Below are 57671 nucleotides of genomic sequence, written 5' to 3' on the forward strand. Positions count from 1 at the left end.
ATCCGGCCGGTCGCGCCGAAGACGGCCCCGGCCAGGACGAAGGGCGAAGGCAGCCAGGAGTTGGCGGCCCCGTGGTGCTCCTCGGTCTGTACGGTGTCGATGCCGTGCTCGTCGGCATACGCGGCCATGTCCAGGGCCGCGCGGTAGCGGGCCGAGAGCGAGTCGGGCGTGGCGGCTGGATCGACGAGGTTGAACCGGACGACTGTGAAGGCCATGACACTGTCCCCTTCGCCGGGCGGGCTGGGCGAGGCCGGACAGTAGCTGACGTAGCGTCAGAAGTGTAGGGGTGTGTCCTGCCGCCCCACATCGGGGCGAGGCGCGCCGGGGGATCGTCCTTTACCGTCATGCGTGACATATCGCGCACCCGGCCCCCTGCGGAACGGCCATTCCCCGATTGTTCCCGCGCGTGACTGATACTGGGTGGGTTATGGAATTCGTCATCCTTGCTGTAGTCATCGCCCTGGTCGCGGTCGGCGTGATCAGCGGGCTCGTGGTCAGCAGCCGCAAGAAGAAGCAGCTGCCCCCGGCACCGTCGAGCACGCCGACCATCACTCCTCCCGCCGAGCCCCATGTCGGCGAGGAGGCCGAGACGCCGCGCGACGAATCGCGCCGCACCATCGAGGAGGTCGGGCTCCCGCCCTCGGAGGCCGAGGAGGAGCGGGCCCCGGAGGCCGTCGCGCCCCCCGAGCTCGACGTTCCCGAGCCCACCGCCGGCCGGCTGGTCCGGCTGCGGGCCCGGCTCGCCCGCTCGCAGAACTCCCTCGGCAAGGGGCTGCTCACGCTGCTGTCCCGGGACAACCTCGACGAGGACACCTGGGAGGAGATCGAGGACACCCTCCTCACCGCCGACGTGGGCGTCGCCCCCACCCAGGAGCTGGTGGAACGGCTCCGCGAGCGCGTCCGGGTCCTCGGCACCCGCACCCCCGAGGACCTGCGCTCGCTGCTGCGCGAGGAGCTCCTCACCCTGCTCGGCACCGACTTCGACCGTGCGGTCAAGACGGAGAGCGGCGTCGACACCCCCGGCGTCGTGATGGTCGTCGGTGTCAACGGCACCGGAAAGACCACCACCACCGGAAAGCTCGCCCGGGTGCTCGTGGCCGACGGCCGCAGCGTCGTACTCGGCGCGGCCGACACCTTCCGGGCCGCCGCCGCCGATCAGCTCCAGACCTGGGGCGAGCGCGTCGGCGCCCGCACCGTGCGCGGACCCGAGGGCGGTGACCCGGCCTCGATCGCCTTCGACGCGGTGAAGGAGGGCATCGCGGAGGGCGCCGATGTCGTACTGATCGACACGGCGGGCCGGCTGCACACCAAGACCGGTCTGATGGACGAGCTCGGCAAGGTCAAGCGGGTGGTCGAGAAGCACGGACCGCTCGACGAGATCCTGCTCGTCCTGGACGCCACCACCGGGCAGAACGGCCTGGTGCAGGCCCGGGTCTTCGCGGAGGTCGTCGACATCACCGGCATCGTCCTCACCAAGCTGGACGGCACCGCCAAGGGCGGCATCGTCATCGCCGTCCAGCGCGAGCTGGGCGTACCGGTGAAGCTGATCGGACTCGGCGAGGGGCCGGACGACCTGGCCCCCTTCGTCCCGGAGGCGTTCGTGGACGCCCTGATCGGGGACTGAGACCGCCCGGACAGGAAGCAGCCCGGTCGCCCGGACATCGGGGCGGCCGGGCTTTTCGCTGTGCGGAGCGAGCCGTCGGGCAGCTTCGCTGTACGGAGCCGCCGGGCGGGCTCAGCCGCAGAGGGACCAGCGGTGGCAGATGTACGCCAGCGTGCCCAGCAGCAGCCGCGCTTCCGGCGGCGCCGCCGCGGTGTCCAGGGCGGGCGGGCGGAGCCAGCGGACCGGGCCGAGACCGCCCTGATCGGACGGCGGGGCGGTGACGTGGGAGCCGAGGCCGAGCGCCCGCAGGTCCAGCTCCGCGTCGTCCCAGCCCATCCGGTACAGCAGCTGGGGGAGTCCGGCGGCCGCGCCCGGTGCCACGAAGAACTGCGCCCGTCCGGCCGGCGTCACGGCCACCGGGCCCAGCGGCAGACCCATCCGCTCCATCCGCACCAGCGCCCGGCGCCCGGACTGCTCGGCGACTTCGAGGACGTCGAAGCTGCGGCCCACCGGCAGCAGCATCGCGGCGCCGGGCACCTCGGCCCACGCGCGCGCCGCGGTGTCGAGGCCCGCCCCTGCGGGCACCTCCCGTGCGAAGTCCAGCGGATGCGCGCCGGGGGAGGGGCAGTCGGCCGCCCCGCAGGAGCAGTGGCCGTCAGAGGCCCGCGCGCCCGGAGCGACGGCCCAGCCCCATAACCCCGTGTACTCGGCCACCGCAGTGCCCTCGGTCGCACGGCCGCGGCGCCGTGCGCCCGATCGCAGTTCGCGGATGCCGCCGATCGTGAAGCCCATGCCCCCTCCAACGGGTCCAACTCGCGGTGGTTACGGAACGGGGTTCAATCGTGACACTCCGCCGTCCCTGCCGGTCCCGCCGGGCGCGGGGCGCACACCTGAGTGTCCGGGCTCATTCGCACGCCCCTGAATGCACCTTTGCGCCTAGCGCTGATCGTCACCTGTCAAGTGAATCGCGCTGGACTGCGGTGGCGTTCATCCGAAGGGGTGGCGAATGGTGGCGTTTCCGCAATCACCCTCCCCGAGGGGGTGATCGTAGGATTACCGTCGGTACACGAACCATGGAAGTATGTGCGCCCATGGGTATGCCGGAGGCAACTCGATTTTCTGTTCGATGGTGTCCAACCTCCGTACGGACAGGATCGGTTCACGGCATTCTGAGAATGGTTCGCGGGCGGTATTTCGGCGGGATGGGGGCGTTCCAGTGAGTGGCAGCGGCGCAGGCGATTCGAATGCCGGTAAGCGCCCCAACGGGCAATTGGGATCATGGTTCGTGCGCAGCGGCTGGTCGAAGGGCGAGCTGGCCCGCCAGGTGAACCGCAGGGCACGCCAGCTGGGCGCCCACCACATCAGCACCGACACCTCACGGGTGCGGCGCTGGCTGGACGGCGAGCAGCCGCGCGAACCGATCCCGCGCATCCTGTCCGAGCTGTTCTCGGAGCGCTTCGGCAGCGTCGTCGCCGTCGAGGACCTGGGGTTACGTGCCGCCCACCAGGCCCCGTCCGTGGCCGGTGTCGACCTGCCCTGGGCCGGACCCCAGACCGTCGCCCTGCTCAGTGAGTTCTCCCGCAGTGACCTGATGCTCGCCCGCCGCGGCTTCCTCGGCAGCTCCCTCGCCCTCGCCGCCGGTCCCGCCCTCATCGAACCCATGCAGCGCTGGCTGGTGCCCGTCACCGCCGCCGCGGCCGCCGAGCCGGATCCGGAGGCCGTCGCCCGCCGACCCTCAAGGCTCTCCGGCCCCGAGCTCGACCTGCTGGAGTCCACCACCGCGATGTTCCGCCAGTGGGACGCGCAGTGCGGCGGCGGACTGCGCCGCAAGGCCGTCGTCGGCCAGCTCCACGAGGTCACCGACCTGCTCCAGGAGCCGCAGCCGGCCGCCACCGCCAAACGGCTGTTCCGCTGCGCCGCCGAACTGGCCGAGCTCGCGGGCTGGATGAGCTACGACGTCGGCCTCCAGCCCACCGCCCAGAAGTACTTCGTCCTCGCCCTACACGCCTCCAAGGAGGCCGGTGACAAACCGCTCGGCTCGTACGTCCTGTCCAGCATGAGCCGGCAGATGATCCACCTCGGCCGGCCCGACGACGCCCTCGAACTGATCCACCTCGCCCAGTACGGCAGCCGGGACTGCGCCACCGCGCGGACCCAGGCCATGCTGTATGCGATGGAGGCCCGCGCGTACGCCAACATGGGCCAGCCCAGCAAGTGCAAACGAGCCGTCCGGATGGCCGAGGACACCTTCCTCGACGCGGGAATCGACGGCGAGCCCGAGCCCGACTGGATCCGGTTCTTCTCCGACGCCGAGCTGAACGGCGAGAACTCCCACTCCTACCGCGACCTCGCCTATGTGGCAGGCCGCAGCCCCACGTACGCCTCGCTGGCCGAACCCGTCATGCAGAAGGCGGTCCAGCTCTTCGGGGAGGACGACGAGCACCAGCGCTCCTACGCCCTCAACCTGATCGGTCTCGCCACGGTCCACCTCCTCAAGCGCGAGCCCGAGGAGTCCACCGTGCTGGCCGAGAAGGCGCTGCGCGTCGCCAGGAAGGTCCGCTCCGAGCGCGTCAACACCCGGCTGCGCAAGACGGTCGACACCGCGGCCAGGGACTTCGGGGACATCCCCGAGGTCGCCCAGCTCACCGATCTCCTCACCGAACAGCTGCCCGAGACCGCGGAAGCGGTCTGAAGGCACCCAGGCCCCGGCCACGACGACCACCCCGCACAGACCGACTTCGGCTCCCCCGATTGCCAGGTCAGTGGGTGGTCGCCGTGGCCGGTTCGTGTGGTCGTTCCCGTACCGGAGCGTCGTAACCGCACCGTATGCGGCCCCGGCCGCAGAGTAGGTGCGAGCGCGGGAACAGCACGGGTGGTTCATGGGGACGTAACACGTCGCTCGCCTTCGTCACTGCGGCGAAACACCACGCGGCATCCATGGAAACGGCGCTGAGCGAATCTCATGGCGCATAAGGACGGCCCCTTTCCCCAGTGGTTCCGCACGTGGTTGTGCCCCCATCGCCCGCACGCGGCCGCACCGACGACGAGGAGACGCCGATGCCCCCAGGCATCACGACGTTCGCAGCAGACGCCCCGACGCTGTCTGCCGCCAATACCGGATTCATGCTCATCTGCTCCGCCCTCGTGATGGTCATGACCCCGGCCCTGGCCTTCTTCTACGGAGGCATGGTCCGCGTCAAGAGCACCCTCAACATGCTGATGATGAGCTTCATCAGCCTCGGGATCGTCACGATCCTCTGGGTGCTGTACGGATTCAGCCTCGCCTTCGGCTCCGACATCGGTTCCTTCATCGGCTGGAGCTCCGACTTCGCCGGCCTCAGCGGGATCGGCGTCACGGAACTCTGGGACGGCTACACCATCCCGGTCTACGTCTTCGCCGTGTTCCAGCTGATGTTCGCCGTCCTCACCCCGGCCCTGATAAGCGGTGCCCTCGCGGACCGGGTCAAGTTCACCTCCTGGGCGCTCTTCATCACCCTCTGGGTCACCGTCGTCTACTTCCCGGTCGCGCACTGGGTCTGGGGCGCGGGCGGCTGGCTGTACGAGCTCGGCGTCATCGACTTCGCCGGCGGTACCGCCGTCCACATCAACGCCGGTGCCGCGGCCCTCGGCGTGATCCTCGTCATCGGCAAGCGGGTCGGCTTCAAGAAGGACCCGATGCGGCCGCACAGCCTGCCGCTCGTGATGCTCGGCGCCGGACTGCTCTGGTTCGGCTGGTTCGGCTTCAACGCCGGCTCGTGGCTCGGCAACGACGACGGCGTCGGCGCGGTCATGTTCGTCAACACGCAGGTCGCCACCGCCGCCGCGATGCTCGCCTGGCTCGGCTACGAGAAGCTCCGCCACGGCTCCTTCACCACCCTGGGCGCCGCCTCCGGCGCCGTCGCCGGACTCGTCGCCATCACCCCGGCGGGCGGCGCGGTCAGCCCGCTCGGCGCCATCGCGGTCGGTGCCATCGCCGGTGTGCTGTGCGCCATGGCGGTCGGCCTGAAGTACAGGTTCGGCTACGACGACTCCCTGGACGTCGTCGGCGTCCACCTCGTCGGCGGCATCGCGGGCTCCCTGCTCATCGGCTTCTTCGCCACCGGCGGGGTCCAGTCCGACGCCAAGGGCCTCTTCTACGGCGGCGGGCTCGACCAGCTCGGCAAGCAGGCCGTCGGCGTCTTCGCCGTCCTCGCGTACTCTCTGGTCGTCTCCGCGATCCTCGCCTTCATCCTCGACCGGACGATCGGGATGCGGGTCGAGGAGGACGACGAGGTCTCCGGCATCGACCAGGTCGAGCACGCCGAGACCGCTTACGACTTCAGCGGCGCCGGCGGCGGTCTGTCCCCCCGCCCCACGCCTCCCGGCCCCGGCACCACGGCAGCCCCGACGAACAAGAAGGTGGACGCATGAAGCTCATCACCGCAGTCGTGAAGCCACACCGGCTTGACGAGATCAAGGAGGCCCTCCAGGCCTTCGGCGTCCAGGGCCTCACGGTCACGGAAGCCAGCGGCTACGGGCGCCAGCGCGGCCACACAGAGGTCTACCGGGGCGCCGAGTACACCGTCGACCTCGTCCCGAAGATCCGCATCGAGGTGCTCGTCGAGGACGAGGACGCCGAACAGCTCATCGAGGTTGTCGTCAAGGCGGCCCGGACCGGCAAGATCGGTGACGGCAAGGTGTGGAGCGTGCCCGTCGAGACCGCCGTCCGAGTCAGGACCGGCGAACGCGGCCCCGACGCACTCTGACCGACGATTCCGTGAACGGAAAGGCAGCCGGGTGACGAGTACCGAAGTGACCACCGAATCCGAGGACTCGGGACCCAGCGGCTATGCGGCGGCCCGGCTGCGCCTCCTCCAGGGAGAGGCGCGGTCCGGGCCGCCGCGCCGTGCGGCCCTCGCCTCGCTCACCGACGACTGGCTGAGCGCCCTCTTCGCCTCCGCCACCGCACACGCCGGAGTCCGCGGCGCCGCCCTCGTCGCCGTCGGCGGCTACGGACGGGGCGAACTCTCCCCGCGCAGCGACCTCGACCTGCTGCTCCTGCACGACGGCAGCGCCGACGCCGGAGCCGTCGCCACCCTGGCCGACCGCATCTGGTACCCCGTCTGGGACCTCGGCCTCGCCCTCGACCACTCCGTACGCACCCCCGCCGAAGCCCGTAAGACAGCGGGCGAAGACCTCAAGGTGCAGCTCGGCCTCCTGGACGCCAGGCCCGTCGCCGGTGACCTCGGCCTCGTCGCCTCGCTGCGCACCGCGATCCTCGCGGACTGGCGCAACCAGGCCCCCAAGCGGCTGCCCGCACTCGACGAGCTCTGCCGCGAACGGGCCGAACGCCAGGGCGAGCTCCAGTTCCTCCTGGAACCCGACCTCAAGGAGGCCCGCGGCGGCCTGCGCGACGCCACCGCCCTGCGCGCCGTCGCCGCCTCCTGGGTCGCCGACGCACCCCGCGAAGGCCTCGCGGAGGCCCGCCGCGTCCTGCTGGACGCCCGCGACGCCCTCCACCTGACGACCGGCCGCGCCACCGACCGCCTCGCCCTCCAGGAACAGGACCAGGTCGCCGGCGCCCTCGGCCTCCTGGACGCCGACGCCCTGCTGCGCCAGGTGTACGAGGCCGCCCGCACCGTCTCGTACGCCACCGACGTCACCTGGCGCGAGGTCAACCGGGTGCTGCGGGCCCGCTCGGCGCGCCCCAGGCTGCGCGCTATGCTGGGCGGCGGCAGGGCCCCGGCCGTCGACCGCAGCCCGCTCGCGGACGGCGTCGTCGAGGCGGACGGCGAGGTCGTGCTCGCCCGCACCGCCCGGCCCGAACGCGACCCGGTGCTCGTCCTGCGTGCCGCCGCGGCCGCCGCCCAGTCCGAACTCCCGCTCTCCCGCCACGTCGTACGCCACCTGGCCGGTGCCGCCAAGCCGCTGCCGGTGCCGTGGCCGGCCGAGGCCCGGGAGGAGCTCGTCACCCTGCTCGGCGCGGGTGAGGCCACCGTGCCCGTCTGGGAGGCCCTTGAGGCGGAGGGGCTGATCACCCGGCTGCTGCCCGACTGGGAACGGGTCCACTGCCGCCCCCAGCGCAACCCCGTCCACACCTGGACCGTCGACCGCCACCTCGTCGAAGCGGCCGTCCGCGCCTCCTCCCTCACCCGCCGCGTCGGCCGCCCCGACCTGCTGCTCGTCGCCGCCCTGCTGCACGACATCGGCAAGGGCTGGCCCGGCGACCACTCCGTCGCGGGCGAGGTCATCGCCCGTGACATGGCCGCCCGGATCGGCTTCGACCAGCACGACGTGGGCGTCATCGCCACCCTCGTACGCCACCACCTGCTGCTCATCGAGACCGCCACCCGGCGCGACCTCGACGACCCGGCGACCGTCCGCTCCGTCGCCACCGCCGTCGGCAGCGCCTCCACCCTGGAACTGCTGCACGCACTCACCGAGGCCGATGCCCTCGCCACCGGGCCCGCCGCCTGGTCCACCTGGCGCGCCTCCCTCGTCACGGACCTGGTCAAACGCGTCGCGGCGGTCCTCGCCGGCGAGGAACCGGAGGAGCCCGAGCCCGCGGCCCCGAGCGCCGAACAGGAACGCCTGGCCATCGAGGCCCTGCGCACCGGCGAACCGGTCCTCGCCCTGCATGCCCAGACCGAGACCCCGCACGAGGACGACGCCCCGGAACCCGTCGGCGTCGAACTCCTCATCGCCCTCCCGGACCGGCCCGGGGTCCTCCCCGCCGCCGCCGGGGTGCTGGCCCTGCACCGGCTCACCGTGCGCGCCGCGGACCTGCGGGCCGTGGAGCTCCCCACCGAGCTGGGCGGGAGTGCCGACGTACTCCTGCTCAGCTGGCGGGTCGCCGCCGAGTACGGGTCCCTGCCCCAGGCCGCCCGGCTGCGCGCCGATCTCGTACGCGCCCTGGACGGCTCGCTGGACATCCGGTCCCGGCTGGCCGAGCGCGAGGCGGCCTACCCGCGCCGCCGCGGGGTGAAGGCACCACCGCCCCGGGTGAAGGTCGCGGCGGCCGGCTCCCAGCTGGCCACGGTGATCGAGGTGCGCGCCCAGGACGCCCCGGGGCTGCTCCACCGGATCGGCCGGGCCCTGGAGCAGAGCGCGGTACGGGTCCGCAGCGCGCATGTGTCGACGCTCGGGGCCAACGCGGTGGACACGGTCTATGTCACCGGTCAGGACGGCCTTCCGCTGGCGGCCGACCGCGCGGCGGAGCTGGCCCAGGAGGTCGAGAAGGCGCTCGGCTGAGCGCTTTCACCCTCTGCGGCAGCCCTCGTCCGTCATGAGAACCGGGCGAGGGCTTTGCGTTCCACGGCGTCCGGATACCCTGGGGAGCGACTGACCCATCCCGCCCCCGACCCTGAGGACCGACGAGCGCCGTGTTCGATACTCTCTCCGACCGCCTTGCCGCGACTTTCAAGAACCTCAGGGGCAAGGGCCGCTTGTCCGAGGCGGACATCGACGCCACGGCTCGCGAGATCCGTATCGCCCTGCTGGAAGCCGATGTCGCCCTGCCCGTCGTCCGGTCCTTCATCGCCAACGTCAAGGAGCGGGCGCGTGGCGTCGAGGTCTCCCAGGCGCTGAATCCGGCCCAGCAGGTCGTCAAGATCGTCAACGAGGAGCTCGTCTCCATCCTCGGTGGCGAGACCCGGCGGCTGCGGTTCGCCAAGACCGCGCCCACCGTGATCATGCTCGCCGGCCTCCAGGGCGCCGGTAAGACGACCCTCGCCGGGAAGCTCGGCCTCTGGCTGAAGGGCCAGGGCCACTCCCCGCTGCTCGTCGCCTGTGACCTCCAGCGCCCCAACGCCGTGAACCAGCTGAGCGTCGTCGCCGAGCGCGCCGGCGTCGCCGTGTACGCGCCCGAGCCGGGCAACGGTGTCGGGGACCCGGTCCAGGTCGCCAAGGACTCGATCGAGTTCGCCAAGACCAAGGTCCATGACATCGTCGTCGTCGACACCGCCGGCCGCCTCGGTATCGACCAGGAGTTGATGCAGCAGGCCGCGGACATCCGCGACGCCGTCAGCCCCGACGAGATCCTCTTCGTCGTCGACGCGATGATCGGCCAGGACGCGGTCAACACCGCCGAGGCCTTCCGCGACGGCGTCGGCTTCGACGGTGTGGTGCTCTCCAAGCTCGACGGCGACGCCCGCGGTGGTGCGGCCCTGTCGATCGCCCACGTCACGGGCAAGCAGATCATCTTCGCGTCGAACGGCGAGAAGCTTGAGGACTTCGACGCCTTCCACCCCGACCGGATGGCCTCGCGCATCCTCGACATGGGTGACCTGCTCACCCTGATCGAGCAGGCGGAGAAGACCTTCAGCCAGGACGAGGCCGCCAAGATGGCCTCCAAGCTGGCGTCCAGCAAGGGCAAGGACTTCACCCTCGACGACTTCCTCGCCCAGATGGAGCAGGTCCGCAAGATGGGCTCCATCTCCAAGCTGCTCGGGATGCTGCCCGGCATGGGGCAGATCAAGGACCAGATCAACAACATCGACGAGCGCGACGTCGACCGCACCGCCGCGATCATCAAGTCGATGACCCCGAAGGAGCGCGCCGAGCCGACGATCATCAACGGCTCGCGCCGCGCCCGTATCGCCAAGGGCTCCGGCGTCGAGGTCAGCGCCGTGAAGAGCCTGGTCGAGCGGTTCTTCGAGGCCCGCAAGATGATGTCGAAGATGGCACAGGGCGGCGGGATGCCGGGCATGCCCGGGATGCCGGGCATGGGCGGTGGCCCCGGTCGGCAGAAGAAGCAGGTGAAGCAGGCCAAGGGCAAGCGCAAGAGCGGCAACCCGATGAAGCGCAAGGCGGAGGAGGCGGCCGAGGCCGCCCGCCGCGAGCAGGCGGCGCAGGGTGGCGCGCTCGGTCTGCCGGCCGGTCAGGAAGACAAGAACTTCGAGTTGCCGGACGAGTTCAAGAAGTTCATGGGCTGACCTGTCCTGCGGGGTTCCGTCCTCGGGCTTGGGTGGTGCGGGTGCTCCGCCGGGTGCGGGGTGCGCCTGCCTGGTGGGTGGGGGTTCGGGGTCCCTCCGGGGCGTCTCCTCAAACGACGAACGTGCGGGGGGTACGCATTGCGTACCCGGGTCTGTGTTCGTCGTTCTGCGGGGACTCCCCTGCACGCCCCCGAACCCGCCCGTCGCGCGTCTGCGGCAGTCGTGGGGCCGGTGTGCAGACGCGACTGGGCCTGGGGTGGGGACGTGCAGGGGAGTCCCCGCAGAAAATGGCGTACGACCCGGGTCTCTTACGTACCCGGGTGAACACGCCATTTTTGAGGAGACGCCCCGGAGGGGCACCACCCCCCACCCACCGGGCAGGCGCACCCCCACGAACAAGCCGCACCCCGTCAGGGTCCCCCCATGGGCCCATCAGGCCAGCACTCCGAGCGCTTCGCCCGTGTTTCTCCCTTAATGTCGGCTCAACGGCTGTCGGCAGAGGAGCGCGCGTGACCAGTCCGGTACCTCCCCGCGACCGCACCGACCAGCCCTGGCGCTCCGAGGGCGCACCACCGCCACCGCCGCCCCGCCGGAAGATGCCCGGCGGCTGGGGCGGACTGCTGCTGACCGCCCTGGTCGTCTATCTGATCGCCAACCTGCTGCTCTCCTTCTTCAACGGCGAGGAGGAGCGGACGATCGCGTACACGGAGTTCAGTAAGCAGGTCACCTCGGGCAATGTCTCCAAGATCTACTCCAAGGGCGATGCCATCGAGGGGCAGCTCAAGAAGGAGGCGAAGGTCCCGGGCAAGAAGGACGACAAGTACACCAAGTTCGTCACCCAGCGGCCCGCCTTCGCCGACGACAACCTCTGGGCCGAACTGGTCAAGGACGACGTCACGGTCACGGCCGAACCGGTCGTCAAGGAGCGCAGCTTCCTGGCCAACCTGCTGATCTCGCTGGCGCCGATGCTGCTGCTCGTCGTGCTCTGGGTGTTCATCGCGCGGCGGATGTCGAAGGGCGGCATGGGCGGCGGGATGGCCGGCTTCGGCCGCAAGGCCCCGCCCAAGCCGGTCGAGCTGGAGGGCGGCAGGCGCACCACCTTCGACGACGTGGCCGGCATCGACGAGGTCGAGGGCGAGCTCGACGACGTCGTGGACTTCCTGAAGAACCCGGACGCCTACCGCGAGATGGGCGCCAGGATGCCCGGGGGCGTACTCCTCGCCGGTCCTCCCGGCACCGGGAAGACGCTGCTCGCGCGGGCCGTCGCGGGGGAGGCGGGGGTGCCGTTCTTCTCGGCCTCGGCCTCCGAGTTCATCGAGATGATCGTGGGGGTGGGCGCGGGCCGGGTCCGCGAGCTGTTCGCGGAGGCGCGCAAGGTCGCCCCGGCCATCGTCTTCATCGACGAGATCGACACCATCGGACGGGTCAGAGGCGGCGGCTCGGGCATGGGCGGGCACGACGAGCGCGAGCAGACGCTCAACCAGATCCTCACCGAGATGGACGGCTTCTCCGGCTCGGAGGGCGTGATCGTGCTCGCGGCGACCAACCGCGCCGACGTCCTCGACCCGGCACTCACCCGGCCCGGCCGCTTCGACCGGATCGTCCAGGTCAGCCCGCCGGACAAGACCGGCCGGGAGGCGATCCTGGAGATCCACACCCGGCAGATCCCGATGGCGCAGGACGTGGACCTGGGCCAGGTGGCCCGTACGACTCCGGGGATGACCGGCGCCGATCTGGCCAACCTCGCCAACGAGGCCGCCCTGCTCGCCGTCAAGCGGGGGCAGCGGGAGGTCAGCGGCGCCGATCTCTCGGATGCCCTGGAGAAGGTCCAGCTCGGTGCGGAGCGCTCGCTCGTCATGTCGGACGAGGAACGCCGCAGAACCGCATTCCACGAGAGCGGGCACGCGCTGCTGGGGATGCTCCAGCCCGGCGCCGACCCGGTCCGCAAGGTCACCATCGTGCCGCGCGGCCGGGCCCTCGGGGTCACGCTCTCCACGCCGGACGCCGACAAGTACGCGTACACCGAGGAGTACCTGCGCGGCCGGATCATCGGCGCGCTCGGCGGGATGGCGGCCGAGCAGGTGGTGTTCGGCGTCGTCACCACGGGTGCGGAGAGCGATCTGGAGCAGGTCACCGGTCTGGCCCGGGGCATGGTGGGCCGCTGGGGCATGAGCCACAAGGTGGGCCGGCTGACGGCGATCCCGGCCGATGCCCAGCAGGCGTACGGCCTGAGCGCCGCGCCCGCCACCCTGGACGCGGTGGACGGCGAGATGCGCCGCATCGTCGACGAGTGCTACGAGGAGGCGTGCCGGCTCCTCGGGAACAACCGGGACCGGCTGGACTCGCTTGCCGGGGCGCTGCTGGAGCACGAGACGCTGGACGAGGTGGCCGCTTACCGGGCCGCCGGCGTAACCCGGCTGGACAAGCCGTAGCGATCCCGGCGGACGACGCGATGCCCGGCGGCAGGCCCGGGGCCGCCCCTGAGCCGTGCAGCGTGCGGACAGGACCCCGGGGCCCGCCGCTACGTCGTGCAGACGAGATAGCGGAACACATTGGGCATCCAGACGGTGCCGTCCCGGCGCAGGTGCGGGTGCAGCGCCTCCGCCACCTCCTTCTCCACCTGGGTCCGGTCCGTCGCCCGTACCGCCGCGTCGAAGAGCCGGGTCGACAGCAGGCCCCGGACCGCGCTGTCCAGGTCCGCGTAGCCGAACGGGCACGCCACCCGCCCGGAGCCGTCCGGCCTCAGCCCGGTCCGGAACGCCACGTCCTCCAGATCGTCCCGCCGCGCGCCCAGCCAGCCGCCCGCCCCGGGGGAACCCGTCCCCTCCGCGAGCCGGGCCGCCACCCGCAGTACCGCCGCGGTGGCGCACCGCTCGGGCGGGCCCCAGCCGGTGAGTACGACGGTGCTGCCCCGGGCCGCCAGCGGCACCGCGGAGCCGAGCGCGCCCACCAGCTCCTCCGCGTCGTCGGCCGAGCAGCCGATCGGCGTGAACGCGGTGATCAGCCCGTACGACCGGTGGCCCGCCGCGACGTCCGGGACGCCGTCCAGGAGCCACGGCCCGGTGGCCGGTGGCCCGGCGTCGCCCACGGGGGCCGGGTCCGGCAGCAACCGGGCGCGGGCGAGCGCGAGGCGTTCGGGGTCGGTATCGATGCCGGTGACGTGGGCCCCGCGGCCGGCCGCGATCAGCAGCGCGAGCCCGGAGCCGCAGCCGAGCGAGAGCATCCGGGTGGCGGCCCCCACCTCCAGCCGCCGGTACACCGCCTCGTAGAGCGGCGCGAGCATCCGTTCCTGGATCTCGGCCCAGTCACGGGCCCGGGACCCGGTGTCCACCGGGGCGGAAGGTTCCGCGTGCCTGTGGTGCCGGACGAGCGTTGGTGTCATGGAATGCGCCCCAATCCGCCGAGATGTCGGTGATTACGGTGATGCCGGTGCTGCCGGTCGGTCCCGTCCGAGTGGACGATTCCCCCCGTGCCTGCGGCCACGCTTCCCCCGTATGCCAGGGAACTGCGCATCCGCCGCCGCGTCCAGGGGGCTACGGGCAATGGTTGCCTCTGGTACCGCTCGCCGGTCCAGTCTCACCCGGCGGGCGGAGCCGGGCACGTCGAGCGCCGGCCCGGGGCGCCGAACTGCCAGGGGGAGGGGGCGGGCGGTACCGGGGCGGGCCCCGGTACTGTCGGTTTCCGCGGCCCGCGCCCGCCGGCGCTCCGGGCGCCCCGGTGGTGCGAGGCCCAGGGGGCGTACGCGCCGTCTACGCGCTCGGGCGTACACGTCGCTACGTACCACCTTGGTGCGAGCTGTGAGAGTTCTCCGCAGATCAGCGCACCCGCCCTCGTCAGGACGCATGAACGGCAACTGACTGGTACGTGCAAATTATTTGGGATGGCCCGGAATCGGAACACCGGGGCACTCGCGCTCGTTGTCACGACGTGAGCACGACACCACCTGTACTTGCCGCAGAGCTGGCACAGGCGTGGGCCGACATTCAGCGGTACCACCCCGAGCTGCCCGATCTTGCCGCGCCCGAGTCCCTGATCGGAGAGTCCTCGTCCGCCTGTGGCGCCGAGCTCTCCTTCGAACGGCTGCTCCATGAGGCAGTCCATGGCATCGCCGCCGCGAGAGGTGTCCGAGACACCTCACGCGCCGGCCGCTATCACAACCGTCGATTCCTCGCGATCGCCGAGGAGCTGGGCCTCGACCACGCCGAGGAGCCCCACCCCAGCAGTGGCTTCTCCCTGGTCACGCTCAACCCCGAGGCCAAGCGCCGGTACCGGCCGACGATGGAACGGCTGCAACGCGCCCTCAAGGCGCACACCGTGGCCACCGCCGCCGACACCAAGCGCTCCTTCCGCGGCCCGGCCGCCCGGCACGGTTCCTCCGGAGGGGGCGTGCGGGTCAAGGCCGTCTGCGACTGCGGTCGCAATGTGCGCGTGGTCCCCTCGGTCCTCGCACAGGCCCCGATCGTCTGCGGCGGCTGCGGAAAGCCGTTCCGGATCCCGGAGGCAGTGGTCGCGGTGGGGTGAGCCGATGTGGTGTGGCACAATGGCTAGCTGTACTCGACAGTCGCATAGGACCCCTCTCTCCTCCGGCTGACGCGTCCATCGGGCACCCGAGTACCGCAACCCCACGTGGCATCTTCGTTGTGCCCAACCACGTCATAGACCAGGAGACACCACTTCCGTGGCAGTCAAGATCAAGCTGAAGCGTCTGGGCAAGATCCGTTCGCCTCACTACCGCATCGTCGTCGCCGACTCCCGTACCCGCCGTGATGGCCGGGCCATCGAGGAGATCGGCCTGTACCACCCGGTACAGAACCCCTCGCGCATCGAGGTCAACGCAGAGCGCGCGCAGTACTGGCTGTCCGTCGGCGCCCAGCCGACCGAGCCGGTCCTCGCGATCCTGAAGCTCACCGGTGACTGGCAGGCCCACAAGGGTCTCCCGGCCCCCGCGCCGCTTCTGCAGCCGGAGCCCAAGGCTGACAAGCGCGCCCTGTTCGAGGCCCTGACCAAGGACACCGCTGAGGAGTCCAAGGGCGAGGCCATCACGCAGAAGGCGAAGAAGGCCGACAAGAAGGCGGACGAGGCTGCTGACGCGGCCGCGCCCGCCGAGTCGACCGAGGCCTGATCGTGCTCGAGGAGGCTCTTGAGCACCTCGTGAAAGGCATCGTCGACAACCCCGAGGACGTGCAGGTCGCCTCGCGCACCCTGCGTCGTGGCCGTGTGCTTGAGGTCCGGGTCCACCCCGATGACCTCGGTAAGGTGATCGGCCGTAACGGCCGCACCGCACGCGCGTTGCGTACCGTCGTCGGAGCAATCGGCGGCCGTGGTATCCGCGTCGACCTCGTCGATGTGGATCAGGTTCGCTGACAGAGTTGAACACCGGCACGGGCCGGGGAGGGCCATGCGCCCGCCCCGGCCCGTCGTCGTATGACAGGAGAGACACAAGGTGCAGTTGGTAGTCGCGCGGATCGGTCGCGCCCACGGCATCAAGGGCGAGGTCACCGTCGAGGTGCGCACGGACGAGCCGGAGCTCCGGCTCGGCCCCGGCGCGGTACTGGCCACCGAGCCGGCCTCGACGGGACCGCTGACGATCGAGACCGGCCGGGTGCACAGCGGCAGGCTGCTGCTGCGTTTCGAGGGCGTACGGGACCGTACGGCCGCCGAGGCGCTGCGCAACACGCTGCTGATCTCCGAGGTCGACCCCCAGGAGCTCCCGGAGGACCCCGAGGAGTTCTACGACCATCAGCTGATGGACCTGGACGTGGTGCTCGCCGACGGCACCGAGATCGGCCGGATCACCGAGATCACCCACCTGCCGTCCCAGGACCTCTTCATCGTGGAGCGCCCCGACGGCACCGAGGTCATGATCCCGTTCGTCGAGGAGATCGTCTCCGAGATCGACCTGGAGGAACAGCGCGCGGTGATCACACCGCCGCCGGGTCTGATCGACGAGAGCGAGGCCGTCGTGGCCTCCTCGCGCGACGACGAGGCGGCGGCCGACGCCGCCGAGGGCGGGAAAGACGACTGATGCGCCTCGATGTCGTCACGATCTTCCCCGAGTACCTCGAACCGCTGAACGTCTCGCTCGTCGGCAAGGCCCGCGCCCGCGGCCGGCTCGACGTGCACGTGCACGATCTGCGGGAGTGGACGTACGACCGCCACAACACGGTCGACGACACCCCCTACGGCGGTGGCCCTGGCATGGTCATGAAGACCGAGCCGTGGGGCGACGCCCTGGACGAGACCCTGGCCGGCGGCTACGAGGCCGGTGCGCACTCCCCGGTGCTCGTGGTGCCGACGCCGAGCGGCCGGCCGTTCACCCAGGAACTCGCCGTCGAGCTGTCCGAGCGGCCCTGGCTGATCTTCGCCCCGGCCCGCTACGAGGGCATCGACCGGCGGGTGACCGAGGAGTACGCCACCCGGATGCCGGTCGTCGAGGTGTCCATCGGCGACTACGTGCTGGCCGGCGGGGAAGCCGCGGTGCTGGTGATCACGGAGGCGGTGGCGCGGCTGCTGCCCGGCGTGCTCGGCAACGCCGAATCGCACCGGGACGACTCCTTCGCACCCGGCGCGATGGCCGATCTGCTGGAGGGGCCCGTCTACACCAAGCCGCCCGAGTGGCGCGGCCGGGGGATTCCGGACGTGCTGCTCAGCGGCCACCACGGCCGCATCGCGCGCTGGCGCCGGGACGAGGCCTTCCGCCGTACCGCGCTCAACCGGCCCGATCTGATCGAGCGTTGCGAGGCGGCGGGCTTCGACAAGAAGGACCGCGAGATGCTCTCGATCCTCGGCTGGTCGCCCGAGCCGGGCGGCCGATTTTGGCGCAGGCCAGAGGCCGTGGAAGAATAGGCCGCTGCTGTACGTCCGCGTGCGCCCCTGCCACAGGGGGAAAGACGCCCGTCCGACGCGATCAGCACCCGAATCTCATCACTCTCCCGTCGATGACCTGTGGCATCGGCGAAGAAAGCAGACAACATGACTTCCCTGCTCGATGGCGTCAACGCCGCCTCGCTGCGTACCGACGTCCCGGCGTTCCGCCCCGGTGACACCGTCAACGTTCACGTCCGCGTGATCGAGGGCAACCGCTCCCGTATCCAGCAGTTCAAGGGCATCGTCATCCGCCGCCAGGGCGCGGGCGTCGGCGAGACCTTCACGGTCCGCAAGGTCTCCTTCAGCGTCGGCGTCGAGCGCACCTTCCCGGTGCACAGCCCGATCTTCGAGAAGATCGAGCTGGTCACCCGCGGTGACGTCCGTCGCGCCAAGCTGTACTTCCTCCGTGAGCTGCGCGGCAAGGCCGCGAAGATCAAGGAGAAGCGCGACCGCTGAGCTGGCTCCCAAGTCCGCGGCACGGCCGGATAAGCTCTGGCCCCGATGGACACGGAAGCAAGAACCACGGAGCGCGACCGCTCCTCCGCAACCCCCATGGGGCCGGAGGAGGGGTCGCGCTTTTCGCGTATCCCGCACCGTTTCGCCGCCGCGATGTCATGGCGGCGCACGGTCGCGCTCGGCGCTGTCTGCTCGGTCTTCGTCCTGCTCTTCAGCATCTTCGTGGTGCAGCCCTTCCTGATCCCGAGCGGCTCCATGGAGTCCACGCTGCGGGTCGGGGACCGGGTGCTGGTCAACAAACTGGCGTACCGTTTCGGCTCCGAACCCCGGCGCGGGGACGTGGTGGTCTTCGACGGCACCGGCTCTTTCATGCAGGAGGCGCCGCCGGAGAACCCCGTCACCGGGCTGCTGCACGGGGCGGCGGCTTCCCTGGGGCTCGCGGAGCCGGCCGAGACCGACTTCGTGAAACGGGTGGTGGGCGTGGGGGGCGACCGGGTGGTCTGTTGCGACAAGCGGGGCAGGATCCAGGTGAACGGCCGGCCGCTGGACGAGGGCTACCTGTTCGCGGGTGACGCGCCCTCCCGGGCCCCGTTCGACATCGTCGTGCCGGGCGGCACGCTCTGGATGATGGGCGATCACCGCAGCCGTTCCCGGGACTCCCGCGATCACCTGGGCGAACCGGGCGGCGGCATGGTGCCCGTGGACAAGGTGATCGGCAGGGTGGACTGGATCGGCTGGCCGCTGGGGCGGCTGGCCTCGTTCCCGGGCACCGTGGCCTTCGACGGCGTGCCCGCGCCGGGGGCGACGCATGGGTAACCGCGGGCGGCGGCAGGGCGCCGCCGGTCCCGGGGTGCGGCCGTCGTCGGGCGGCGACACGGTGTCCCGCTCGTTGCCCACCCGGGCGGAGCGGCGCCGGCTGGCCCGCAAGGTGAAACGGAAGCGGCGCAGATCGGCCGTCCAGGAGATACCCCTGCTCATCGCCGTCGCGGTGGTGATCGCGCTGGTCCTCAAGACGTTCCTGGTGCAGGCCTTCGTAATCCCTTCGGGGTCGATGGAACAGACCATCCGGATCGGTGACCGGGTCCTCGTGGACAAGCTCACCCCGTGGTTCGGGAGCAGGCCGCAGCGTGGCGACGTGGTCGTGTTCAAGAACCCCTCCGACTGGCCGCCGCCGAATCCGGTGACGGCGAAGGAGTCACCCGTCGTCATCAAGCAGGTGAAGGAGGTGCTGACCTTCATCGGTCTGCTGCCGTCGGACGACGAACAGGATCTGATCAAACGAGTGGTCGCCGTCGGCGGCGACACAGTGAAGTGCTGCGACGCGGACGGCCGCCTCATGGTCAACGGGCAGGCGATCGACGAGCCCTATCTCTTTCCCGGCAATCCCCCTTCCACGATCAAATTCGAGGTAAAGGTTCCAGCCGGACGAATCTTCGTGATGGGTGACCATCGCTCCAATTCCGCCGATTCACGTTTCCACCTGGACAAGACGGCCGACGGCACGGTTTCCGAAGATGCCGTAGTGGGACGGGCCGTAGTGATCGGCTGGCCCGTCGGGCACTGGACGAAGCTTGAGGAACGTTCCGCGTTCTCCTCGGTCCCGGACCCGCGCGCCGGGACGGCGGCTGCCCCGGGACCGTCGAATAGTGTGTCCCAGGATCCCAACGGAATGATCCGGCTCCCGACCCCTGCGGAACTCCCGCTCGTTATGGGAGTGGTTGGCCTGCACCGGCTGGGGCGCAGGCGGTGGCACGGAATAAGGAGCAGATGTGGGGGATTTGGCGGTGGGCGCACGATCCGGACACGACGAACCCGAGGACCGGCCGGACATTCCGGGGAACACCGAGCCGGCCGGGACGACAGCGGACCGGACGGAGAGTGACGGCGACGCCCGGGGCAGTGGCAGTACGGCCAGGAAGAAGCCCCGCTCCTTCTGGAAGGAGCTGCCGCTCCTCATCGGTATCGCGCTGGTTCTGGCGCTGCTGATCAAGACGTTCCTGGTGCAGGCGTTCTCGATTCCGTCGGATTCGATGCAGAACACCCTCCAGCGCGGTGACCGGGTGCTGGTCGACAAGCTCACCCCGTGGTTCGGCTCGGAGCCGGAGCGCGGTGAGGTCGTCGTCTTCCACGATCCGGGCGGCTGGCTGGAGAACACCCCGACGGCCAATCCGAACGCGGTGCAGAAGTTCCTGAGCTTCATCGGGCTGATGCCGTCCGCCGAGGAGAAGGACCTGATCAAGCGCGTCATCGCGGTCGGCGGTGACACGGTGGAGTGCAAGAACAACGGCCCGGTCACGGTCAACGGCAAGGCGCTGGACGACAAGTCGTTCATCTTCAAGGGGAACACCGCCTGCAACGACGAGCCGTTCGGCCCGGTCAAGGTGCCCAAGGGCCGTATCTGGGTAATGGGCGACCACCGTCAGAACTCCCTCGACTCCCGCTACCACCAGGAGCTGCCGGGCGGCGGCACCGTCTCCAACGACGAGGTCGTGGGCCGGGCCATCGTGGTGGCGTGGCCGGTCAACCGCTGGGCGACCCTCCCCGTCCCGAAGACCTTCGACCAGCCGGGGATCAACGCCGCGGCAGCGATGGCTCCGGGCGCGCTGGGCTTCGCGGGCGCGGTGCCCCTCGTGCTCTGGCGCAGGCGCAGCAGGGCCGCGGCGGCGCGGCAGAAGTAGCCCGGGGAACCCCCGCTCGTTGTCCAGGGGGGTGGGTTGGTGATCGGCGGGCCCGGGTGGGCCGTCGTTGGCGCAGAGTGAGGAATGAATGTGAGCGACGTGGCAGACGGAGCGCGATCCGGGCACGGGCAGTCCACGGAGAGGACCGAGCAGCCTGCCGACGCTGCGCTCGATCCCGTGGGAGGGACGCCGGGTCCGGCCGCGCCGGAGGCCGCGCGCATCCCGGAACAGGGCGGCAAGCGGGCGAAGAAGCCCCGTCCCCTCTGGAAGGAGCTGCCGCTCCTCATCGGTATCGCGCTGGTTCTGGCGCTGCTGATCAAGACGTTCCTGGTGCAGGCGTTCTCGATTCCGTCGGATTCGATGCAGAACACCCTCCAGCAGGGCGACCGGGTGCTGGTCGACAAGCTCACCCCGTGGTTCGGCTCGGAGCCGGAGCGCGGTGAGGTCGTCGTCTTCCACGACCCGAGCGGCTGGCTGGACGGCGAGCCGACGCCCGAGTCGAACGCGGTGCAGACCTTCCTCAGCTTCATCGGCCTGATGCCCTCTTCGCAGGAGAAGGACCTGATCAAGCGGACCATCGCCGTCGGCGGCGACACCGTGTCCTGCAAGAAGGGCGGTCCGGTCGTCGTCAACGGGAAGCCGCTCGACGAGCCGTACATCTTCCCCGGCGGCACACCCTGCGACGACATGCCCTTCGGCCCGTTCAAGGTGCCCGACGGCAAGATCTGGGTGATGGGCGACCACCGGCAGGACTCCTCGGACTCCCGGTACCACACCAACGACGTGAACAAGGGCTTCGTGCCGGTGGACGATGTCGTGGGCCGGGCCGTCCTGGTCGCGTGGCCGGTCAACCGCTGGGCGACCCTGCCGGTCCCGGACACCTTCGACCAGCGGGGCATCAACACCGCGGCCGCGGTGGCTCCCGGCGCGCTCGGCATCGCCGGAGCCCTCCCGCTCGTGATCCGGCGCAGGCGGAAACTGACCGGCGGGCGTACCGCCGGGTAGGGTGCCGACTCGGATCAGCGATTGTCGATCTCCGATGGGGGACGCTGGGATGAGTGGATCAGGACGTACGGATGACGGCCGCGGCCGGCTCGGCAGCAAGCTGTCAGGGCTGGCGGTGGCCGTCGGCTGTGTGCTCTTCCTCGGCGGGTTCGCCTGGGCGGCCGTGGTGTACCGGCCGTACACGGTGCCGACCGAGTCGATGACCCCCACGGTGAACGCGGGCGACCGGGTCCTCGCGCAACGGGTGGACGGCAGCGAGGTGCGGCGGGGTGACGTCGTGGTCTTCACCGATCCGGCGTGGGGCGATATGCCGATGGTGAAGCGGGTCGTCGGCGTCGGCGGCGACAAAGTCGCCTGCTGCGAGAAGGACGGCCGGCTCACGATCAACGGCATACCCGTTGCCGAACCGTATCTGCGCTCCGGCGATCCCGCCTCCGCGAACGGCTTCACGGCCCAGGTGCCCAAGGGGCAGCTCTTCCTCCTGGGCGACGACCGCACGGTCTCCCTGGACTCCCGGGTCCACCTGGAGGACGGCGGACAGGGCTCCGTGCCCCGCAGCGCCGTGACGGCCAGGGTGGACGCCGTGGCCTGGCCGCTGGGCAGCATGGTGGAGCGCCCCAGCGCCTTCGCCGCCCTGCCCGGCGGAGTGTCCTCCGCGGGGCCGGTCAAGCTTCAGCTCGCAGCGGTGATCGCGGGCGTGCTGCTCATTCTGGGCGGGTCCGTGTACGGACCGCTCGCGGCCCGGTCCGGCCGGTCGAAGCGGAACAAGCAGGGCAAGGCGGCTGCCGGTGTCCGCTGAGAAGCGCAAGGTCTCCCGCCTGGTTCTCCTCGATCCGGATGACCGCGTCCTGCTGATGCACGGGTTCGAACCGGAGGATCCGGCGAGCGACTGGTGGTTCACCCCGGGCGGAGGGCTGGAGGGCGACGAGACCCGCGAGCAGGCGGCGCTGCGCGAACTGGCGGAGGAGACCGGGATCAGGGATGTCGAACTGGGCCCGCTCCTCTGGAAGCGGATGTGTTCCTTTCCGTTCGACGGCCGGCGGTGGGAGCAGGACGAGTGGTACTTCCTCGCCCGTACGGCACAGACCCTGACGGACACCAGTGGGCAGACCGGGCTGGAACGGCGCAGTGTCGCGGGCCTGAGGTGGTGGACCTCCGCCGAACTGTCGGCGACGCGTGAGACGGTGTACCCGACCAGACTCGCCGGGCTGCTGCACACGCTGCTCGCTGAGGGTCCCCCGCGTACGCCGTTGGTTCTGGCTCCCGAATTCGCCTGAGCGTCCTGGGCGCCCGGACTGGCGCACAATGGGGGCACGCACGGCTGAAGGGGAACATGCCAATGAGCGCCGAGGACCTCGAGAAGTACGAGACCGAGATGGAGCTGAAGCTCTACCGGGAGTACCGCGATGTCGTCGGTCTGTTCAAATATGTGATCGAGACCGAACGGCGCTTCTACCTCACCAATGACTACGAGATGCAGGTGCACTCGGTCCAGGGCGAGGTGTTTTTCGAGGTGTCCATGGCGGATGCCTGGGTCTGGGACATGTACAGACCGGCACGGTTCGTCAAGCAGGTCCGGGTGCTGACGTTCAAGGACGTCAACATCGAGGAGCTCAACAAGAGCGATCTCGAACTTCCGGGTGGCTGAGTTCTCCACATCCGCCCACTTGTCCACCAAGATCCACTAGCTGGGGGCGGACGCGTCAGAGTCGGTGCCGGAGGTGGTGCCGATATGAACGCACGGGGGGCACTCGGGCGGTACGGCGAGGATCTGGCGGCGCGGCTGCTGATTGAAGCAGGCATGTCCGTACTGGAACGGAACTGGCGCTGTCGCACCGGCGAGATCGACATCGTCGCGCTGGACGGCGACGCGCTCGTCATCTGTGAGGTGAAGACGCGCAGGGCGGGTGGGTTCGAGCACCCGATGGCCGCCGTGACACCGGCCAAGGCGGACCGGCTGCGCCGACTGGCCGAACTCTGGCTGGACCGGCACGGCGGTCCGCCGCCCGGGGGCGTGCGGATCGACCTGGTTGGCGTGGTGCTGCCCAGGCGCGGCGCGCCGCTGGCCGAGCACGCGCGGGGGGTGGCCTGATGGCGTTCGCGCGGGCCTGCTCGGTCGCCCTGGTCGGCGTCGAGGGCGTGGTGGTGGAGGTCCAGGCGGACCTGGAGGCCGGGGTGGCGGCGTTCACCCTGGTGGGGCTGCCCGACAAGAGCCTGGTGGAGAGCCGCGACCGGGTGCGGGCGGCGGTCGCCAACTCCGGTGCGGAGTGGCCTCAGAAGAAGCTCACGGTGGGTCTGTCCCCGGCGTCGGTACCCAAGGGCGGTTCCGGCTTCGATCTCGCCGTGGCGTGTGCGGTGCTCGGCGCGGCCGAGCGCATCGACCCCGCGTCGATCGCGGATGTCGTGATGATCGGCGAGCTGGGGCTCGACGGCCGGGTGCGGCCGGTACGCGGGGTGCTGCCCGCCGTGCTGGCCGCCGCGGAGGCCGGCTACCGGCAGGTGGTCGTCCCCGAGCAGACGGCGGGCGAGGCGGCGCTGGTACCCGGGGTCTCCGTGCTCGGGGTGCGGAGCCTGCGGCAGCTGATCGCCGTGCTCTGCGACGAACCGGTGCCAGAGGAACAGCAGCCCCACGACCAGGGGCGCCCCGACACCATGCTGGCCGGTCTGATGGTGCCCGGCGCCGGTATGGGCACCGGCATCGCCCGTGGCCCGGCCCAGGGCGAGGGGAACCGGCCGGACCTGGCGGACGTCGCGGGCCAGGAGCGGCCGCGCAAGGCACTGGAGGTCGCGGCGGCGGGCGGTCACCACCTCCTGCTGTCCGGACCGCCGGGCGCGGGCAAGACCATGCTCGCGGAACGGCTGCCCGCGATCCTGCCGGACCTGACCAGGCAGGAAGCCCTTGAGGTCACCGCGGTGCACTCGGTGGCGGGCATCCTGCCGCCGGGGCAGCCCCTGGTCTCCCGGGCGCCCTACTGCGCCCCGCACCACTCCGCGACCATGCAGTCGCTGGTCGGCGGGGGCAACGGACTGCCCAGGCCGGGCGCGGTGTCGCTGGCCCACCGCGGCATCCTTTTCCTGGACGAGGCACCGGAGTTCTCGGTACGGGCCCTGGACGCGCTGCGCCAGCCGCTGGAGTCGGGCCATGTGGTGGTGGCGCGCAGCGCGGGGGTGGTCCGGCTGCCCGCCCGCTTCCTCATGGTGCTGGCCGCCAACCCGTGCCCGTGCGGGCGGCACACCCTGAGCGGGGCCGGCTGCGAATGCCCGCCCGCCTCGGTCCGGCGCTATCAGGCCCGGCTCTCCGGTCCGCTGCTCGACCGGGTGGATCTGCGGGTGGCCGTCGACCCGGTCAGGCGCGCGGACCTGATGGGGCAGGGCGGTCGCGGCGAGTCCACGGCGACGGTCGCCGCCCGGGTGCGGGAGGCGCGGGCACGGGCGGCGGAGCGGCTGGCCGGTACCCCCTGGACCACCAACAGCGAGGTGCCCGGCCACGAGCTGAGGACCCGACTGGTGGCGGCGCCCGGGGCCCTTCTGGCGGCCGAGCGCGACATGGAACGGGGAATGCTCACCGCGCGCGGCCTGGACCGGGTCCTGCGGGTGGCGTGGACCCTCGCGGATCTGCGGGGCGCCGACCGGCCGGACGCCTCGGACATCGCGGTGGCCCTGGAACTGCGCACCGGCATTCCGCGCGGGGCTCCGATGACGGCGGGGGCGGCATGACGGGGCACCGGGCGGGGGAGCCGCTGCCACTGCCGGGGCGGGGCCGGGGGCCGGGGCCGGAGCCGAGCGACGGGGAGCGGCTGGCGCGGGTCGCGTTGACGCGGGTCCTGGAGCCGGGGGACGAACGGGGCGGCCGCTGGCTGCGGGAGTGCGGCGCCGGGGAACTGCTGCGGCGGATCACGGCCCGGGACGGATCGGCCGAGCGGCTCAGCGGTATGACGGCGCGTCGGCTGGCCGGCTACCGGCTGCGGGCGGAGGCGGCGGACCCCGCGCGGGACCTGGCGGCGGTGGCGTCGGTCGGCGGACGCTTCGTCTGTCCGGGCGACCACGAGTGGCCGAGCCAGCTGGACGACCTGGGGGACACCCGGCCGACCGGGCTCTGGGTGCGGGGGAGGCCCGATCTGCGGCTCTGGGCGCTGCGTTCGGTCGCGGTGGTCGGCGCCCGCGCCTGCACCCCGTACGGGGCGCACATGGCGACGACCCTCGGCGCCGGTCTCGCGGAGCGCGGGTGGGTGGTCGTCTCGGGCGCGGCGTTCGGGGTCGACGGGGCCGCTCACCGGGGTGCTCTCGCCGCCGGCGGGGCCACGGCGGCGGTGCTGGCGTGCGGGGTGGACGTCGTGTACCCCCGCGGACATGCCGAACTGATCGGGCGCGTCGCCGAGCAGGGGCTCGTCATCGGTGAGCTGGCGCCGGCCGAACACCCCACACGCAGCCGGTTCATCCTCCGGAACAGGGTGATCGCCGCGTTGACGAGGGGAACCGTCGTGGTGGAGGCCGAATACCGCAGCGGTTCCCTGGTCACGGCGCGGTGCGCCCAGCGGCTCGGCCGCTTCACCATGGGCGTCCCCGGGCCCGCCACCAGCGGTCTCTCGGCAGGCGTCCATGAACTCCTGCGGGGCGAGGGGGTGCTGGTGACGGATGCCTCGGAAATCGTCGAACTGGTCGGTGACATGGGCGAACTCGCCCCGCCCAGACACGGTGCGGTGCTGCCCAGAGACCTGCTGGACACCGGCTGCGCCAAGGCTCTCGACGCGCTTCCGGCCCGTGGCACCGCCGATGCGCGCGAGGTGGCCCGTACCGCCGGAACGAGTGCCGACGAGGCGCTCGCCAAGCTGTACGAACTGCACTCACTGGGGTTCGTCGAACGTCATGGCGATGGATGGCGGTTGACGCGGTGGCCGACTTGCAATGACGACGCGCGGCGAGGCGGTACTTGACCTGGAGCATTCGGGTGAAAAGGTGATGCCGATGACCTCGGCGGATCGTTCGGCAACGTCTCCGGGGCCGGCGCGCGACGTGTCGGCCCCGGCCGCCAGCCATGTCCTCGTCCTGGTGCGCGGACGTCTCCGTAACCGGGTCCGGTGCCGCGTCCGGTGCCGTGTCCGTTCTCCCGCAAGCGCGCGGCTCCGATCCCATATCCTGCGCGCACCGCGACACTTCAGTCACGCTACGCTCACAAGGACCCCGCCCCAGACGCACATTCCCCAGCACTTCACTGCAGAACGGCTCAAGGCACCACATGCCCCAGCACACCTCCGGGTCTGACCGCGCGGCAGTACCACCGGCTGCGCGTGGCACTGTGCGCCCTCCCGCTCCCTCCTCCCTCGACGAGTTGTGGCGTTTGTACAAGACCACGGGCGACGAGCGGCTGCGGGAGCAGCTGATCCTGCACTACTCACCGCTGGTGAAGTACGTAGCCGGCCGGGTGAGTGTGGGTCTTCCGTCCAACGTCGAGCAGGCGGACTTCGTCTCCTCCGGGGTCTTCGGACTGATCGACGCGATCGAGAAGTTCGACATCGAGCGGGCGATCAAGTTCGAGACGTACGCGATCACCCGCATCCGCGGCGCGATGATCGACGAACTCCGGGCGCTGGACTGGATCCCCCGCTCCGTGCGCCAGAAGGCCCGTGCGGTGGAACGCGCCTACGCCACGCTGGAGGCGCGGCTGCGGCGCACCCCGTCAGAGGCGGAGGTCGCCGCGGAGATGGAGATCGGGCTGGAGGAACTGCACGCGGTTTTCAGCCAGTTGTCGCTGGCGAACGTGGTCGCGCTGGAGGAGCTGCTCCATGTGGGCGGCGAGGGCGGCGACCGGCTGAGCCTGATGGACACGCTGGAGGACACCGCCGCCGACAATCCGGTGGAAGTGGCCGAGGGCCGCGAGCTCCGGCGGCTGCTCGCCCGCGCGATCAACACCCTCCCGGACCGCGAGAAGACCGTGGTCACGCTCTACTACTACGAGGGCCTCACCCTGGCCGAGATCGGCAACGTCCTCGGGGTCACCGAGAGCCGGGTCAGCCAGATCCACACGAAGTCCGTGTTGCAACTGCGCGCGAAACTGGCCGACGCCGGACGCTGAGACCGCCTCGGGCGGCGTCCGGCGCCGGCCGATCGGGGCCACCCGCCCCCCTCCGGGCAGCGGTCGCCGTAGAGTGGAGGCGTGCCCAGGATTCGAGCGGCCTCCGTGGCCGAGCACCGGACCATGCAGCGCGGCGCCCTCCTGGACGCAGCGCGTTCCCTGCTGTCCGAGGGAGGCACGGAGGCGTTGACCTTCCCCGCCCTCGCAGAGCGCACGGGCCTCGCCCGGTCCTCCGTCTACGAGTACTTCCGTTCCCGCGCCGCCGTCGTGGAGGAGCTCTGCACCGTCGACTTCCCCGTCTGGGCGGCCGAGGTGGAGAACGCGATGGAGCGGGCGGATACGCCGGAGGAGAAGATCGAGGCGTACGTACGACGGCAGCTCGATCTCGTGGGGGACCGGCGCCACCGCGCCGTCGTCGCCATCTCCGCGAGCGAACTGGACGCGGGCGCCCGGGAGAAGATCCGCGCCGCCCACGGCGGGCTGATCGCCATGATCGTCGAGGCGCTCGGCAACCTCGGCCACGAGCAGCCCCGGCTGGCGGCGATGCTGCTCCAGGGCTCCGTGGACGCGGCCGTGCGGCGTATCGAACTCACTGTGGCGGAGGAGCCCGCCGTGATCGCGGACACCGCCGTCGCCATGATCCTCTGCGGCGTCCGAGGCGTCCCCGGCGAGCAGACCTCCTGACTCCGGCGCCGCACCACGGCCCCGTACGGGGTCGCGGTCGCGGCACCCCCGCCGCCCGCCGCTCCCACCGGGTCCCCGCCCGGAGGCGGCGCTGGTTCGAGTTCGGGCACACCGGCCACTGGCAGCAGCCGGGACGGTCCGCGCCGCAGCAGCGCGGGCGGCAGCAGTGACAGCGGGTCCAGATACACCGCCGCGCGACGCAGCCCCCAGTGCAGGCAGCCGGACGCGCAGTGGAACGGCCCCGCCGCCATGACCGCCACCACCTGCCCCGCGGTGACCTCTTCCCCCTTCGCGACCAGCGGGCGCACCGGTTCGTATGTGGTCCGCAGCGGCGGATCGCCCGTCTCCGCGAGCTCGATCGCCAGCACCCCCCGTCCCGCGACGCCGCCCGCGAACGAGACCCGGCCGGACGCGGCCGCGAGCACCTCCGTACCCGGTTCGGCCGCGAGATCCACCCCGCGGTGCCCGGGCCCGTAGTCCGTGGCGGGCGGCTCCCATCCCCGTACGACCACGGGCCGGCCCGCCAGCGGCCAGACCCGTCCGCGAGCGGGCGGCGAATCCACCGGCACAGGTGCAGGTGCAGGGGCACGAGTGGCCGGGGGCGCCGTCACGGGCGGGGGCGGCCGGTCGGCGGCGGCCGACGTCCCGCACCACCACCCCGCCGCGAGAAGCGCCGCGGCGGCCACCGCCGACACCGCCCGCGCCAGGCGCCCCGGCCCGACGCCCGGCCTGCCGCCCGGCCCGCCCCGTTCACCGCCCGGTGCGCGGCGGCCTCCGGACCGGACCCGGGATCCGTCCTGGTCAGATGTGTTTCGCATGGCACAACCGTCCCCCGGCGGCCCGGTCCGTGGGGATCATGGACCGGATCTGTGGAGTACCGGCCGGTTGTGGACAGCGCCGTCACCCGGCACTCAGTGGGTCCCGTACACTTCTTGTGGCGATCCGGGTCACCGGGTCGACTTCGCACGCCCCGCCATCTCCCTCTCAACGGAGGTGGCCGCGCTCCTCGGTCCCTCGTGGCACGGCGCGTCGGGGCGTCAGGCGCGACAGCAATCCTGCGGTCGCGATAACCGAGTACCTCAAGGAGTACGGCCATGGCCGTCGTCACGATGCGGGAGCTGCTGGAAAGCGGCGTCCACTTCGGTCACCAGACCCGTCGTTGGAACCCGAAGATGAAGCGCTTCATCTTCACGGAGCGCAACGGCATCTACATCATCGACCTGCTCCAGTCGCTGTCGTACATCGACCGCGCCTACGAGTTCGTCAAGGAGACCGTCGCCCACGGCGGCTCCATCATGTTCGTGGGTACGAAGAAGCAGGCCCAGGAGGCCATCGCCGAGCAGGCGACGCGTGTCGGCATGCCGTACGTCAACCAGCGTTGGCTCGGTGGCATGCTCACCAACTTCTCCACCGTCTACAAGCGCCTTCAGCGTCTGAAGGAGCTTGAGCTCATCGACTTCGAGGACGTGGCCGCCTCCGGCCTCACCAAGAAGGAGCTCCTGGTCCTCTCCCGCGAGAAGGCCAAGCTGGAGAAGACCCTCGGTGGTATCCGCGAGATGCAGAAGGTGCCGAGCGCCGTCTGGATCGTCGACACCAAGAAGGAGCACATCGCCGTCGGTGAGGCGCGCAAGCTCCACATCCCGGTCGTCGCGATCCTGGACACCAACTGCGACCCCGACGAGGTCGACTACAAGATTCCGGGCAACGACGACGCGATCCGCTCCGTCACCCTGCTCACCCGCGTGATCGCCGACGCCGTCGCCGAGGGCCTCATCGCCCGCTCCGGCGCTGCGACCGGCGACTCGAAGCCGGGCGAGAAGGCCGCCGGCGAGCCGCTCGCCGAGTGGGAGCGGGACCTGCTGGAGGGCGACAAGAAGGCCGACGCCGAGGTCCAGACCTCCGCCGAGACCGAGAAGGTCGCGGACGCCGAGGCCGCTGACGCCCCGGCCGCCGCCGAGGCCGCTGCCGAGGCGCCCGCCACCGAGACGCCGGCCGTCGAGGCCCCCGCCGCCGAGGCCCCGGCCGCGGACGGCGAGCAGGCCTGACACCCGTCACGGCTGACGACGGCGGGGGCCGGTGCCGCACAGGCACCGCCCCCGCCGTTCACCCGTAGATCTTTCAGACTTCGAGAGAGAAATTCAGACTCATGGCGAACTACACCGCCGCTGACGTCAAGAAGCTCCGTGAGCTCACCGGCGCCGGCATGATGGACTGCAAGAAGGCGCTCGACGAGGCCGACGGCAGCGTCGAAGGTGCCGTCGAGGCCCTTCGTATCAAGGGCCAGAAGGGCGTCGCCAAGCGCGAGGGCCGTTCGGCCGAGAACGGCGCCGTCGTCTCCCTCATCTCCGAGGACAACACCTCCGGCGTCCTTCTTGAGCTGAAGTGCGAGACGGACTTCGTCGCCAAGGGCGAGAAGTTCCAGGCCGTCGCCAACGCGCTGGCCGCGCACGTCGCCGCCACCTCCCCGGCCGACCTGGCCGCGCTGCTCGCCTCCGAGATCGAGGCCGGCAAGACGGTTCAGGCGTATGTCGACGAGGCCAACGCCAACCTCGGTGAGAAGATCGTCCTGGACCGCTTCGCGCAGTTCAACGGCGCCTACGTCTCCGTGTACATGCACCGCACCATGCCCGACCTGCCGCCGCAGATCGGTGTCCTGGTCGAGCTCGACAAGGCCGACGCGGAGCTGGCGAAGGGCCTTGCCCAGCACATCGCCGCCTTCGCGCCGAAGTACCTCTCCCGCGAGGACGTCCCGGCCGAGATCGTCGAGACCGAGCGTCGTGTCGCCGAGGAGACCACGCGCGCCGAGGGCAAGCCCGAGGCCGCGCTCCCGAAGATCGTCGAGGGTCGCGTCAACGGCTTCTTCAAGGAGGCCACCCTCCTCGGCCAGCCGTACGCGCTGGACAACAAGAAGTCCGTCCAGAAGGTCCTGGACGAGGCCGGTGTCACCCTGAAGCGCTTCTCGCGCATCAAGGTCGGCATCTGAGTCCGTCCGCGAAAAACGGTGGACCCCGATAGGGTCTGGTGCAGTCGACGGCCGCACACCGCCGTACGACCGCAGATCTGACGAGGAGGCCATTGCCGCTGAGGGACATCGGACCCACCGGCAATGGCCTTCTTCGTATGTGCACGAGGAGAATCTCCATGAACAAGGGCGCGGACGCCGCACAAGGTGACCACAGGCGCGACGACGGCAAGGTGCCCGGACGCTTCATGCTGAAGCTGTCCGGAGAGGCGTTCGCCGGTGGCGGGGGTCTCGGTGTCGACCCCGATGTCGTACACGCCATCGCACGCGAGATCGCGGCGGTCGTCCGGGACGGCGCGGAAATCGCGATCGTCATCGGCGGCGGCAACTTCTTCCGCGGCGCCGAGCTCCAGCAGCGCGGTATGGACCGGGCCCGGTCCGACTACATGGGCATGCTCGGCACGGTCATGAACTGCCTGGCGCTCCAGGACTTCCTGGAGAAGGAGGGCATCGACTCCCGCGTCCAGACCGCCATCACCATGGGCCAGGTCGCGGAGCCGTACATCCCGCTGCGCGCCGTACGGCACCTGGAGAAGGGCCGCGTCGTCATCTTCGGCGCCGGTATGGGCATGCCGTACTTCTCCACCGACACCACCGCGGCCCAGCGCGCCCTGGAGATCGACGCCGAGGCGCTGCTGATGGGCAAGAACGGTGTGGACGGGGTCTACGACTCCGACCCGAAGGCCAACCCCGGAGCGGTGAAGTTCGACGCGCTGGAGTACAGCGAGGTGCTCGCCCGCGATCTCAAGGTCGCCGATGCCACCGCCATCACGCTCTGCCGTGACAACCAGCTGCCGATCCTCGTCTTCGAGCTGACGACGGCGGGCAATATCGCCCGCGCCGTCAAGGGTGAGAAGATCGGCTCGCTCGTGAGCGACCGGAGCACCCGGGCCTGAGAACCGGGGGACCGGACCGGGGAGACCCGGTGGTTCCCGGGGCCCGAGCAGGGCCCGAAGGATGGACAACGGCCTGCCGGTCGGACACCGTGCAGGTGAGGACGCGACGCAGGACCCGCCGGGCCCGAGCACGCCGGGCCCACTCAAGACGCAGGAGCACGTGGTGATCGAAGAAACCCTCCTTGAGGCCGAGGAGAAGATGGAGAAGGCCGTCGTGGTCGCGAAAGAGGACTTCGCCGCGATCCGTACCGGCCGTGCGCACCCGGCGATGTTCAACAAGATCGTCGCCGACTACTACGGCGCGCTGACCCCGATCAACCAGCTGGCCTCTTTCTCGGTGCCCGAGCCCCGGATGGCCGTCGTGACGCCGTTCGACAAGACGGCGCTGCGCAACATCGAGCAGGCCATCCGCGACTCCGACCTCGGCGTCAACCCGAGCAACGACGGCAATATCATCCGGGTGAACTTCCCCGACCTCACCGAAGAGCGCCGTCGCGACTACATCAAGGTCGCGAAGACCAAGGCCGAGGACTCCAAGATCTCGATCCGCGCGGTCCGCCGCAAGGCCAAGGAGACCCTCGACAAGCTGGTCAAGGACAAGGAGTCCGGCGAGGACGAGGTCCGTCGTGCCGAGAAGGAGCTCGACGACACCACCGCGAAGTACGTCGCGCAGGTGGACGAGCTGCTGAAGCACAAGGAAGCCGAGCTGCTCGAAGTCTGATGAACGACTCTTCCTGGGGCGTCCCGCAGGACGCCGGCCACGGGGCCGCTTCCGAGATGCGGTCTGTCCCGGCGGGTCCTGCATACGATGTGCATAACGCCCAGCAGACTCGGCCCATGCCCATCGTGCCGGACGTTCCCGACGCAGGTAGAGACGCTGAGAGCCGTGATGACCGGGACCAGGGGGCCGCACGCCTGAGCGGCGGCCCCTTGTTCCGCGACGAGAAGCCGCAGGAGCCCATGTCCACCGCGCCGCCACCTCCGCAGAAGAAACGTGCGGGCCGTGATCTCGGATCCGCCATAGGGGTCGGCGTGGGGCTGGGCGCCGTCGTCGTCGCCTCGCTCTTCATCGTCAAGGCCGTCTTCGTCGGTGTGATCGTGGTCGCCGTCGTCGTCGGCCTCTGGGAGCTCACCTCCCGGCTGGAGGAGCGCAAGGGCATCAAGGCGCCGCTCGTACCCCTCGCGGTCGGCGGCGCCGCCATGGTCGTGGCCGGTTACGCGCGAGGTGCAGAGGGGGCCTGGGCCGCGATGGCGCTGACCGCTCTCGCGGTGCTCGTCTGGCGGATGACCGCACCGCCGGACGGCTACCTCAAGGACGTCACGGCCGGCGTCTTCGCCGCGTTCTACGTACCGTTCCTGGCCACCTTCGTCGCCATGCTCCTGACGGCGGACGACGGGCCGATGCGGGTACTGACCTTCCTGCTGCTGACCGTGGTCAGCGACACCGGCGCCTACGCCGTCGGCTGGCGGTTCGGCAAGCACAAGCTCGCGCCCCGGATCAGCCCCGGAAAGACCCGCGAGGGCCTCTTCGGAGCCGTGAGCTTCGCGATGGTGGCCGGTGCGCTGTGCATGCAGTTCCTGATCGACGACGGCTCCTGGTGGCAGGGCCTGCTGCTCGGCCTCGCGGTCGCCGCCAGCGCCACCCTCGGCGACCTGGGTGAGTCCATGATCAAGCGGGACCTCGGCATCAAGGACATGGGCACGCTGCTCCCCGGGCACGGCGGCATCATGGACCGGCTGGACTCCCTGCTGCCGACCGCGCCGGTGGTCTGGCTGCTCATGGTCCTCTTCGTCGGCTCCGGCTGAGCGTCCGTACGCGTCACCACGGGTGAGGGCCCACCGTTTTCGGACGGTGGGCCCTCACCCGTGTCCGGTGATGTCAGCCACGTTCCCGCAGGGCCGAGCGCATGTGGTGATGGAGCTCCATCGCCCGCTTGCGCATCCACAGGATCCAGGAACAGAACACGACCACGCCCACGGCGAAGACCACAGGAAAGGCCAGCGAGCCCGACGTGGCCCCGAGGACCACCATGCCCACCGCGATCAGGCCCATGAAACCCAGCCAGTAGGGCAGCCACCGGCTGCCCCGCTCCATCTTCCCGAGCTGGTCCTCGACCAGCCGGCGCATGACCGCCCGCTCCTCGGGGTCCGCAGGCACGTCGCGGTGCCGGATCCTTCGGTTGAGGTCGACGACCGTGCCGGGCCTGGCGCCGGTCGCGCGGGCGGTTCTGCGGCGCTGGTACGCCAGGATCCCGATGATCACGGCGGTGTAGAGCAGACTCTGGACCGCCCATAACGCCGGATGATCGCCCCGGCGGAACACGGCTCCGAAGCCCAGTCCCAGGACGAAGAGCACCAGGGCCTGTGCGGCGAGGCTGTGGTTGAACCAGTTCTTCACGGTGTGCACGGCTGGTACCTCCTGCTGAGTCGGCGGGCTGTTCCCGTCTCTCCGGGTACCCCGTCCGGGCATGTTCAGCGGTGCTCCGGGGGCCCCACCGGCGGTGGGCGGGGGCATCGCCGCGTGTCTGCGACACTGGAAGAACCATGCCTAAGCCCGGAGAACTCACTTTCGTCGCGCCCCGCGGAGCCAAGAAGCCGCCGCGGCACCTCGCCGACCTCACGCCCGCCGAGCGCAAGGAAGCCGTCGCCGCGACCGGCGAGAAGCCCTTCCGCGCCCAGCAGCTCTCGCAGCACTACTTCGCCCGGTACGCGCACGACCCCTCGGAGTGGACCAACATTCCGGCCGGGTCGCGGGACAAGCTCGCGGAGGCGTTGTTCCCCGAGCTGATGTCCGTCGTCCGCCACATCAGCTGCGACGACGACACCACCCGCAAGACCCTGTGGAAGCTGCACGACGGGACGCTGGTCGAGTCCGTCCTGATGCGCTACCCCGAGCGCGTCACGATGTGCATCTCCTCGCAGGCCGGCTGCGGGATGAACTGCCCGTTCTGTGCCACCGGGCAGGCCGGTCTCGACCGCAACCTCTCCACCGCGGAGATCGTCCACCAGATCGTGGACGGCATGCGGGCGCTGCGCGACGGCGAGGTCCCCGGAGGTCCGGCGCGGCTCTCCAACATCGTCTTCATGGGCATGGGCGAGCCGCTCGCCAACTACAACCGGGTGGTCGGCTCCATCCGGCGGCTGACCGACCCCGAGCCCGACGGCCTTGGGCTGTCGCAGCGCGGGATCACCGTCTCGACCGTCGGCCTGGTGCCGGCGATGCTGCGCTTCGCGGACGAGGGCTTCAAGTGCCGTCTCGCCGTCTCGCTGCACGCCCCGGACGACGAGCTGCGAGACACCCTCGTCCCGGTGAACACCCGGTGGAAGGTGCGCGAGGTACTGGACGCGGCCTGGGAGTACGCGGAGAAGTCCGGTCGCCGTATCTCCATCGAGTACGCGCTGATCCGGGACATCAACGACCAGGCCTGGCGCGGTGACCGGCTCGGCCGGCTCCTCAAGGGCAAGCGGGTACACGTCAACCTGATCCCGCTCAACCCGACACCGGGCTCGAAGTGGACCGCCTCGCGGCCGGAGGACGAGAAGGCGTTCGTCGAGGCCATCGCCGCCCACGGGGTGCCGGTGACCGTGCGGGACACCCGGGGCCAGGAGATCGACGGGGCCTGCGGACAGCTCGCGGCGTCCGAGCGCTGAGGCCTGCGGCAGCTCGCGGCGTCCCAGCGCTGAGGCCGGAACCGGCCGTGTAGCCTGGGCGTGAAATCAACTTCATATTCCGACAGGGGAGCGCCACAGCGCTGAGAGTGCGGCACCAAGGACAGGTTGGCCGCAGACCCTCTGAACCTCGCCCGGGTCATTCCGGGTAGGAAGTTCGGACCTTACTCAAGCTGTTGCGCCCTGCCCGCTTCCGGTTCTCCACCGGCGCGGGCAGGGCCGCGTCTCTTCCTGGTCACCCCCAGGAGGAATCACATGAGCACCACCAAGAAGATCGCGGTGACGGCCGTCGCCGCCGCGATCGGCGCGACCGCGCTCGCCGGCTGCGGCAGCTCCGACGACGCGTCGTCCGGCTCGTCCGGCACCAAGGGCGCCGGCTCCAAGACCGTCACGCTCGTCAGCCACGACTCCTTCAACGCGTCCAAGGGCGTGCTGAAGGAGTTCACCCGGGAGACCGGCTACACCGTCAAGGTGCTGAAGAGCGGTGACGCGGGCGCCGCCCTCAACCAGGAGATCCTGACCAAGGGATCACCGCGCGGTGACGTGTTCTTCGGCGTCGACAACACCCTGCTCTCGCGCGCCCTCGACAACGGCCTCTTCACGCCGTACGCCGCCAAGGGCCTCGGCCAGGTCGCGTCCGACGTCCAGCTGGACGCGGAGAAGCACCGGGTCACTCCGGTCGACACCGGCGACATCTGCGTCAACTACGACAAGAAGTACTTCGCCGAGAAGAAGCTCGCGCCGCCGAAGACCTTCGGCGACCTGGCGAAGCCCGCGTACAGAAACCTCCTCGTCACCGAGAACGCCGCGACCTCCTCGCCCGGCCTCGGCTTCCTCCTCGGCAGCATCGCCACCTACGGCGAGGACGGCTACCAGGACTACTGGAAGAAGCTGAAGAGCAACGGCGTCAAGGTCGTCGACGGCTGGGAGCAGGCGTACAACGAGGAGTTCTCCGGCTCCGCGGGCGGCAAGAAGGCCAAGGCCGACCGGCCGCTCGTCGTCAGTTACGCCTCCAGCCCGCCCGTCGAGGTGCTGTACGCGGACCCGAAGCCCAAGACCGCCCCGACCGGGGTCGCCACCGGGACGTGCTTCCGGCAGATCGAGTTCGCCGGTCTGCTCGACGGCGCGAAGAACGAGGCGGGCGGCAAGGCCCTGCTGGACTTCATGATCGGGAAGAAGTTCCAGGAGGACATGCCGCTCAACATGTTCGTCAGCCCGGTCACCAAGGGCGCGAAGGTGCCGGAACTCTTCACCAGGTTCGGGGCCACCTCGGACAAGCCCGCGACCGTCGCCCCGGACGCGATCGCCAAGAACCGTGAGCAGTGGGTCCAGTCATGGTCCTCGCTCGTAGTGAAGTAGCGAAGCCTCCCGTACGCGGACCGGGCGCGCGCGGGAAGGCCGCGCGCTCCCGGTCGCGGCGCGGGAGCGCGGTGCGGCTCGGCCTGATGGCCGTGCCCGTCGCCTTCTTCGCGGTGTTCTTCGCCTACCCCGTCGTCGCGATCGTCGGACGCGGGCTCAAGGACGGCGGGGTGTGGCAGTTCGGACGGATCGGCGAGGTGCTGAGCCGGTCCGACATCCAGGACGTCCTCTGGTTCACGCTCTGGCAGGCGCTCGCCTCGACCGCGCTGACCCTGCTGATCGCGCTGCCGGGCGCCTATGTGTTCGCCCGGTTCGACTTTCCGGGCAAGCAGCTGCTGCGGGCGGCCGTCACGGTGCCGTTCGTGCTGCCGACCGTCGTCGTGGGCACCGCGTTCCTCGCGTTGCTGGGGCGCGGCGGCTTCCTCGACGACCTGTGGGGCGTCCGGCTCGACACCACGGTGTGGGCGATCCTGCTGGCCCATGTCTTCTTCAACTACGCGGTCGTCGTGCGCACCGTCGGCGGGCTGTGGTCGCAGCTCGACCCCCGGCAGGAGGAGGCCGCTCGCGTCCTCGGCGCCGGACGGTTCGCCGCCTGGCGGCGGGTGACGCTTCCGGCGCTCGCCCCCGCCGTGGCGGCGGCCGCTCTGATGGTCTTCCTCTTCACCTTCACCTCCTTCGGCGTCGTTCAGATCCTCGGCGGCCCCGGATTCTCCACGCTTGAGGTGGAGATCTACCGCCAGACCGCGCAGCTGCTCGCCCTCCCGACGGCCGCCGTGCTCACGCTCGTGCAGTTCGCCGCGGTCGGCGCGATCCTCGCCCTGCACGCCTGGACCGTACGGCGCCGGGAGACCGCGCTGAAGCTCGTCGACCCGGCGCAGACGGCCCGCAGACCGCGCGGCGCGGGCCAGTGGACGCTGCTCGGAGGCGTCCTGCTGACCGTGCTGGTGCTGATCCTGTTGCCGCTCGCCATCCTGGTGGAGCGCTCGCTCGACCTGCCCGGCGGCCACGGCCTCGGCTACTACCGGGCGTTGGCCTCTGCGGACGCGAACAGCGGTACGTTCCTGGTCGCGCCGCTCGAAGCGATCGGGAACTCGCTCCGGTACGCCCTGGTCGCGTCCGCCATCGCGCTGGTCGTCGGGGGCCTGGCCGCGGCGGCGCTGACCAGGCGGGCCGGGCGGCTGGTCAGGGGCTTCGACGCGCTCCTGATGCTGCCCCTCGGGGTCTCCGCCGTCACCGTCGGCTTCGGTTTCCTGATCACCCTGGACAAGCCGCCGCTCGATCTGCGGACCTCCTGGATCCTGGTCCCGCTCGCCCAGGCCCTGGTCGGGGTGCCGTTCGTCGTACGGACCATGCTGCCGGTGCTGCGCGCGGTGGACGGGCGGCTGCGCGAGGCGGCCGCAGTGCTCGGCGCCTCGCCGCTGCGGGCCTGGCGCGAGGTGGATCTGCCACTGGTGCGCCGGGCGCTGCTGGTGGCGGCGGGCTTCGCGTTCGCCGTGTCGCTCGGGGAGTTCGGCGCCACCGTGTTCATCGCGCGGCCCGACAACCCGACGCTTCCGGTCGCGGTGGCGCGGCTGCTGGGGCGGTCCGGGGATCTCAACTACGGCCAGGCGATGGCCCTCAGCACCATTCTGATGCTCGTGTGCGCGGTCTCCCTGCTGCTGCTCGAACGCATCCGCACCGACCGATCCGGGGAGTTCTAAGGATGCCGACACGATGCTGACACTCGAATCGGCCACGGTGCGCTTCGGTGACCGGGCGGCGCTGGACGCGGTGGAACTGGAGGTCGCGGACCACGAGATCGTCTGTGTGCTGGGACCGAGCGGCAGCGGGAAGTCGACGCTGCTGCGGGTGGTGGCCGGCCTCCAGCACCTGGACGGCGGCCGGGTACTGCTCGACGGCGCGGACCAGGCCGGGGTGCCGGTGCACCGGCGCGGGCTCGGCCTGATGTTCCAGGACCACCAGCTGTTCCCGCACCGGGACGCCGGCGCCAACGTCGCCTTCGGGCTGCGGATGCGCGGCGTGGGCCGGGGTGAGCAGGACCGCAAGGTCGCCGAACTCCTCGATCTGGTGGGGCTGCCCGGCGCCGAGCGGCGGGCCGTCGCCGCGCTCTCGGGCGGCGAGCAGCAGCGCGTCGCCCTGGCACGCGCGCTCGCGCCCCGGCCCAGGCTGCTGATGCTCGACGAGCCGCTCGGCCAGCTCGACCGCAGTCTGCGTGAACGCCTCGTCGTCGAACTGCGCACGCTCTTCGCCCGCCTGGGCACGACCGTGCTCGCCGTCACCCACGACCAGGGCGAGGCCTTCGCACTGGCCGACCGCGTCATCGTGATGCGCGACGGACGCATCGCCCAGGTGGGCACCCCGCTGGAGGTCTGGCAGCATCCCGCGTCGGCCTTCGTCGCCCGCTTCCTCGGCTTCGACAACGTGGTGGAGGCGACGGTCACCGGCGAGGCCGCCGACACGGACTGGGGCAAGGTGCCGGTGCCCGCCGGATCACGGCAGGGGGCCTGCGACCTGCTGGTGCGGCCGGCCGGAGTCCTGATCGGCGCCCCGGAGGACGGCCTGCGCTGCACCGTGGCCGCCCGCACCTTCCGGGGCAACCACGTCGCCGTGACCCTGAACCCGGAGCACGGTCCGGCCCTGGACGCCGAGTGCGCCCTGCGCGGTACACCGGAGGAGGGCGCGGTCGTCGGCGTCACCTTCGACGCGGCGGAGAGCGTCGTACTGCCCGCCGTCTTCTGACTGCCCCGGGGTCACTGGCCGGCGCCCGGCCCCGCCGGCCGTGTCCCGCCCGAGCCGGTCCCGGCCACGACCAGCCCCAGTTCGTACGCCAGGATCACCGCCTGGGCCCGGTCCCGCAGCTCCATCTTCGCGAACAGCCGGTTGATATGGGTCTTGACCGTGTGGGCGGTGATGGTGAGCCGGTCCGCGATGTCGGCGTTCGACAGACCCCGGGCGATCAGGACGAGGACCTCTACCTCCCGGCCGGTCAGGCCATCGACGGAGCGCGCGGGCGGAGCGGCGACCCGCTGGCGGGTGAACTCCGCGATCAGCCGGCCCGTGATGTCCGGGGAGAGCAGCGCCTGGCCGTCGGCCACCACCCGTACCGCGTGGAGCAGTTCGGGGAACGTCGCGTCCTTCAGCAGGAATCCGCTGGCCCCCGCCGTCAGCGCGTCGTACACGTACTCGTCGAGCCCGAACGTCGTCAGCATCAGCGCCCTGGTCGCACCGCCGGAGCCGGTGATGATCTCGCGCGCCGCGTCGATCCCGTTCAGCCCCGGCATCCGGATGTCCAGGAGCGCCAGATCGGGCCGGTGTTCGGCGGCCAGCCGGACCGCCGCGGTGCCGTCCTCCGCCTCGCCCACCACCTCGATGTCCGGCTGGGTGGCGAGCAGCCCGGCGAACGCGGTCCTTACGACGGCCTGGTCGTCGGCGACCATCACCCGGATCACCACGGGAGCTCGGCCTCGACGAGAAAGCCGCCGCCCGGACCCCGGCCCGCGGTGAGCCTGCCACCGAGCAGCGCCGCCCGCTCGTTCATCCCGACCAGCCCGTGGCCGGTGCCCTCGGCCAGCGGCCCGCGCGGCCCCGGCCCGTCGTCCCCGACGCGGACGGCCAGCAGACCAGTCTTGTAGACGAGCTCCACCACCGCCCGAGCCCCCGGTGCGTGGCGCCGCACATTGGTCAGCGCCTCCTGCACGATACGGAAGGCCGACAGCTCCCAGGAGGGTGGCAGCTCCGGCCGCTCACCGCTGATCCGCAGCTCGGCCGTGCCCCCCACCGCCCGGTGCTGCTCCACCAGTTCGTCCAGCCCGGCCAGTGTCGGCTGCGGGGCCGTCGCCGTACCCGGCGCCCGGTCGGTGCGCAGCACACCGAGCATCCGCCGCAACTCGCTCATCGACGCACGCGCCGTCTCCGCGATCTGCTGGAAGGCGTCCCTGGCCTGCGGGGACAGCCCGGGGGTGGTGTAGGTCGCCCCCTCCGCCTGCACGGCGATCATGGACACGGAGTGGGCGATCATGTCGTGCAACTCCCTCGCGATGGCGGCCCGTTCCGCCTCCGCCGCTTGCCGTCGCTCCATCACCAGCAGTCTGGACTGGGCTGCCGCCCGCTCCTTGCGGGTCTCCTCCCGTGCACGCACCGCGTCCCCCATGCTCACGGCCCCCAGGATCACGACCGTCAGGGCCAGCGTCTCGGCGTACAGCCCGAGGCTGAACCGGTCGGTTCCCTGGATCATGGGCAGCCCCGGTGAACCGGCGCGTGCCCAGCGGTCGATGTGCACGAGGTTGACGGTGAGCGAGGCCAGCGCACCGCCGAGGACGAGCAGGGCCGGGTGCTGCACACGATGGCGGCCGAGCGTATAGCTGCCTATCAGAGTGCCGGCCACGGTCGCGTAGGCCATGTTGCCGTCGGTCCCGAAGCTCAGCAGGGCCGCGCCGACGGTCAGGAAGCCGACGGCGGGCCGCGTGCCCCGCCACATCAGGGAGGCCGTACAGACCAGCACCCCGAACGTGGTGATCACCGACCCCGGAACGGCGATCAGCTCCCCCGTCGCGAACAGCGTCAGCGCGCCCCCGGTCAGCCATGGGTAGGCGGGCGCCGCCGCCCACCGGCGCGCCCACAGGCGCACCCGCTGGACCCGTGCGCGCGGCGTGATCGTGCTGTTCATACAAAGGATTGTTCGGTACGAGCGGCCGTCAGCGCATCGGAGCAGGGGTGGAATTCCCCGTCGCATCTCATGCCACGGGTTGAGAACGAACACCGGATTCCGGTGTGACGTGCCGTCGGAGCCGCGTTCCTAGCCTCGGTTCATGGACGTGACAGCAGGTCCCGCGGCGGCAGCGGTGGCCGTATCCACCTCGCAACGCGGAGCCCGCGCCGCCCTGTTCGGTCCTGGCCCCGCTCGCGCCGCGGCCGGGTGGGCCGGCTGTACTGCGGCGGCCCTGCTCCTCGCGTTGTGTTCCGGACTCGCTCCGCACCGGATCTGGGGTGCCTCGGCCGCCGTCGGATACGCGGGCGCGGTGTGGCCCGCCGCCCGGGGGAGGCACCGCATGGCGGCCGCGCTCGCGGCCGTCGGTGCGGTGGGGCTGCCGCTGCTGGTCCTTGTGCTCATGGGCCGGGCGCAGCTGGAGGTGGAAGTCGTCTCCCGCTCGGCGCGGTTGCTGCTGACGACCGGAACTCCGTACGCCCCCGATCCCGTGGCGGTGGCGGACTTCGACCCCTACCTCCCCGCGATGGCGGTCTTCGGGATTCCGCGCGTGCTCTTCGGCGCGGGGCCGCTGACCGATCCCCGGCTGTGGACCGGGGCCGCGTTCCTCGGGGCACTCGCACTCTGCGCCAGGCGTCCGTCGCTGCTCGCGCTGGCCGCCTGCCCCTTCGTCGCGCTGCCGCTGGCGGTGGGCGGCGTCGATCTTCCGGTGGCCGGGCTCATGTGCCTGGGCCTCTCACTGGCCGGACGGGACAGGCCGGTTGCCGCCGGAGTGGTGACGGGGCTGGCCGCGGCCCTCAAGTGGACGGCCTGGCCGACGTTCCCGGTGGCCGTCGTGCTTCTGATGTCGATGCGCAGGGGTGGCACCGCGCGGCCCGGATCGCCGCTGCGCTGCGCTCTGGTGGCATTGCTCACCACCGCCGTACTCGTGCTCCCGGCAGCACTGCGTGATCCGGCGTCCTTCGCCACGCACGTCGTCGGCTACCCGCTCGGCCTGACCGACGCCGTGTCACCGGCCGCCAGCCCCTTCCCAGGACATCTGCTCGCCGCCGGGCTGCCCGGAGGCCGGGCCATCGCGCTCGTGCTGCTCCTCTGCTGCGCCCTGGCGCTGGCCGGTTCGCTCGTCGTCCGGCCGCCCGGCACGGCATCCGCCGCCGCACTGCGGCTGGCTCTCGGGCTGGGCCTCGCCACCGTCCTCATGCCCGCCACCCGATTCGGCTACCTCGTCTATCCGCTGGTCCTCGCCGTCTGGGCCGTGTCGCAGCACGGCACAGCGACCCGGCCCGAACCCGAAGGAACGCTCCGATGGCCCGCACTCTCGTCGTCACCAACGACTTCCCGCCCCGGCAGGGCGGCATCGAGACGTTCGTCCATGCGATGACCAGCCGGTTTCCCGCTGGTTCAGTGGTCGTCTACACCTCGTCCGAGCCCGGGGCCGCCGCGCACGACGCCGCGCTGCCCTACCCGGTGATCCGCGACCGGGCCCGGACGCTGCTGCCCACGCCGCGCGTCGCGGGCCGGGCGGCCGCTCTGGCCCGGCGGTACGGTTGCGACCGCGTCTGGTTCGGCGCCGCCGCGCCGCTGGCCCTGATGGGCGACCGGCTGCGCCGGGAGGCCGGGGTGCGGCGGATCGTGGCCACCACTCACGGCCACGAGGTGTGGTGGGCGCGCACCCCCGGTGCCCGGTCGCTCCTGCGGCGGATCGGGTCGGTCACGGACACCGTCACCCATCTCGGAGAGGCGACCCGGCTGCCGATCGCCGCCGCCCTCGGACCGGTTGCCGCGCGCCGGATGGTGCGCCTGGTGCCCGGGGTGGACGCCGACGCCTTCCGGGTCCGCCCGGGGGCGAGCACGGTCCGGCGGCGGTACGGGCTGGACGACCGGCCGGTGATCCTCTGCGCCGCGCGGCTCGTTCCCCGCAAGGGCCAGGACATGCTGGTACGCGCGCTGCCCGAGGTCAGGCGGGCAGTGCCGGGAACGACGCTGCTGCTGGTCGGCGACGGCCCCGGCGCGCGCTCGCTGCCCCACGCGGCAGCCTCGGCCGGGCTCACGGACGCGGTGGTCCTGGCCGGCGGGCACCCGCATGCGGCGATGCCGGAGTTCTTCGCGTCGGCCGATGTCTTCGCGATGCCGTGCCGCACCCGGCGCCGGGGCCTGGAGGTGGAGGGCCTCGGCATCGTGTTCCTGGAGGCCGCCGCGGCGGGACTGCCGGTACTGGCCGGGGACTCGGGCGGCGCGGCCGACACGGTGTGCGACGGGGTGACCGGGCACCTGGTCGACGGGCGGGACGTGGCGGCCATCGCGGCCCGGCTCATCGGCCTCCTCCACGACCGCGTCACGGCTGCGGCGATGGGGGAGAGGGGGCGCGACCGGGTGCGGGCGGAGTGGGGCTGGGACGGGACGTACGAGAGGTTGGCGGGGCTGCTGGCCGACGGTGCGCGGCGGCGCGACGGCGGTGCGCGGTGAACGGTGTCCGCAGGGCGAGCCCGGCTGCCTCACGGACAGCCGGGCGAGCTTCCGGCTGCTTCCTCCGCCGTGCCGACGAGCGCGCTACGGGACCGCATCGGCCGGGGCGGCGAGTGCCCGCAACGGCGGCCACGCGGGCGGTCCCCGGGGCGGCGGCCACGCGGGCAGTCCCGGGGGCGGCGGCCACGCGGGCAGTCCCCGTGGCCAGTGCTCCGGCACGCCGAGCGGCCTTGCCCCAGCCAGGAGTTCCTCCAGCGCCAGGCCCGGAACCGGCGAGGAGAACGAACGTCCGGTGCCGGCCGTTCAGCCGGTCAAACGTCCGGTGTCGCCGTTCAGCCGGTCAGCGGCAGAGCGGCCAGCTCCGCGATCGCCCAGGTCAGCGGCGCGAAGACCAGGAGCAGCGCGGCAGCGCGCAGCGCTGTCGCGGCCCGCAGTGCCGAGGCCGGGGCGCCGAGCCGCAGCAGGGCCTGTGCCGTTTCCGCGCGGGCCTGCCTCGCCTCCAGAGCCGAGGTCAGCAGCGTCGCCGTCGTGCAGCCGATGACGAGTACGGCGCCGAGGGCGGTGAGCGGTCCGAAGGGGCGGGGGCCCGTCCCGTACAGCGCGAAGGCGGCGATGACCGCAGAGAGCACCGCGCAGACGACGCCCAGCGGCCGGCCGATCCGGCGCGCCTCGTCCATCAGCACCCGGCCCGCCAGCAGCCGTACGGCTCCGGGGCGCACCGCCTGGAGCAGCCGTCCGGCGAGATGGGTCAGCCCGGGGCCCGCCGTGGCGAGGCCGATCGCCGTCAGCGTCCACCCCACCAGGACCCAGACCGGGGTGGAGTCCAGCTTTCCGGGCAGCGGGAACGGGCTGCCGGACGAGCCCCGGCTCGCGTACGCCTCGACCGCGAGGCCGGCGGCCGTCAGGGCAACGCCCCACGGCAGCCCGGCAGGCGGCGCCGCCGGAGCCGGTACCTGCTCCTCGGGCAGCAGGTCCCGCGCACCGTCCCGTACGCCCGCCGCCCGCACCGGACTGGTGCGCAGCGCCAGCGCGCTCGCGGTCGCCGCCGCCGCGGGCACCAGGGTCAGCAGGACCACGACGGCGGCCAGTGGCAGCGACGCGTCCGCGCCCAGCAGCCCGGCCGCCGCGCCGTCGAACGGCAGCCCGGACAGGTCGCCGCGCAGATGGAGGAAGAAGAGCAGCGCCACCATGGAGCCGAGGGTGCACGAGACGGCGGTGGAGACCGCGGCGAGCACACTGAGCCGGACCGGGCCCAGGCCCACGGCGGACAGTCCGGGGCGCGGGCGGGTGCTCGGGTCGGTCCGGGCCACCGCGACCGCGAACTGCACGGTGGCGGCGAGCGGCACGAAGCACCACAGCAGCCGCAGCACAGAACCGGCGGAGTGCGCCGGGTGCCCGGAGGCGTAACCCAGGGTGCACAGCAGGAGGAAGCCGACCCCGGCGGAGGCGGCCGCGACCAGCAGCCGCCGCACCAGGACCAGCGGATGGGAACCGCGGGCTAGACGGAGAGCGAGCACGCCGCGCGACCCTCCGTGTCGGTCCCGGCGGCCGGCTTGACCGTGGCGACCCGGCGCCCGTCCAGCAGCGGCACCGTGCGGTCCGCGAGGCCGGCGATCTCCGCGTCGTGCGTGGCGAGGACCACCGTGATGCCGTGCGAGCGGGCCGCGCTGGTCAGGGTGCGCAGGACATGGGTGCGGTCGGTGCGGTGCAGGGTCGCGGTGGGCTCGTCGGCGAAGATCACCGCGGGGGCGGTGGCCAGTGCGCGGGCCACCGAGATCCGCTGCCGCTGGCTCTGCTGGAGGGTGTGCGGCCGCTTCCTGGCGCACATGCCGATGTCGAGGCGCTCCAGCCACTCCATGGCGGCCTTCTTGGCCTCCCGGTGCGAGACGCCGCGCAGCAGCAGCGGAAGGGCGGTGTTCTCCCAGGTGGTCAGCTCCGGGACGAGTTGCGGCTCGGGGGCGATCCAGCCGAACTTGTCGCGGCGCAGCCGTTCGCGCAGCCGGGGCCCCATGGTGTGGACGGGGACGCTGTTGAACCACACCTCGCCCTCGGTGGGCACCAGTTGGCCGGACAGGCAGTGCAGCAGGGTCGTCTTGCCGCTGCCGCGCGGGCCGGTCACGGCGAGGATCTCGCCGTCGCGGATCCCCAGGGACACCCCGCCGAGCGCGGGTGAGCCGTTGTGGGAGTGGTGCAGGGAGCGCGCCCAGATCACGTCGTTGTCCGGCGGGGCCACCATGGCGTACACCTCGGTTCAGATCAGATATCCCGTTCCCCCGTACGGGGGAACGAAGAGAGGGCCGATCGGTCACTCGGCACCGTAAGGATTCCGACCGCGGTGTGCGCACAGCACGCGGCCCGGGTGCGCTTCTTCCCACTCGATTGGGCGCATCCGGGCCGCGTGGACCGTATGAAATGACCGCTGGAGGACCGTCCGTGGAAGGTCAAGCGGTGGTCAAACCGGGCTCGCTCGATCAGCCGGTCGAGCGATCGGTCAGAGCTTCGTCCAGGCCTCCGTCAGGACGGACCGCAGGATGGACTCGATCTCGTCGAACGTGGACTGGTCGGAGATCAGTGGCGGCGCGAGCTGGACGACCGGGTCGCCCCGGTCGTCGGCCCGGCAGTACAGGCCGCTCTCGTACAGCGCCTTGGAGAGGAAGCCGTACAGGACGCGCTCGGTCTCCTCTTCGGTGAACGTCTCCTTGGTGGCCTTGTCCTTGACCAGCTCGATGCCGTAGAAGAAGCCGTTGCCCCGGACGTCACCGACGATCGGCAGGTCGTGGAGCTTCTGGAGCGTGGTGAAGAAGGCGTTCTCGTTGTCGAGGACGTGCTGGTTGAGGCCTTCCTTCTCGAAGATGTCGAGGTTGGCGAGGCCGACCGCCGCGGAGACCGGGTGGCCGCCGAAGGTGTAGCCGTGCAGGAAGGTGTTGTCGCCCTCGTAGAACGGCTCGGCGAGCCTGTCCGAGATGATGCAGGCGCCTATCGGGGAGTAGCCGGAGGTCATGCCCTTGGCGCAGGTGATCATGTCCGGTACGTAGCCGAACTTGTCGCAGGCGAACATCGTGCCGAGCCGGCCGAACGCGCAGATGACCTCGTCGGAGACGAGCAGTACGTCGTACTGGTCGCAGATCTCGCGCACGCGCTGGAAGTAGCCGGGCGGGGGCGGGAAACAGCCGCCGGCGTTCTGCACCGGCTCCAGGAAGACGGCCGCGACGGTCTCCGGACCCTCGAACAGGATCTCCTGCTCGATCTGGTCGGCGGCCCAGCGGCCGAAGGCCTCCGGGTCGTCGCCGAAGAGCGGGGCGCGGTAGATGTTGGTGTTCGGCACCTTGTGCGCGCCGGGGACCAGCGGCTCGAAGGGGGCCTTGAGGGCGGGCAGTCCGGTGATGGACAGGGCGCCCTGCGGGGTGCCGTGGTAGGCGACCGCGCGCGAGATGACCTTGTACTTGGTCGGCTTGCCCTTGAGCTTGAAGTACTGCTTCGCCAGCTTCCACGCGGTCTCGACGGCCTCGCCGCCGCCAGTGGTGAAGAAGACCTTGTTGAGGTCGCCCGGGGCGTAGTCCGCGAGGCGCTCGGCCAGTTCGACGGCCTTCGGGTGGGCGTAGGACCACACCGGGAAGAAGGCCAGCTCCTGCGCCTGCTTGTACGCGGCCTCCGCGAGCTCGCGGCGGCCGTGGCCGGCGTTGACCACGAACAGGCCGGACAGCCCGTCGAGGTAGCGCTTGCCCTGGTCGTCGAAGATGTAGGTGCCCTCGCCACGCACGATGGTGGGAACGGGCGCGTTCTCGTAGTCCGACATGCGGGTGAAGTGCATCCACAGGTGGTCGTACGCGGTCCGGCTGAGGTCCTTGCTCACGGCTATCGGGTTCCCCACATATAGGTCTGCTTCTTGAGCTTGAGGTAGACGAAGCTCTCGGTGGAGCGCACTCCGGGAATGGCCCGGATGCGTGTGCTGATCGTCTCCAGCAGGTGGTCGTCGTCCTCGCAGACGATCTCCACCATCAGGTCGAAGGAGCCCGCGGTCATCACCACGTACTCGCACTCGGTCATGGCCGACAGGGCCTCCGCGACGGGGTCGAGGTCGCCCTCGACGTTGATCCCGACCATCGCCTGCCGTCTGAACCCCACGGTGAGCGGATCGGTGACGGCGACGATCTGCATCACGCCCTGGTCGAGCAGCTTCTGGACGCGCTGCCGCACGGCCGCCTCGGAGAGGCCGACGGCCTTGCCGATCGCGGCGTACGGACGGCGTCCGTCCTCCTGGAGCTGTTCGATGATCGCGAGGGACACGGCATCGACCGTTGAGGACGATCCGTTCCCGGTCCTGGAGTCTGCGCTGCGACTGGCCACGGAGCCACTGTGCACCGGGACTCGTCTGTCTCGCAACCCTCGATCGATGAAATTCGTTGTTGAGGGACCTGAATCTCACCGAATCCGAAGTTAACGGCGGTTGGGTATGTCGAAAGCGTTACCCGAGCGACTACGCTGGGCGTCTCACCCATTGGACTTCAGAGCAGGAGGGCCGGCTGTGACCACCGAGGTGCGCCGTCTGCGCAACTACATCAACGGAGAGTTCCGCGACGCCGCCGACGGGCGGACCATCGACGTGGTCAACCCGGTGACGGAAGAGGTCTACGCGACGTCCCCGCTCTCCGGCGCCGCCGACGTCGACGCCGCCATGGAGGCCGCCGCTGCGGCCTTCCCCGCCTGGCGCGACGTCACCCCCGCCGAGCGCCAGCGCGCCCTGCTGAAGATCGCGGACGCCTTCGAGGAGCGTGCGGAGGACCTCATCGCGGCCGAGTCCGAGAACACCGGCAAGCCGGTCGGGCTCACCCGCACGGAGGAACTCCCGCCGATGGTCGACCAGATCCGCTTCTTCGCGGGTGCTGCCCGGCTGCTGGAGGGCCGCTCTGCCGGCGAGTACATGGAGGGGCTGACCTCCATCGTCCGCCGCGAGCCGGTCGGGGTCTGTGCCCAGGTCGCGCCGTGGAACTACCCGATGATGATGGCCGTCTGGAAGTTCGCCCCGGCGCTGGCCGCGGGCAACACGGTGGTGATCAAGCCGTCCGACACCACCCCGGCCTCCACCGTGCTGATCGCGGAGATCATCGGGCAGATCCTGCCCAAGGGCGTCTTCAACGTCATCTGCGGCGACCGGGACACCGGCCGCGCGATGGTGGAGCACCGGATCCCGGCGATGGCCTCCATCACGGGTTCGGTCCGGGCCGGCATGCAGGTCGCGGAGTCCGCCGCGAAGGACGTCAAGCGGGTCCACCTGGAGCTCGGCGGCAAGGCGCCGGTCGTCGTGTTCGAGGACACCGACATCGCCAAGGCCGTCGAGGACATCTCGGTCGCCGGCTACTTCAACGCCGGCCAGGACTGCACGGCCGCCACCCGCGTGCTGGTCCACGAGTCCATCCACGACGAGTTCGTCACCGCGCTGGCCAAGGCCGCCGCCGACACGAAGACCGGGCAGCCGGACGACGAGGACGTGCTCTACGGCCCGCTCAACAACGCCAACCAGCTCGCCCAGGTCAGCGGCTTCATCGAGCGCCTCCCCGCCCACGCCAGGGTCGAGGCGGGCGGCCACCGGGTCGGCGAGAAGGGGTACTTCTACGCCCCGACCGTCGTCTCGGGCCTCAAGCAGGACGACGAGATCATCCAGCACGAGGTCTTCGGCCCGGTCATCACCGTCCAGTCGTTCAGGGACGAGGCGCAGGCGCTGGAGTGGGCCAACGGCGTCGAGTATGCCCTGGCCTCCTCGGTGTGGACCAAGGACCACGCCCGTGCCATGCGGATGTCCAAGAACCTCGACTTCGGCTGCGTGTGGATCAACACCCACATCCCGCTCGTCGCCGAGATGCCGCACGGCGGGTTCAAGAAGTCCGGCTACGGCAAGGACCTCTCCGCGTACGGCTTCGAGGACTACACCCGGATCAAGCACGTCATGACCTCGCTCGACGGCTGACCGCCGCTCGAACGGTACGGACCTCGACGGCTGAGCGCCGCTCGACCGGTACGGATACGGCCCCCGGGCGCACTGTGCGAGTGCCCCGGGGGCCGTATCCGTGTTTCCGGGGAGCGCGGGGGTCGGTATCCGCGCTTGCCGGTTCCGCCCGCCCTCGACAGGGTGTGCGCGGCGGACGGCCACCGCTGGACGGTTGGTCCATTGCCCGCCGTACCCCCCGACGGGCATCCTGCGCAGGTGCGAGCGATCCCGAAGAACCCCATGTCCCGCCGGTCCCTGCTCCGCGCCCTCGGGGCGGGGGCGGCCGGTGTCACGCTGGCCGGCTGCGGAGTGCCCGCCGCCTATGTGAAGCCGGGCGACCGGGCCGGGCGCGACTCCTCCGCCAGTGACCACACCCTGCACTTCGCCAACTGGCCGCTCTACATCGACACCGACGACAAGAACCAGTCGAAGCGGCCCACCCTGGACGCCTTCAGCAAGCGCACCGGGATCTCCGTCACGTACACCGAGGAGATCAACGACAACGACGAGTTCTTCGGGAAGATCAGCCCCGCGTTGATGAACCACCAGCAGACCGGGCGCGACCTCATCGTCATCAGCGACTGGATGGCCGCCCGGTTCGTCCGGCTCGGCTGGGTCCAGGAGATGGACCGGGCCAAGCAGCCCAACGTGGCGAAGTACCTCGATCCGCAGCTGCGCTCGCCCGCCTTCGACAAGGGCCGTACCCACAGCGTCCCCTGGCAGTCCGGGATCACCGGCATCGCGTACAACCGCAAGCGGCTGGGCCGCGAGATCAAGCACCTGAGCGATCTGTGGGCGCACGATCTGCGCGGCAAGGTGACGCTGCTCTCCGGGCTGGACGAGTCCTTCGCGCTGCTGATGCAGGGCAACGGGGTCGACATCACCCGCTGGAAGCGCGACGACTTCTACGACATCTGCGAGCAGGTGGAGAAGCTGGTGCGGACGAAGCACATCCGCCGCTTCACCGGCAACGACTACATCAAGGACCTCTCCACCGGGGACGTGCTCGCCTGTCAGGCCTACTCCGGTGACGTCATCCAGCTCCAGGCGGACAACCCGGAGATCGAGTTCGTCGTGCCGGAGGAGGGTGCCGAGCTCTGGGCGGAATCGCTCATGATCCCCAACCTCGCCCACCACAAGCGCAACGCGGAGAAGCTCGTCGACTACTACTACGAGCCCGAGGTCGCCGCGGAACTGGCGACCTGGGTCAACTACGTCTGCCCGGTCCCGGCAGCCCGCGAGGTGCTGGCCTCCGCCAAGGACGAGGAGACCGCCGCACTCGCAGAGGATCCGCTGATCTTCCCCGACGACGCCATGCGCAAGCGGCTGGCGATCGCCCGCGACATCACCTCCGAGGAGCGCACCGAGTTCGCCAAGAAGTGGAACTCCATCGTCGGGTTGTGAGGGAACCGCTTCGATCGCCCGTGGCCAGGGCTTTCGGCGGGCACTGAAGACCAGGAACCGGCATCACGCGGAACGCGCGTGGTGCCGGTTCTTCGTGGTGCGGCCCGGGTCTCTTCACGCTGCGTCTGGGCGACAGTTGGTTGTTTCAACGTGCTGTCGAAAATTTGCAAACTCTGAGCGACATCTTGTGTTCATGTGTCCGTGATGCTTGAGTGACAGGCGCTTCCCCCGCCCCCCACCTCCCCCACCGGGAAGCACCAGTCACAGCAGAAATGGAGTGTCATGCGCACGTCATCCCCCACGCGCAGTTCGTACGTCCTCGCCGTCGCGGTCGCCCTCGTGGGCACGGTCATCGGCGTCACCGGCCAGGCCTCCGCCCAGCGGGCCCCGGAGCCGAGAGCGGCGGCAGCGGCCGGAGCGACCCTCCCGTTCAGCTCCACGGAGGCGGAGTCCGCCTCCACCACCGGCCAGAAGATCGGCCCCGACTACACCCAGGGCACCCTCGCCTCCGAGGCCTCGGGCCGGCAGGCGGTGCGGCTGAGCAGCGGACAGAGCGTCGAGTTCACTCTCGACCGGGCCGCCAACGCGGTGAACGTCGCCTACAACGTGCCCGACGGGCAGAGCGGTTCACTCGCCGTCTACGTCAACGGCACCAAGCTCGACGCGTCGCTGGCCGTCACCTCCAAGTACAGCTACGTCGACACCCCCTGGATCGTCGGCGCCAGGACCCACCACCTCTTCGACAACGCCCGCCTCCTGCTCGGCCGCGACCTGGCCGCGGGCGACAAGGTGAAGCTGGAGGCCGCGTCCACCGAGGTCACCGTCGACGTCGCCGACTTCGAGCAGGTGGACGAGCCCGCCACCGCACCCTCCGGCGCGGTCTCCGTCGTCGACAAGGGCGCCGACGCCACCGGACAGCAGGACTCCACCCAGGCCTTCCGCGACGCGATCACCGAGGCCAGGGCCGGCGGCGGCACGGTATGGATCCCGGCGGGCGACTTCAAGCTGGACTCCGAGCTGAGCGGCGTCGAGAACGTGACGATCCAGGGTGCCGGCAGCTGGCACTCGGTCGTGCACGCCTCCCGGTTCATCAACCAGAGCAGTTCGGCCGGCAAGGTCACCATCAAGGACTTCGCGGTCGTCGGAGAGGTCACGGAGCGGGTCGACAGCAACCCGGACAACTTCGTCAACGGATCCCTCGGCCCGGACTCCCGGGTGAGCGGCATGTGGCTGCAGCACCTCAAGGTCGGGCTCTGGCTGACCGGTAACAACGACAACCTGGTCGTCGAGAACAACCGCATCCTCGACACCACCGCGGACGGACTGAACCTCAACGGCAGCGCCAAGGGCGTGCAGGTGCGCGGCAACTTCCTGCGCAACCAGGGCGACGACTCGCTCGCCATGTGGTCGCTGAACGCCGCCGACACCGACTCCACCTTCGCGAACAACACCATCTCCCAGCCCAACCTGGCGAACGGCATCGCCATCTACGGCGGCAGCGACATCACCGTCAAGGACAACCTGATCAGTGACACCAACGCGCTGGGCAGCGGCATCGCCATCTCCAACCAGAAGTTCGCCGACCCGTTCTTCCCCCTCGGCGGCACCATCACCGTCTCCGGGAACACCCTCGTACGCACCGGGGCCGTCAACCCCAACTGGGGTCACCCGATGGGCGCGCTGCGCGTGGACGCGTACGACAGCGCCATCGAGGCGAACGTGAACATCACCGACACCACCATCACGGACAGCCCCTACAGCGCCTACGAGTTCGTCTCGGGCGGCGGCACCGGCCAGGACGTCAAGAACGTGACCGTCGACGGGTCGGCCGTCGACGGCGTCGGCACGGTCGTCGTGCAGGCCGAGACGCCCGGCGCCGTGACGATGTCGAACGTCACCGCCACCGGGACCGGCGCGGCAGGCGTGTACAACTGCCCCTACCCCGAGGGCTCCGGCACCTTCACGCTCACCGACGGCGGCGGCAACACCGGCTGGGACACCACCTGGGACGACTGCTCCGCCTGGCCCGAACCGGACACCGGCAACTAGCAGCACCCCCTCCACAGGCACCATCCCCCACACGCACCATCCCCCCACACCGAGAGGAACGCACGCTGTGACAAGGAGAGACTGGAGCCGGCCGGGCATCGCCGTCGCACTGGGCGCCGCCCTGACCGCCGCATGGCTCGTACCGGCCGCGCACGCCGCGCCGGTGGCCCCCGAGCCGTCCGCCGCCGCGGCCGCCCGCGGCGCCGCATCCCCGTTCACCGAGTACGAGGCGGAGGACGGCGGCTACGACGGCACCCTGCTGGAGACGGACGCCACCCGCACCTTCGGGCACACCAACTTCGCCACCGAGTCCTCGGGCCGCAAGTCGGTACGGCTCGACTCCACCGGCCAGTACGTGGAGTTCACCTCGGCCGGCAGCACCAATTCCATCGTCGTCCGCAACTCCATCCCCGACGCGCCGGGCGGCGGCGGCCAGGACAAGACGCTGAGCCTCTACGCCGACGGCACGTTCGTGCAGAAGCTGGACCTCTCCTCCAAGCACAGCTGGCTGTACGGCAGCACCGACGACCCGGAAGGTCTGACGAACAACCCCGGCGGCGACGCGCGGCGGCTGTTCGACGAGTCGCACGCGCTGCTCGACAAGACCTACCCACAGGGCACCACCTTCCGCCTCCAGCGGGACGCCGGTGACGACGCCGCGTACTACGTCGTCGACCTGGTCGACCTGGAGCAGGTGGCGCCGCCCGCGAGCAAGCCCGCCGAGTGCACCTCGATCACCGAGTACGGTGCGGTGCCCGACGACGGGAAGGACGACACCGACGCGATCCAGGCGGCCGTCACCGCCGACCAGAACGGCGAGATCGACTGCGTGTGGATCCCGGCCGGGCAGTGGCGCCAGGAGCAGAAGATCCTCACCGACGACCCGGAGAACCGCGGGGAGTACAACCAGGTCGGCATCAGCGACGTCACCATCCGGGGCGCCGGGATGTGGCACTCGCAGCTGTACACGCTGACCGCGCCGCAGGACGCGGGCGGCATCAACCACCCGCACGAGGGGAACTTCGGCTTCGACATCGACGACAACACCCAGATCTCGGACATCGCGATCTTCGGCTCCGGCACCATCCGGGGCGGTGACGGCAAAGCCGAGGGCGGCGTCGGCCTCAACGGCCGCTTCGGCAAGAACACCAAGATCAGCAACGTCTGGATCGAGCACGCCAACGTCGCCACCTGGGTCGGCCGCGACTACAGCAACATCCCGGAGCTGTGGGGCCCCGGCGACGGACTCGAATTCACCGGGATGCGCATCCGCAACACCTACGCGGACGGCATCAACTTCACCAACGGCACCCGCAACTCCTCCGTCACCGACTCCTCCTTCCGCAACACCGGGGACGACTCGCTGGCGGTGTGGGCGAGCAAGTACGTCAAGGACCCCTCGGTCGACGTCGGCCACGACAACGTCTTCAGCGACAACACGATCCAGCTGCCCTGGCGGGCCAACGGCATCGCTGTCTACGGCGGCTACGGCAACAGGATCGAGAACAACCTGGTGTCCGACACCATGAACTACCCCGGCATCATGCTGGCCACCGACCACGACCCGGTGCCCTTCTCCGGGGAGACCCTGATCGCGAACAACGGGCTCTACCGGACCGGCGGCGCGTTCTGGAACGAGGACCAGGAGTTCGGCGCGATCACGCTGTTCGCCCAGGGCTCCGGCATCCCGGGTGTCACCATCCGTGACACCGACATCGAGGACTCGACGTACGACGGCATCCAGTTCAAGACCGGCGGCGGCGAGATCCCGGACGTCAAGATCAGCAACGTGAAGATCTCCGGGTCCGCCAACGGCTCCGGCATCCTCGCCATGGGCGGGGCGCGAGGCAGCGCCACGCTCACCGATGTGGCGATCAGCGGCTCGCGCGACGGGGACGTGACCGTCGAACCCGGATCTCAGTTCGTGATCAACGGGGCCGCGACCGGGTCCTCCGCCGGGGAACGGGGGAGTGGCCGGGGCCGTTAGCGGCTCGCGGCGCGGGCTCCCAGGGCGTGTCGTCGAACTGCCGTCTGCCGTGCGACCGCCATGCACGCACTCTCGCCCTGGCCCCGCCGCCGCTCACCGTGCCGCCCGGATCCGTGTCGCCGGATCCGGGCGGCATCCTGCTCCGCCTCGCCGGACCGAGGCCGAGCAGGCAGCGGCCCGCCGCACTCAGCGCTTCCGTGCCACCGCGCCGAACTGGGCGACCTCGGCCGCCCGGGTGCCGGGCGCGGGGCGCCAGTGCGCGCACGAGACGATGCCCGGCTCGACGAGATCGAGACCGGTCAGGAAGGCGGCGAACTCGAAGCGGCTGCGGGCGGTGATCGGAGGCGTGGCGTTCTCGTTCCAGAACCGCATCGCCGCCTCGTTGCCCTCGCCGCCCAGCTCCAGCGTGGGATGGGTGAGGACGAGGTAGCTGCCGGGCGGCACCGCGTCCATCAGCCGCCGGACGATGCGCAGCGCCTCGTCCGTGTCGAGGACGAAGTTGAGGATGCCGAGGAGCATGACCGCGACCGGCCGCCCCAGGTCGAGCGTCCGCCGGGCCGCCCGCAGGATCTGCTCCGGATCGCGGGCGTCCGCGTCGAGGTACTCGCTCGCGCCCTCCGGTGAACTGGTGAGCAGCGAGCGGGCGTGCGCCAGGACGATCGGGTCGTTGTCGACGTACACGACGCGGGCGTCCGGCGCGGTGTGCTGGGCGACCTCGTGGGTGTTGTCCGCGGTCGGCAGCCCCGTGCCGATGTCCAGGAACTGGCCGATGCCCGCGTCACCGGCCAGATACCGCACCGCCCGCCCCAGGAACGCCCGGTCGGCCCGCGCCACCTCTTTGATGCTGGGGTACATGCCGGTGACCCGGTCGCCGACGGCCCGGTCCACCGGGAAGTGGTCCTTGCCGCCGAGCCAGTAGTTCCAGACCCGGGCGTTGTGGGCGACATCGGAACGGACCTGGGCTGGCAGGGAGTTGCGGTGGGGGACGGGCACGTCTGCTCCTCTGGCGCCGGGCCTGGCATCGGGACGATGAGGTGGCGTCCATGATGCCGGACCGATCAAGAGGAGGCGTGGTCCGGGGAGTTGGCGATCAGCTTGTGCAGTACATCGACCCGGTTGGTGGTGATGGAGTCCACCCCGTGGAGCAGCAGCCTGCGCATGGTGCGACCGGTGTCCGCCGTCCAGGCCGAGACCAGCAGCCCGTCCCGGTGGTTGCGGTCGGTCAGCTCCCGGCTCACCAGGCCGAACCGGTAGTTCAGCCAGCGCGGCCGTACCGCCTCCAGCAGCGCCGCCCGTGGCGGCGCGAGGGTCGTCCAGGTCATCGCGATCTCGGCGGACGGTTCTGCGGCCCGTACCCGCAGCATCGCCTCGGGACCCGCGCAGTAGTAGGCCCGCTCGCCGGCCCCGCACTCCCGTACCGTACCGACGATCTTCCGTACCGAGGCCTCGGTGGAGCCGGGCAGATCGACCATGACGCGGTGCGCCCCGACGGCGAGCAGCGCCTCGCGCAGGGTCGGCACGCCGCCCGCCGTCAGCTCGGTCAGCTCCTGCCGGCTGAGCCGGTCCAGCCGCACGTCATGACCCCACAGCCGCTCCAGCGTGGCGTCGTGCAGCAGTACCGGCACACCGTCCCGGGTGACCCGGACATCGATCTCGACCGCGTCCGCCCCCCGTTCGAGGGCGGAGCGGATCGAGCGGAGGGTGTTCTCGCGGACGCGGTACGGATCGCCGCGATGCGCGACGGCGGTGACTGGGGTGGCCATGGGGCCATTGTCACCGCCCGGGGTCACCGGCCGGTGCCCGCCAGCCAGTCCGTCGTGTACGTGTCGATCTCTTCGGCCAGCCCGCGC

53 protein-coding genes and 1 pseudogene (2 of these 54 cut by a window edge) are annotated in these 57671 nt (G+C 70.9%); 40 read left to right on the forward strand and 14 right to left on the reverse strand.

Features of this window, described 5'->3' with window-relative positions:
- Positions 1-215: the beginning of an LLM class flavin-dependent oxidoreductase gene (locus tag ACZ601_RS33235; RefSeq protein ID WP_469544909.1), read on the reverse strand. Its footprint begins 751 nt before the window's first position; 215 of the gene's 966 nt are visible here — the first part of the coding sequence; it begins with the start codon at positions 213-215; the stop codon falls past the left edge of the window.
- A gap of 212 nt (positions 216-427) precedes the next feature.
- Between ACZ601_RS33235 and ftsY the strand changes: the two genes are divergently transcribed.
- Positions 428-1624, forward strand: a complete 1197-nt coding sequence (gene ftsY, locus ACZ601_RS33240) for a signal recognition particle-docking protein FtsY (RefSeq protein WP_469544911.1) — start codon at positions 428-430, stop codon at positions 1622-1624.
- 111 nt (positions 1625-1735) lie between these two features.
- Here the strand turns inward: ftsY and ACZ601_RS33245 are convergent, their stop codons facing one another.
- A complete protein-coding gene (locus ACZ601_RS33245; RefSeq protein ID WP_440578595.1) occupies positions 1736-2395 on the reverse strand; it encodes a bifunctional DNA primase/polymerase in 660 nt (219 codons plus the stop codon).
- Between the two features lie 424 nt (positions 2396-2819).
- Here ACZ601_RS33245 and nsdA point away from each other — a divergent pair, with 424 nt between their 5' ends.
- From nsdA to ftsH, 6 genes are all read left to right on the forward strand, one after another.
- The gene (gene nsdA, locus ACZ601_RS33250) at positions 2820-4295 is read left to right on the forward strand and encodes a transcriptional repressor NsdA (RefSeq protein WP_469544913.1); all 1476 of its coding nucleotides are present in this window, start codon (positions 2820-2822) and stop codon (positions 4293-4295) included.
- A gap of 365 nt (positions 4296-4660) precedes the next feature.
- Positions 4661-6013 (forward strand): ammonium transporter, encoded by a 1353-nt coding sequence (locus ACZ601_RS33255; RefSeq protein ID WP_469544915.1) that lies wholly within the window; start codon positions 4661-4663, stop codon positions 6011-6013.
- Positions 6010-6348 (forward strand): P-II family nitrogen regulator, encoded by a 339-nt coding sequence (locus ACZ601_RS33260; protein WP_003965965.1) that lies wholly within the window; start codon positions 6010-6012, stop codon positions 6346-6348. Before ACZ601_RS33255 ends, ACZ601_RS33260 begins: the two co-directional genes overlap by 4 nt.
- A 31-nt stretch (positions 6349-6379) precedes the next feature.
- A complete protein-coding gene (locus ACZ601_RS33265; RefSeq protein ID WP_469544917.1) occupies positions 6380-8833 on the forward strand; it encodes a [protein-PII] uridylyltransferase in 2454 nt (817 codons plus the stop codon).
- A 131-nt stretch (positions 8834-8964) separates the two neighbouring features.
- Positions 8965-10515: a signal recognition particle protein gene (gene ffh / locus ACZ601_RS33270; protein ID WP_469544919.1), complete on the forward strand. Its 1551-nt coding sequence runs from the start codon at positions 8965-8967 to the stop codon at positions 10513-10515.
- A gap of 509 nt (positions 10516-11024) precedes the next feature.
- The gene (ftsH, locus tag ACZ601_RS33275) at positions 11025-12947 is read left to right on the forward strand and encodes an ATP-dependent zinc metalloprotease FtsH (protein ID WP_440579224.1); all 1923 of its coding nucleotides are present in this window, start codon (positions 11025-11027) and stop codon (positions 12945-12947) included.
- 89 nt (positions 12948-13036) lie between these two features.
- On the opposite strand, the gene ACZ601_RS33280 is transcribed toward ftsH, so the two are convergent.
- Complete coding sequence (locus ACZ601_RS33280) at positions 13037-13897, reverse strand: methyltransferase domain-containing protein (protein WP_469544921.1); 861 nt, start codon at positions 13895-13897, stop codon at positions 13037-13039.
- Between the two features lie 545 nt (positions 13898-14442).
- Here ACZ601_RS33280 and ACZ601_RS33285 point away from each other — a divergent pair.
- The 18 genes from ACZ601_RS33285 (at position 14443) to ACZ601_RS33370 (ending at position 28278) form a co-directional block, all read left to right on the forward strand.
- Positions 14443-15036 (forward strand): hypothetical protein, encoded by a 594-nt coding sequence (locus ACZ601_RS33285; protein ID WP_073739095.1) that lies wholly within the window; start codon positions 14443-14445, stop codon positions 15034-15036.
- A 157-nt stretch (positions 15037-15193) separates the two neighbouring features.
- On the forward strand, positions 15194-15637 hold the full coding sequence (rpsP, locus tag ACZ601_RS33290; protein WP_073739096.1) for a 30S ribosomal protein S16: 444 nt from the start codon (positions 15194-15196) through the stop codon (positions 15635-15637).
- Between the two features lie 2 nt (positions 15638-15639).
- Positions 15640-15879: an RNA-binding protein gene (locus tag ACZ601_RS33295; protein ID WP_024492228.1), complete on the forward strand. Its 240-nt coding sequence runs from the start codon at positions 15640-15642 to the stop codon at positions 15877-15879.
- A 79-nt stretch (positions 15880-15958) separates the two neighbouring features.
- Entirely contained in the window at positions 15959-16540 is a 582-nt protein-coding gene (gene rimM / locus ACZ601_RS33300) for a ribosome maturation factor RimM (RefSeq protein WP_469544926.1), read from the forward strand.
- On the forward strand, positions 16540-17361 hold the full coding sequence (trmD, locus tag ACZ601_RS33305; RefSeq protein ID WP_469544928.1) for a tRNA (guanosine(37)-N1)-methyltransferase TrmD: 822 nt from the start codon (positions 16540-16542) through the stop codon (positions 17359-17361). The genes rimM and trmD overlap by 1 nt, the downstream gene beginning before the upstream one ends.
- A gap of 126 nt (positions 17362-17487) precedes the next feature.
- Complete coding sequence (gene rplS / locus ACZ601_RS33310; RefSeq protein ID WP_024492231.1) at positions 17488-17838, forward strand: 50S ribosomal protein L19; 351 nt, start codon at positions 17488-17490, stop codon at positions 17836-17838.
- A 45-nt stretch (positions 17839-17883) separates the two neighbouring features.
- A complete protein-coding gene (gene lepB, locus ACZ601_RS33315) occupies positions 17884-18654 on the forward strand; it encodes a signal peptidase I (protein ID WP_469544931.1) in 771 nt (256 codons plus the stop codon).
- Positions 18647-19720: a signal peptidase I gene (gene lepB, locus ACZ601_RS33320; RefSeq protein WP_469544932.1), complete on the forward strand. Its 1074-nt coding sequence runs from the start codon at positions 18647-18649 to the stop codon at positions 19718-19720. Before lepB (ACZ601_RS33315) ends, lepB (ACZ601_RS33320) begins: the two co-directional genes overlap by 8 nt.
- Positions 19617-20516 carry a signal peptidase I gene (gene lepB, locus ACZ601_RS33325; RefSeq protein ID WP_440577662.1) on the forward strand — a complete coding sequence of 300 codons (900 nt, stop codon included), beginning with the start codon at positions 19617-19619 and terminating at the stop codon, positions 20514-20516. The genes lepB (ACZ601_RS33320) and lepB (ACZ601_RS33325) overlap by 104 nt, the downstream gene beginning before the upstream one ends.
- An 84-nt stretch (positions 20517-20600) precedes the next feature.
- Positions 20601-21521, forward strand: coding sequence for a signal peptidase I (gene lepB / locus ACZ601_RS33330; RefSeq protein WP_469544935.1), 921 nt, complete (start codon positions 20601-20603; stop codon positions 21519-21521).
- Positions 21522-21570: 49 nt separating this feature from the next.
- Entirely contained in the window at positions 21571-22320 is a 750-nt protein-coding gene (gene lepB / locus ACZ601_RS33335) for a signal peptidase I (RefSeq protein ID WP_469544937.1), read from the forward strand.
- The gene (locus ACZ601_RS33340; protein WP_469544938.1) at positions 22310-22798 is read left to right on the forward strand and encodes an NUDIX hydrolase; all 489 of its coding nucleotides are present in this window, start codon (positions 22310-22312) and stop codon (positions 22796-22798) included. Before lepB (ACZ601_RS33335) ends, ACZ601_RS33340 begins: the two co-directional genes overlap by 11 nt.
- A 62-nt stretch (positions 22799-22860) precedes the next feature.
- Positions 22861-23169 carry a DUF2469 domain-containing protein gene (locus ACZ601_RS33345; protein ID WP_003965949.1) on the forward strand — a complete coding sequence of 103 codons (309 nt, stop codon included), beginning with the start codon at positions 22861-22863 and terminating at the stop codon, positions 23167-23169.
- 84 nt (positions 23170-23253) lie between these two features.
- Positions 23254-23613, forward strand: coding sequence for a YraN family protein (locus tag ACZ601_RS33350; RefSeq protein WP_440577660.1), 360 nt, complete (start codon positions 23254-23256; stop codon positions 23611-23613).
- Positions 23613-25238: a YifB family Mg chelatase-like AAA ATPase gene (locus ACZ601_RS33355; protein WP_469544941.1), complete on the forward strand. Its 1626-nt coding sequence runs from the start codon at positions 23613-23615 to the stop codon at positions 25236-25238. Before ACZ601_RS33350 ends, ACZ601_RS33355 begins: the two co-directional genes overlap by 1 nt.
- The gene (dprA, locus tag ACZ601_RS33360; RefSeq protein ID WP_469544943.1) at positions 25235-26455 is read left to right on the forward strand and encodes a DNA-processing protein DprA; all 1221 of its coding nucleotides are present in this window, start codon (positions 25235-25237) and stop codon (positions 26453-26455) included. The genes ACZ601_RS33355 and dprA overlap by 4 nt, the downstream gene beginning before the upstream one ends.
- 302 nt (positions 26456-26757) lie before the next feature.
- The gene (gene whiG, locus ACZ601_RS33365) at positions 26758-27594 is read left to right on the forward strand and encodes an RNA polymerase sigma factor WhiG (RefSeq protein WP_469544944.1); all 837 of its coding nucleotides are present in this window, start codon (positions 26758-26760) and stop codon (positions 27592-27594) included.
- Between the two features lie 105 nt (positions 27595-27699).
- Complete coding sequence (locus tag ACZ601_RS33370) at positions 27700-28278, forward strand: TetR/AcrR family transcriptional regulator (RefSeq protein ID WP_469545053.1); 579 nt, start codon at positions 27700-27702, stop codon at positions 28276-28278.
- 95 nt (positions 28279-28373) lie between these two features.
- Here ACZ601_RS33370 and ACZ601_RS33375 read toward each other — a convergent pair.
- Positions 28374-29096: pseudogene (locus ACZ601_RS33375) on the reverse strand (murein hydrolase activator EnvC family protein); the annotation flags it as partial.
- Positions 29097-29372: 276 nt separating this feature from the next.
- Between ACZ601_RS33375 and rpsB the strand changes: the two are divergent.
- The 5 genes from rpsB (at position 29373) to ACZ601_RS33400 (ending at position 34002) form a co-directional block, all read left to right on the forward strand.
- Positions 29373-30323 (forward strand): 30S ribosomal protein S2, encoded by a 951-nt coding sequence (gene rpsB, locus ACZ601_RS33380; RefSeq protein WP_327339261.1) that lies wholly within the window; start codon positions 29373-29375, stop codon positions 30321-30323.
- Between the two features lie 101 nt (positions 30324-30424).
- Positions 30425-31261: a translation elongation factor Ts gene (gene tsf / locus ACZ601_RS33385; protein ID WP_469544946.1), complete on the forward strand. Its 837-nt coding sequence runs from the start codon at positions 30425-30427 to the stop codon at positions 31259-31261.
- A gap of 158 nt (positions 31262-31419) precedes the next feature.
- Positions 31420-32196, forward strand: coding sequence for a UMP kinase (gene pyrH, locus ACZ601_RS33390; protein WP_440576756.1), 777 nt, complete (start codon positions 31420-31422; stop codon positions 32194-32196).
- 163 nt (positions 32197-32359) lie between these two features.
- The gene (frr, locus tag ACZ601_RS33395) at positions 32360-32917 is read left to right on the forward strand and encodes a ribosome recycling factor (protein ID WP_024488459.1); all 558 of its coding nucleotides are present in this window, start codon (positions 32360-32362) and stop codon (positions 32915-32917) included.
- On the forward strand, positions 32917-34002 hold the full coding sequence (locus ACZ601_RS33400; RefSeq protein WP_469544949.1) for a phosphatidate cytidylyltransferase: 1086 nt from the start codon (positions 32917-32919) through the stop codon (positions 34000-34002). Before frr ends, ACZ601_RS33400 begins: the two co-directional genes overlap by 1 nt.
- A 73-nt stretch (positions 34003-34075) precedes the next feature.
- On the opposite strand, the gene ACZ601_RS33405 is transcribed toward ACZ601_RS33400, so the two are convergent.
- Positions 34076-34603: a hypothetical protein gene (locus tag ACZ601_RS33405; protein WP_469544951.1), complete on the reverse strand. Its 528-nt coding sequence runs from the start codon at positions 34601-34603 to the stop codon at positions 34076-34078.
- Between the two features lie 137 nt (positions 34604-34740).
- Between ACZ601_RS33405 and rlmN the strand changes: the two genes are divergently transcribed.
- From rlmN to ACZ601_RS33425, 4 genes are all read left to right on the forward strand, one after another.
- A complete protein-coding gene (gene rlmN / locus ACZ601_RS33410; RefSeq protein ID WP_123523265.1) occupies positions 34741-35847 on the forward strand; it encodes a dual-specificity RNA methyltransferase RlmN in 1107 nt (368 codons plus the stop codon).
- 273 nt (positions 35848-36120) lie between these two features.
- The gene (locus ACZ601_RS33415) at positions 36121-37224 is read left to right on the forward strand and encodes a thiamine ABC transporter substrate-binding protein (protein ID WP_469544953.1); all 1104 of its coding nucleotides are present in this window, start codon (positions 36121-36123) and stop codon (positions 37222-37224) included.
- 86 nt (positions 37225-37310) lie between these two features.
- The gene (locus ACZ601_RS33420) at positions 37311-38924 is read left to right on the forward strand and encodes an ABC transporter permease (protein WP_469544955.1); all 1614 of its coding nucleotides are present in this window, start codon (positions 37311-37313) and stop codon (positions 38922-38924) included.
- A gap of 13 nt (positions 38925-38937) precedes the next feature.
- The gene (locus ACZ601_RS33425) at positions 38938-39963 is read left to right on the forward strand and encodes an ABC transporter ATP-binding protein (protein WP_469544958.1); all 1026 of its coding nucleotides are present in this window, start codon (positions 38938-38940) and stop codon (positions 39961-39963) included.
- 11 nt (positions 39964-39974) lie between these two features.
- On the opposite strand, the gene ACZ601_RS33430 is transcribed toward ACZ601_RS33425, so the two are convergent.
- Together ACZ601_RS33430 and ACZ601_RS33435 are read right to left on the reverse strand one after the other, a co-directional pair.
- Positions 39975-40676 (reverse strand): response regulator, encoded by a 702-nt coding sequence (locus tag ACZ601_RS33430; protein ID WP_469544960.1) that lies wholly within the window; start codon positions 40674-40676, stop codon positions 39975-39977.
- On the reverse strand, positions 40670-41890 hold the full coding sequence (locus tag ACZ601_RS33435; protein WP_469544962.1) for a sensor histidine kinase: 1221 nt from the start codon (positions 41888-41890) through the stop codon (positions 40670-40672). The genes ACZ601_RS33430 and ACZ601_RS33435 overlap by 7 nt, the downstream gene beginning before the upstream one ends.
- Positions 41891-42032: 142 nt before the next feature.
- On the opposite strand from ACZ601_RS33435, the gene ACZ601_RS33440 reads away from it, so the two are divergent.
- Positions 42033-43310, forward strand: a complete 1278-nt coding sequence (locus ACZ601_RS33440; RefSeq protein ID WP_469544964.1) for a glycosyltransferase 87 family protein — start codon at positions 42033-42035, stop codon at positions 43308-43310.
- Positions 43235-44395, forward strand: a complete 1161-nt coding sequence (locus ACZ601_RS33445) for a glycosyltransferase family 4 protein (RefSeq protein ID WP_469544967.1) — start codon at positions 43235-43237, stop codon at positions 44393-44395. The genes ACZ601_RS33440 and ACZ601_RS33445 overlap by 76 nt, the downstream gene beginning before the upstream one ends.
- A gap of 332 nt (positions 44396-44727) precedes the next feature.
- On the opposite strand, the gene ACZ601_RS33450 is transcribed toward ACZ601_RS33445, so the two are convergent.
- The 4 genes from ACZ601_RS33450 to ACZ601_RS33465 form a co-directional block, all read right to left on the reverse strand.
- Entirely contained in the window at positions 44728-45912 is a 1185-nt protein-coding gene (locus tag ACZ601_RS33450) for a hypothetical protein (RefSeq protein ID WP_469544969.1), read from the reverse strand.
- Positions 45894-46631, reverse strand: coding sequence for an ABC transporter ATP-binding protein (locus tag ACZ601_RS33455; RefSeq protein WP_440576790.1), 738 nt, complete (start codon positions 46629-46631; stop codon positions 45894-45896). Before ACZ601_RS33455 ends, ACZ601_RS33450 begins: the two co-directional genes overlap by 19 nt.
- A gap of 255 nt (positions 46632-46886) precedes the next feature.
- Complete coding sequence (locus ACZ601_RS33460; RefSeq protein WP_440576791.1) at positions 46887-48266, reverse strand: aspartate aminotransferase family protein; 1380 nt, start codon at positions 48264-48266, stop codon at positions 46887-46889.
- Positions 48251-48742 carry an Lrp/AsnC family transcriptional regulator gene (locus ACZ601_RS33465; protein WP_024491545.1) on the reverse strand — a complete coding sequence of 164 codons (492 nt, stop codon included), beginning with the start codon at positions 48740-48742 and terminating at the stop codon, positions 48251-48253. Before ACZ601_RS33465 ends, ACZ601_RS33460 begins: the two co-directional genes overlap by 16 nt.
- 178 nt (positions 48743-48920) lie before the next feature.
- Here ACZ601_RS33465 and ACZ601_RS33470 point away from each other — a divergent pair, with 178 nt between their 5' ends.
- The 4 genes from ACZ601_RS33470 (at position 48921) to ACZ601_RS33485 (ending at position 55821) form a co-directional block, all read left to right on the forward strand.
- Positions 48921-50360 (forward strand): gamma-aminobutyraldehyde dehydrogenase, encoded by a 1440-nt coding sequence (locus tag ACZ601_RS33470; RefSeq protein WP_469544971.1) that lies wholly within the window; start codon positions 48921-48923, stop codon positions 50358-50360.
- A 261-nt stretch (positions 50361-50621) separates the two neighbouring features.
- Positions 50622-51785 carry an ABC transporter substrate-binding protein gene (locus ACZ601_RS33475; RefSeq protein ID WP_440576799.1) on the forward strand — a complete coding sequence of 388 codons (1164 nt, stop codon included), beginning with the start codon at positions 50622-50624 and terminating at the stop codon, positions 51783-51785.
- Between the two features lie 282 nt (positions 51786-52067).
- A complete protein-coding gene (locus ACZ601_RS33480) occupies positions 52068-53834 on the forward strand; it encodes a glycosyl hydrolase family 28-related protein (RefSeq protein WP_469544973.1) in 1767 nt (588 codons plus the stop codon).
- 67 nt (positions 53835-53901) lie between these two features.
- Positions 53902-55821: a glycosyl hydrolase family 28-related protein gene (locus tag ACZ601_RS33485; RefSeq protein WP_469544975.1), complete on the forward strand. Its 1920-nt coding sequence runs from the start codon at positions 53902-53904 to the stop codon at positions 55819-55821.
- 186 nt (positions 55822-56007) lie between these two features.
- Here the strand turns inward: ACZ601_RS33485 and ACZ601_RS33490 are convergent, their stop codons facing one another.
- The 3 genes from ACZ601_RS33490 to ACZ601_RS33500 all read right to left on the reverse strand — a co-directional run.
- Entirely contained in the window at positions 56008-56814 is an 807-nt protein-coding gene (locus ACZ601_RS33490) for an SAM-dependent methyltransferase (protein ID WP_469544977.1), read from the reverse strand.
- Between the two features lie 65 nt (positions 56815-56879).
- Positions 56880-57584, reverse strand: coding sequence for a glycerophosphodiester phosphodiesterase (locus ACZ601_RS33495; RefSeq protein WP_469544979.1), 705 nt, complete (start codon positions 57582-57584; stop codon positions 56880-56882).
- Between the two features lie 23 nt (positions 57585-57607).
- On the reverse strand, positions 57608-57671 hold the 3' portion of the coding sequence (locus ACZ601_RS33500) for an adenosine deaminase (RefSeq protein WP_469544981.1). It continues 971 nt past the right edge of the window; the window shows 64 of its 1035 coding nt (coding positions 972-1035); its start codon lies beyond the right edge, outside the window — the gene reads right to left on this strand; it ends in the stop codon at positions 57608-57610.

This window comes from Streptomyces sp. NPDC104307, assembly GCF_055584045.1.

Excerpts from the sequence above, each read along its gene's own strand:
- ftsY (WP_469544911.1), top strand. The coding sequence starts at position 428 with ATGGAATTCGTCATCCTTGCTGTAGTCATCGCCCTGGTCGCGGTCGGC.
- ACZ601_RS33245 (WP_440578595.1), bottom strand. The coding sequence starts at position 2,395 with ATGGGCTTCACGATCGGCGGCATCCGCGAACTGCGATCGGGCGCACGG.
- ACZ601_RS33255 (WP_469544915.1), top strand. The coding sequence starts at position 4,661 with ATGCCCCCAGGCATCACGACGTTCGCAGCAGACGCCCCGACGCTGTCT.
- ACZ601_RS33260 (WP_003965965.1), top strand. The coding sequence starts at position 6,010 with ATGAAGCTCATCACCGCAGTCGTGAAGCCACACCGGCTTGACGAGATC.
- ACZ601_RS33280 (WP_469544921.1), bottom strand. The coding sequence starts at position 13,897 with ATGACACCAACGCTCGTCCGGCACCACAGGCACGCGGAACCTTCCGCC.
- trmD (WP_469544928.1), top strand. The coding sequence starts at position 16,540 with ATGCGCCTCGATGTCGTCACGATCTTCCCCGAGTACCTCGAACCGCTG.
- rplS (WP_024492231.1), top strand. The coding sequence starts at position 17,488 with ATGACTTCCCTGCTCGATGGCGTCAACGCCGCCTCGCTGCGTACCGAC.
- lepB (WP_469544931.1), top strand. The coding sequence starts at position 17,884 with ATGGACACGGAAGCAAGAACCACGGAGCGCGACCGCTCCTCCGCAACC.
- lepB (WP_469544932.1), top strand. The coding sequence starts at position 18,647 with ATGGGTAACCGCGGGCGGCGGCAGGGCGCCGCCGGTCCCGGGGTGCGG.
- lepB (WP_469544935.1), top strand. The coding sequence starts at position 20,601 with ATGAATGTGAGCGACGTGGCAGACGGAGCGCGATCCGGGCACGGGCAG.
- lepB (WP_469544937.1), top strand. The coding sequence starts at position 21,571 with ATGAGTGGATCAGGACGTACGGATGACGGCCGCGGCCGGCTCGGCAGC.
- ACZ601_RS33345 (WP_003965949.1), top strand. The coding sequence starts at position 22,861 with ATGAGCGCCGAGGACCTCGAGAAGTACGAGACCGAGATGGAGCTGAAG.
- ACZ601_RS33350 (WP_440577660.1), top strand. The coding sequence starts at position 23,254 with ATGAACGCACGGGGGGCACTCGGGCGGTACGGCGAGGATCTGGCGGCG.
- ACZ601_RS33355 (WP_469544941.1), top strand. The coding sequence starts at position 23,613 with ATGGCGTTCGCGCGGGCCTGCTCGGTCGCCCTGGTCGGCGTCGAGGGC.
- dprA (WP_469544943.1), top strand. The coding sequence starts at position 25,235 with ATGACGGGGCACCGGGCGGGGGAGCCGCTGCCACTGCCGGGGCGGGGC.
- whiG (WP_469544944.1), top strand. The coding sequence starts at position 26,758 with ATGCCCCAGCACACCTCCGGGTCTGACCGCGCGGCAGTACCACCGGCT.
- rpsB (WP_327339261.1), top strand. The coding sequence starts at position 29,373 with ATGGCCGTCGTCACGATGCGGGAGCTGCTGGAAAGCGGCGTCCACTTC.
- tsf (WP_469544946.1), top strand. The coding sequence starts at position 30,425 with ATGGCGAACTACACCGCCGCTGACGTCAAGAAGCTCCGTGAGCTCACC.
- pyrH (WP_440576756.1), top strand. The coding sequence starts at position 31,420 with ATGAACAAGGGCGCGGACGCCGCACAAGGTGACCACAGGCGCGACGAC.
- ACZ601_RS33400 (WP_469544949.1), top strand. The coding sequence starts at position 32,917 with ATGAACGACTCTTCCTGGGGCGTCCCGCAGGACGCCGGCCACGGGGCC.
- rlmN (WP_123523265.1), top strand. The coding sequence starts at position 34,741 with ATGCCTAAGCCCGGAGAACTCACTTTCGTCGCGCCCCGCGGAGCCAAG.
- ACZ601_RS33415 (WP_469544953.1), top strand. The coding sequence starts at position 36,121 with ATGAGCACCACCAAGAAGATCGCGGTGACGGCCGTCGCCGCCGCGATC.
- ACZ601_RS33420 (WP_469544955.1), top strand. The coding sequence starts at position 37,311 with ATGGCCGTGCCCGTCGCCTTCTTCGCGGTGTTCTTCGCCTACCCCGTC.
- ACZ601_RS33425 (WP_469544958.1), top strand. The coding sequence starts at position 38,938 with ATGCTGACACTCGAATCGGCCACGGTGCGCTTCGGTGACCGGGCGGCG.
- ACZ601_RS33435 (WP_469544962.1), bottom strand. The coding sequence starts at position 41,890 with ATGAACAGCACGATCACGCCGCGCGCACGGGTCCAGCGGGTGCGCCTG.
- ACZ601_RS33440 (WP_469544964.1), top strand. The coding sequence starts at position 42,033 with ATGGACGTGACAGCAGGTCCCGCGGCGGCAGCGGTGGCCGTATCCACC.
- ACZ601_RS33445 (WP_469544967.1), top strand. The coding sequence starts at position 43,235 with ATGGCCCGCACTCTCGTCGTCACCAACGACTTCCCGCCCCGGCAGGGC.
- ACZ601_RS33455 (WP_440576790.1), bottom strand. The coding sequence starts at position 46,631 with ATGGTGGCCCCGCCGGACAACGACGTGATCTGGGCGCGCTCCCTGCAC.
- ACZ601_RS33475 (WP_440576799.1), top strand. The coding sequence starts at position 50,622 with ATGTCCCGCCGGTCCCTGCTCCGCGCCCTCGGGGCGGGGGCGGCCGGT.
- ACZ601_RS33480 (WP_469544973.1), top strand. The coding sequence starts at position 52,068 with ATGCGCACGTCATCCCCCACGCGCAGTTCGTACGTCCTCGCCGTCGCG.
- ACZ601_RS33495 (WP_469544979.1), bottom strand. The coding sequence starts at position 57,584 with ATGGCCACCCCAGTCACCGCCGTCGCGCATCGCGGCGATCCGTACCGC.